The organism is Micromonospora sp. U56, assembly GCF_018070095.1.
Taxonomy (GTDB): Bacteria; Actinomycetota; Actinomycetes; order Mycobacteriales; family Micromonosporaceae; genus Micromonospora; species Micromonospora purpureochromogenes.
In genome coordinates, this window is sequence record NZ_JAGPYL010000059.1 from 1 (window position 1) to 41595 (window position 41595).

The window sequence follows — 41595 nt, forward strand, 5'->3', positions numbered from 1 at the left end:
TAAGCCCTCCAGCGCCGATGGTACTGCACTCGGGAGGGTGTGGGAGAGTAGGACACCGCCGGACAACCATTCAATCAGGGCCACCCCTTTCAAGGGGTGGCCCTGATTGGTATATCCACCCCCGGAAATCAACCTGCCCCTCGTTCGGCGAATCGCCCGGGTGACCCACGTCTTCTCGGTACCGTCGGTGCGGGACCCGCGCCGCCGCGTGGTCCCCGCCGTGATGGCGGAAAACGTGACGTGGAGTACGCCTTGTCCGCAATCGGTGTGGACCGGTCGGGGTACCTGTTTCACCGTACGACCGGAACTGACCGTCGGGACCGGCGGAGGCAGGAGTGGTCATGAAGATCGGAATCATCGGCTCGGGGCACATCGGTGGGACTCTCACCCGGCGGCTGCGCGCCCTCGACCACGACGTGACAGTCGCCAACTCGCGGGGGCCGCAGACCCTCACCGACCTGGCGCAGGAGACCGGCGCCACCGCGGGCACGGTGGAGCAGGCCGTGCAGGATGCCGAACTGGTGATCGTGGCGATCCCGCTGCTGGCCGTCCCCGAACTCCCCCCGGAGCTGTTCGACGGCAAGGTGGTCGTCGACGCCGACAACTACTACCCGCAGCGCGACGGCGACATCCCCGAGCTGCTGGACCGCAGCCTCAGCTCCAGCCGGTGGACCGCCGAGCACCTCAAGGGCGCCCGGGTGGTGAAGGCCTTCAACAACATCCAGGCCCAGCACCTGATGGACAACGGCCGCCCGGCCGGCGCCGGCGACCGGATCGGCCTGCCGGTGGCCGCCGACGACGCCGACGCGAAGCAGCTCGTGATGCAGCTGGTCGACTCGCTCGGCTTCGACCCGGTCGACGCCGGCACCCTCGACGAGAGCTGGCGGCAGCAGCCCGACACCCCCGTCTACGGCACGGACCGCGACGCCGACGGCGTACGGCAGGGACTGGCCGAGGCGCGGCCCTGAGCGGGCGTACGACAGAAGGAAGCCCCGCCAGCGATCAGCCGGCGGGGCTTCGTCCTGCCCGCGGTCAGGCCGGCTCGGGGCCGCAGATGAAGCGGGGCTCGGCGTCGTAGGTCCAGCTGAACTTCTCCCGCTTGACGACCTTGCCGTCCTTCTTGATGACCCGGAAGGCGTCCTGGGAGAACCCGTCGCTGCCCACCGCGGCGATGCAGGTGGGACCGGGCTCCAGGTGGACCGTCTTCGGCTTGGTGATGTTGCGGCGTGGGCCGTACTCGGTCTTGACGCTGTCGTAGATCTTCGTGCTCCAGATCGACACGGTGATCGTGCTCGACGTGTACGAGGTGTCGATCAGGACGCCGTGCGGGGTGTTGTTGCGGAACTTGAAGTCCAGGTCCGGCCAGAAGATGGTCGACTCGATCACCGCCGGGTAGCGGCTGAAGTAGAACGAGTGCGGCTTGTGCTCGACGTCCTCCAGGCCCGCGTAGTAGGTGGCGTTGAACAGCGTCGTGGTGAACTGCGAGACGCCGCCACCCACGCCGGGCACCAGCTTGCCGTTGACGATCACCGGGGCGTCCTTGTAGCCCTGGTCGTACCCGCGCTCGCCGGTGTGGCCGTTGAGGGAGAACGTCTCACCCGGCTTCACCACCGTGCCGTCGACGTCCTTGGCGGCCTGGACGATGTTCTGGCTGCGCGGCGAGGAGAGCCCGCCGGGGAACCGGGTGGTGAAGGTGGAGACGCGCTCCTTGATGCCCAGCGCGCCGAGCTTCGCCTCGGTCAGCTCCGGCTCGGCCGGCTTGAGCTGCCCGCTGACCGTCCGCCCGTCCGCCTTGGGCAGGACGGCGAGCAGGTCACGCCCGAGGGCGGCCGAGTCGAGCTGCTGGCCGGCGCGGCCGGGCACCATCTTCGGCTTGCCGCCGGAGATCGTCATCGTGGCGTCCTTCGGCGGCGACTCGATCGACGCCAGCTTGTCGCCGAGGGCGGCGCGCAGGCGCTTCACGTCCACCCGGGGGGTCAGCTTGCCGGCCTCGTCGGCGGAGAAGCGCAGGCCGCGCGCGATCGCCGCCGGCGGGATGGTCACGGTGCCCTTGTCGGTGGTGAGCGTGACCGGCTCGGCGACCGCCGGCCGGGCCAGCTCCTCGACCAGGCGGTCCACCTCCTCGGCGGTGGTCGCCGGGGCCTGCTCCACCAGCGGCACGGTCACCTGCCCGCCGGCGAGCCAGCCCTTCGTGACGACCTGGGCGGAGTGTTCCCGGTCCACCGACAGGGCCGGCTTCGGGTACACCGGCTTCGGGGTGGTGCCGGTGAAGATGATCGCCGGCATGGTCATCTCGCGACCCTGCTTGCCCAGGACCCCGCGCAGCGCCGCGTCCAGCCGGTCGGCGTCGACCGTGACCACCGGGTCGACCGTGCGGGAGCCGAGCAGCCGGCTCACCGGGGGCGCGTCGGCCTCGGCGGCCGCCGCCACCGTGGCCTCGACGTCGACGGCCAGGCCCACGTCGGCCGGCCTGATCTCCGCCTTCTGCTCCCCCACCAGCACCGTCAGCGGGGCGTTCAGGGTGGCTGCCCGGCGCTCCAACTCGGCGCGCAGCTCCCGGGCCGCCTCGTCCCGGCTCCGGCCGCCGAGCTCGGCGCCGAGCACCGTCGTGCCCCGGGGCACGTCCCCGGCGTACGCGTAGGCACCGGCACCGCCGACACCGGCCAGCACCACGGCGGCCAGGCCGCCGGCGAGCAGCAGCCGGCCCCGGCGCGACCGTGCCCAGCCCGAGCCGGGCTTGCCGGTCGGCTCCGGCTCGTCGCCCGGCCAGGACACCGCGGTGACCTGCACCGTGGGCCGGTCGTCGGAGACACGTTTGTCGCCGTACAGGGTCACAGCCACCTCTATCGGGACGTACCACGTGGGGGGCTGCGGGCCCCCGGAGAAACACCTACGGTAGCCAACTCTCGGCCGGAGGACATCGTGCGGGGCGGTCAACATCGTCACCGCGTGTCGACCCCGGCGGCCCCGCTCGCCCGAAGCCGCCGCCGCAGTGGCACGGGTGTCCCCGCGAACGCCCAGTGGCACGGGTGTCCCCGCGAGCGCTGGCGAGAGAGGGCCGACCCGGCCGGGTCGGCCCTCGCCGGGATCTCCTGGTCTCCAGGTGATGAACTTTGCCCTACGGACCGACCGATTGCGGAGATCTGCCGGATCCCGTTACCGGCAGCGCCACACGACAGCCTGGATCGTGTCCGTCGCGTCGTCCGACTGCCCGGCGACAGTGCGCCCGTCATCGCTCAACGTGGTCGCGATATTGGACACGGCGGTCGGCTGTCCGCCGGCCAGAGCCGGCAGCACCACGGGCTCGGCGTCGGCGACGAGCACCGCGCGCCCCTGCTTGTCCGTGCCGACCTGCCAGCCCTGCGCGTTCACCTCGTTCGGGAACCCCTGCAACTCCCCGAAAACGCGGACCTCTCCGGTGCGGACGTTCCACCGGACCGCCCGCGCGTTGTTCGCCCGGTCGGCCTTCGTGCCCTTCCCCCCGCGGGTGAGCCGGCTGGCCACCCCCGTCGCCCAGCCGTTCCGGATGCTGAAGGCCCGGGCGCTCCCGGTCTGGACACCGTCGATGCGTGGCATCGGAAGCTCGCGGTGGGTGCCGTCCGGGAACCAGACGTACGGCCGCTCATCGTTGATGGTGCCGACCGTTGTGCCGTCCTCGTCGATGTCGCGGGCCGTGGCCACCGACGTGCCGGCGGGCACCGGCAGCCGGACCGGCTTCGCGGTCGCCGACGGCCAGACCAGTGCGGCGCGGCCGGTGTCGTCGCCCACGATGGCTCCGGCGTCGTTGATCGCGTACGCGGATCCGCGCCGCACGCCCTGCAGCGGCGAAACCTCGCCGTCGTGGTAGACGTACGGGACCGGGCCGGTGTCCTCCTCGCTGCCACCGGCCCAGCTCCAGCCGACCGCGGTACCCGCCGAGTTGACGTCCTGCAGCAATTCCTCGTCGCCGGGGAGCATCACCTTCTGGACGCTGCCGTTGTGCCAGACGACAGCCTGGTAGCTGCCGGCCTTCGGGTACGAGCGCCCGACGATGTACCGGCCGGTGGGGGCGGCGCCGGTAACCAGTGCCATCGGGGCGTTGTCCGGTACGGGCAGCCGGTTGAGCGTGCAACTGGTGGGCGGGGTCGCCGGCGCTGCGCTCCAGCCAGCGGTGCCCGGGATCGTGTACTCCGCCTTTGGCGGGGCGGAGGCGGTGGTGCGCGGCGCACCGGTCGCCGCGGTCTGCGAGGGGGCGGGGTTGAACACCCCTCCCGCGACCGAGGCGCCGGCGACGGCGAGCGCGGTCACCGTTGCGGCGCCCGCGTACCCGGCGCCGCGGCGGACCCGGCGGCGCCGGCCGTCGGCGATTGCGCGCTGGACGTCCACGGTGGAACGGGTGCGCGGCTCGTCGTTGAGCGACCGCAGCAGATCGAGTTCGGATGGCATGATCGGCTCCTCAGTTCAGGGCGGAGAGAGTTGCGAACTCCCGCTCACCGAGCAGGCGCCGCAGCGTGGCCAAACCTCGGGACGTCTGGCTCTTGACCGTGCCCGATGAGCAGCCGAGCATTCCGGCCACCTCGTCGACCGACAGGTCGTAGTAGAACCGCAGCACCAGCACGGCCTGCTGCCGGCGGGGCACCCGGCTCAGCGCCGCCCGGACGATCTGACGCTCCTCGACGCCGGCGTCCTCGAACGGCGGTGGCTCAGGTGTCTCGCGAAACAGCCGCACCCGCGCCCACGCCAGCCGTCGCTCGTCCACGTACGTACGCACCAGCATGGTCCGGACGTACGCGTCGAGATGGTCGGCGGCCTGCGCACGCCGCCACTTCACGTACAGCGTGGTGATGGTCTGCTGGACCAGGTCATCGGCGCGGTGCTCGTCGCCGGCCAGGAGGTACGCCAGCCGCCGCAGCGCGGGAATCCGCGCCGTGACGTAGTCGACGTACTCCATTTCCGAACCATCCCGCATCGCCCGTCCCTCCGTTGGGTCATCACCCCTCAGACGGGCGCGGACGATCACCCGGTTGTCCGGTCCCGCAAACTGATCGCGTAGGCCGGTGCGGCCACCGCTGGTGGCGCACCGCATCGGCCCAGCGGCAGCCGGCCCCGCTCACCCGACGGTCCCGCTGCCGTGGCACGGTGTGCGGGTGGCGGATCGGGTGCTGGCGTACGGCGGCGGATGGCTGGACCGGGCGGCGGCGCTGCGCGGCAACCGCGAGTGGATCTCCGCCCGGCTGACCGATCCCGGGGCCGTGCTGCTGCCGCTCTGGCGGGACCACTGCCTCGTCGACGCCGACCAGACGCCGGTCCGGCTGCACCCGGCCGACGCCCCCGAGGTGCTCGCCGCCGCCGACGAGACCGTCTTCCTGGGGCGGGACGGCGAGGCTCCGGTCTTCGCCGTGGACCTTTCCGGGCGTACCGCGCCCGAGGCGGCCCGGTTGGCCGGCGCGGCCGCCACCGCGGACGTGCGCGCCCTGGTCGCCTGGCTCGACCCGGCCCAGGCGGCGGTGCAGGCGTACGCGCGCGGGCTGCTGCACTGGCACCGGCAGCAGCGGTACTGCGGCAGCTGCGGCTCGGCCACCCTGGCACGCGACGGCGGGCACGTGCGGGCCTGCTCGGGACCGCGCTGCGGACGGCTGCTCTTCCCCCGGATCGAACCGGCGATCATCGTGCTGGTCGAGGCGCCCGGGTCGCCCGACCGCTGTCTCCTGGCCCGGCACGCCGGCGCTCCGGAGGGGGCGTACTCGACGCTGGCCGGGTTCGTCGAGGTGGGCGAGAGCCTGGAGGACGCGGTCCGCCGGGAGATGGCCGAGGAGGCCGGGGTGACCCTCTCCGCGCTGTCGTACCAGGGCTCGCAGGCCTGGCCGTTCCCGGCCGGGCTGATGGTCGGGTTCCGGGCCACCGCCGCCGCCGAGGAGGTCCGGGTGGACGGCGTGGAGCTGCTGGAGGCGCGCTGGTTCACCCGGGACGAGCTGCGCCGCCGGGCGGCCGAGGGACGGCCGCTGGGCCGGCCCGACTCGATCGACCACCACCTGCTCGGCAGCTGGCTCGCCGCCGGCGACTGAGGTACGCCCGGCCGCTCCCGACACCGGAGATCGACTCCAGCTCGCCGTGGTGGGGGTGTTGCGGCCGCTCGGACACCTCGACATCGCCGAAACGGAGTGATCAGGTGCCGGGCCCGCCGGCCGGGTCGCGGCGAGTCAGGGCCCGGGGGACGGGTCGCGGGGGCGCAGCGCGAGCCAGGCCATCCCGGCGGCGGTCAGCGCGGCGGCGCCCAGCGCGCAGGTGAGGATCCCCTCGACCGTGCGCGGCGCGACCAGCACCGCCGCGCCGGCCAGGCCGACGGTGGCCACCCAGAGCGGGGCGGCCGGGAACCGGGCGCCGCTGGCCACCCGGTCGTTGACCAGCATGAAGACGACCGCGTAGAGGGCGCCGGTGGCGGCGAAGAGCGGGGCCTCGCCGGCCAGGTGCAGGTAGTCGGCGCCGCCGGCCAGCCGGAACGCCAGCTCGCCGCCGAGCGCGGCGGCCCCCACCAGGACCGCGCCGCAGGCGAGGATGACCGCCAGGCCGAGCGCCCGGGCCCGCCGGTCGCCCTGCGCCAGCCGGGGCAGCGCGAGCAGGGTCACCACCTGCGGCGCCCAGAGCGCGCCCTTGGTGAGCACCGCGCCGACCGCGTACGCCCCGGAGCCGTCCGCCGGCAGCAACTGACGGGCGAGGAGCAGATCGGCGTACGAGATGGTGAGCATCGCCAGCGTGGCCCCGCACGCGGTCATCACGTGGGTGGGTCGCAGGCCGCCCTCCGGTGCGGCGGACGGTCCCGGGCGGGCGGGGCGGGCCAGGCGAGCGAGCAGCGGCAGGACGAGCAGCCCGGTGCCGGTGGCGAGCAGCAGCGCGGTGACCGGGCCCGCGCCGAGCGCCAGACCGACGATCAGCCCGCCGTAGCGGCCGACGGCGAGCACGGTCATCCCGGCGGAGAGGCGCAGGAAGCGCTGGTCGCCCTGGAGCTCGCCGAGCCAGCGGCCGGCCAGCACGGTGGCGAAGGTGGTGGCCGCGAGCAGCAGGGTCAGCGCCACCGGCAGCCGTAGCAGGACGGTGAGCAGCGGCGCTGCCGCGACCGTGACTCCGGCGGTGACTCCGGCGGTGAGCAGCGCCAGCCGGCCGGTGGGCGTGGGGCCGCGCCGGGCGCGGTGCACGGCGACGGCGATCTGCAGCCCGAAGCCGGGCACGGCGGCGATCGCGCCCAGCGCCAGCACGGTGGCCAGCGCGCCCAGGTCGGCCGGGTCGAGCCGGCGGGCGCCGAGCACCGGCACCAGGTAGGCCAGGGCGTTGCTCAGGGTGGTGGCCACGGTGACGGCGGCACCGGCGGCACCGAGCCGCGCCGCGCCTGCGTCCCTGCCGATGGTCTGTGTCATGCCGCCCCGAGTGGCCCACGCTGCTCCGACGACCGCGGCTCGCGGCCGGCGACGGCCGCGACCTCCCCGGCCCGACCGGGGAGACGGTACCGCTCCACCGTCCGGCCGTCAGCCCCGCACCCGCGACCCCTGCCCTCGCGGCCGGGAAGGGTCTAGTGTGCTGCCCCATGGCGTCGACGAACGTGGCCGCGGCAGCGACCTCCGGGCTGGCCGCGAAGCTTCCCGAGCGGTGGGTGGCGGACGGGATCCGGCTGGTCTATCCGCGGGTGGAGCCCGAACTGGCCCGGCTGGCCGACTTCGTGCCGCGCGGCGGCACCGCCGTGGACGTCGGCGCCTGGTACGGCCCGTGGACCGCGCGCCTGCTGCGCCGCGCCGACCGGGTCGTCTCGGTCGAGCCGACGCCCCCGCTGGCCCGCCAGCTGCGCACCGCCTTCCCCACCGTCGAGGTGGTCGAGGCGGCCGTCTCCGACCACGAGGGCACCGCCGCGCTCTACCTGCCCGACGGCGGCGCGATCGTCGGCACCTCGTCGCTGGAGCAGCCGGAACAGGGCCGCCCGGTGCAGGTACGCCGGATCACCCTGGACTCGCTGGGCCTGACCGACGTGCGTTTCGTCAAGCTCGACATCGAGGGGCACGAGCTGCCGGCGCTGCGCGGCGGGGCGGAGACCATCCGCCGCGACCGGCCGGTGCTGCTGATCGAGGTGGAGGAGCGGATCCAGCCGGTGGAGCCGCTGCTGGAGCTGCTCACCGGCTGGGGTTACCGGGGGTACGTGCTGCCGGGGCGTACCTGGGTGCCGCTGGCCGACTTCGACCTCGGGCGGCACCAGCGGGAGGCGATCGCCCGGGTGGGCCAGAGCTTCGCCCGTCGGGTGCTCTGGCCCCGCCCCCGCTACGTCAACTCGGTGCTGTTCCGGCCGGAGTGACCCCGGCCGGGGCCGTCACTGCTGCGGCGTCGGGGTGCCGATGGCGACCTCGTTGGTGCAGAGCGTGACGCCGGGGTCGGCGACGCTCAGTTCGGCCGTGTCCCCGCCACCGGTGAACTCGAAGAAGATCTGGTTCAGCCCGGCCTTCACCGGGAACCGCTTCTCCTTGCCCCCGAACCGGAACGTGGCCGTGCTGTCGCCGGAGCTGAGGTAGCCGATCCGGACCACCCAGAACCAGTCGTCGCGCGGCCCGGTGAGCGGCATCCGCACCGTCTCGCCGTCGGTGACCTTCCAGCCGCAGGCCTGCTCCGGCCCCGGCTGGACGGTGGGGCCGTCGATGCGGACCGGGGTGATCCGGCCGGTGGGGTCGAACAGTGACGGCGCCGCCGCCTCGGTGACGAAGACGGGCCGCTCCGGCAGGGCGCGGAAGAACGTCGACTGCCGGTTGTACGGCGCGGAGAGCGTGGGCACCACGTCACCGGGGACCGGCTGGTCGAAGAAGACCGTGCCGGGCGGGGCGGCGGCCAGTTCGGCGCGGACGGTGTCCAGGTAGGTGCGCCCGGCCTTGACCGCCCACTCGTCGCCGAACCGGGCGGTCGTCCAGGCGGTGCCGAGACCCCCGGCGACCAGGGCGAGGGCCAGGCCGGCGGAGACCGCCTCCCGGTGACGCACCAGCACGGCCGGGGGCGGCGGGTCGTCCGGGTCCCGGCCGCCGGTGAACGCCGCCAGCCCGGCCGGCTGCTCCGGCCGGTCGGCGGGCGGCTCGGTGGGGGTCGGGTCGCCGGTCCGGTCCGCCGGGTTGGGCGCGGCGCTGGGCGCAGCCGGCGGGGTGGCGGTCGGCGGGGTCGTGGCGGCGCCCGCGCCGGCCCGCTGCGGTGGCGCGTCGAACGGTCGCGCGGCCGACGGACGGACCGGGGGCGGCAGATCGTCGTCGTCGTACTCGGCGTGCAGGACGCCGTGGCCACGGTAGGCGGCGGCCGGCATGGCGACCCGGGGGGCCGGCTCGGGGCCGGCCGGGCGCTCGACGTCGGCGGCGACCCGCTCGGGCTGGGCGGCGGACCGGTCCGGGTCCTCGTCGTCGGCGCTTCCGGTCGCGGTGCGGGTGGGCGCGCCGTCGGCGGCGGTGGTCGCCGGGGTCCCGTCGCCGTCCGCCCGCGCGGCAGCTGCGTCGTCCGTGGCCGGGTCGGTCTCGTCGGCCCGGTCCGCCGGGGCCGGGTCGGCGGGGGCGAACCGGTCCGGCACCGGCCGCAGGCCGAGCAGCGCGACGCCGATGCAGAGCGCGGCCACCACCACCACGTCGCTGACGTACCGGGGGACGGCGCCGGCGACGTCGCTGTAGATCGAGCCCAGCCGGGTGGCACCCAGCAGGGCGGTCACCAGGGTCAGGTACGACGCCAGCAGCAGCCAGGCCCGGCCGGCGACCCGGCGCAGCCGGACGGTCAGCACCACCAGCACCAGGAAGGCCGCCCAGGCGATCCACCGGCCCAGCTCCGGCGGCGCGGTCACCGGGGCGCCGTCACCGGCCGGCAGCCAGCGCCATGGCCCGCCCAGCAGACCCGGCACGACGGTGGAGCCGAGCAGCTGCCAGAGGAAGGAGAGGACCTCGCCGAGCGAGTCCGGCCGGCGCAACGACGACTCCGCCCGGGAGCCGTAGAGGGCCAGGAAGCCCAGCGACATGGCGGTCAGCAGCAGCCACGACGGCCAGTACCTGCGGACGGTGGTCAGCACCGCCCGTACCGGCGGGCCGCCGACGAAGAGGAACGCGGTCAGCAGGAAGACCAGCGGCACCACCAGCAGCGCCTTCTCGAAGAAGAGCAGCCCGAAGAGCACGGCCAGGCCGAGGGTCACCAGGTGTCGCCGCCGGCCGGTACGCACGTACCGGACCTGGGCACCGACCGCGAGCACCATGGCGATCTGCATCGGCAGCATGTTCACCCCGACCGCCCACCAGGAGGTCGCCTCCAGGGTCAGCGGGCTGAACAGGAACACCGCGAGCGGCACCAGCAGCGCCCAGCCGGGGCGGACCAGGGTGCGCAGCAGCCGGGCGAAGCTCACCGCGAGCACCGCCTGGGCGGCGGTGAGGAGCAGGACGTACGGCCAGTAGGCGAGGCCGGCCGCCCGGGTCACCAGCCAGGTGGCCAGCAGCGCTGCCGGCATGAAGTGGTTGTTGTAGAGGGTGAGCAGGAAGCCCGGGGTCAGGTCGGCCTCGGCGGCCCGGGCGATCAGCACGTAGTCGTCGACCGCCAGGTAGCCGCGGGAGGCGAGCTGCGCCCGCCAGACCAGGCTGACCAGGATCATGGCGACGGCCACCGCCCGGACCGGGTGGACGCGCGCCCAGCCGCCGATGAGGCCGGTCCCTTCGGGGGAGGTGGTCGTGCCGGTCGATGCCATGGCGGGAAGACTGCCACACCGGCCACCTGGCGTCCCATCAGGTCATCGGGTGGTTCCCGGTCGTCGCGGGAGCGCGGCCGGGGCCGCGTACAGTGGCGAGCCACCACGGCGCGGTCGGGTCGCGCCCGGCAGGCAGTGGGGGTGGACGGATGCGTGGACGGCTGGTGCCGTACGGCGTGGCCGCCGCCGTGGCGGCGGTGGTGCTCGCCCCGCTGGCGCTGCCCGGGTACGTCCTCACCTACGACATGGTCTTCGTGCCCCGGCAGGCGTTGAGCTGGGACGTGATCGCCCCGGCCTCGGCGCTGCCCCGGGCCGTGCCGCAGGACGCCGTGGTCGCGCTCGCCACCCAGCTGATGCCCGGCTGGCTGCTGCAACGACTGGTGCTGGTGGCGATCCTCTGGTTCGCCGCGCTCGGCGCCGCTCGGCTGGTGCCCACCACCCGCACCGCCGTACGGGTGGTCGCCGCCCTCGGCTACGCCTGGACGCCATACCTGGCCGAGCGGCTGCTGCTCGGGCAGTGGGGGCTGCTGCTGGCGTACGCGATGCTGCCCTGGCTGGTGGCGGCGGCGCTCGGGGTGCGCGCGGGCCGGCCCGGGGCGCTGCCCGGGCTGCTGCTGGCGGTGGCGGTCTCCGCGATCACCCCGACCGGCGGGTTGATCGCCCTGGTGGCGGTGGCGGCGCTGGTGCCCGGCCGCTACCCCGGCGCGGCCCGCCGGGCGGGCACCGCGCTCGCGGTGACGGTGCTGCTCAACGCGCCGTGGCTGGTGGCCGGGCTGGGCAGCGCCACCGGGGGCCGCTCCGACCCGGCCGGGGTGCCGGCCTTCGCCGCCCGCGCCGAGAACTGGGGCGGGTCGCTGGTCGCGCTCGCCGGCACCGGCGGGATCTGGAACGCGCTGACCGTTCCGGCGTCCCGCCAGGCCGCGGTGGTGCCGCTGGCCACCGGGCTGCTGCTGCTCCTCGCCGGGTACGGCCTGTCGCTGCTGCGCCGGCGCTGGCCGGCCGGCGCGCCCGCCCGGCTGCTGGTGCTGGCCGCCGGGTCGTGGCTGGTGGCGGCGCTCGGCGTGCTGCCCGGTGGGGTCGCGCTGCTCGGCTGGCTGGTCGACACGGCGCCCGGTGGCGGGCTGGTACGGGACGGGCAGAAGCTGCTCGTCCCGTACGCGCTGGCCCTCGCGGTGGCCGTGGCGCTCGGCGCGGAACGGCTCGCCGACCGGCTGGCCACCCGGTTCGACCGGACCACCGGCACGGTGCTGCTGGTCGGCGCGGCGATGCTGCCGGTGGTGCTCCTGCCCGACCTGGCCTTCGGGGCGCTCGGCCGGTTGACGCCGGTGAACTACCCGGCGGACTGGGCGGTGGTCGCCCGGCAGGTGGCCGACCGGCCGGGTGAGGTGATCTCCCTGCCGTTCCAGGAGTACCAGCGGTACGCCTGGAACGGCGGCCGGGTGGTGATCGACCCGGCCCCGCGCCTGCTGTCGTCGCCGGTGCTGATCGACGACACCCTGTGGGTGGGTGACGTCGCGGTCGGCAAGGAGGACCCGCGCGCGGCCCAGGTGCGCGACCTGCTCGCCGCCGGCCGTCCGCTGGCCGCCATGGGGGCGCGCTGGGTGCTGGTGCAGCGGGCGTCGGGACCCGCCGTGCCCGTGACCTCGCTGGTCGGGCTGCGGCTGACCCACGCCGGCCCGGAGTTGACCCTCTACGAGAACCCGGCCTGGACGGCCCCGGCCGGGCGGAACGACCCCGGCCCGGTCGGTTACGCCCACCTGTTGGCCGGAACGGTGGTGTTGGCCATCGGTTTTTCGGGCACTGCGCAGGTGCTGCGGCGCGTGGTAGCGTCCCGGCACGCGAGTCCCGCGGAAGGAGAAGGTGGATGAGGAACCTGCCCGCGTTCGTCGCCGTCGGGGTACTCGGGGTCGTGCTCGGCCTGCTCGGCAGCGTCGGTCTGGCGAATGCGCTCAGCCCGTCCGCCAAGGAGGCCGCCAACTCCAAGGTGAGTGAGCAGAGCTCCGAGAGCACGCTGTACGGCACGCGCTGAACCACCGTCGACCGGGGCGTCCGCTGCTGCGGGCGCCCCGGTCGCATGTCTGCGGCAGTTCGCGCGCCGGCCGTCAGCGGGTGGCGGTGAGCCGGGCGACCAGCTGCGCGAAGCGTGCCCCGGTCGCGGCCCAGGTGAAGCGGGCCGCGTGCGCCAGCGCCGCCTCACCCATCGCCTTGCGCCGCACGTCGTCCGCGAGCAGCTCGCGCACCCGGTCGGTGAACTCGGCCTCGTCGTCGACCAGCAGGCCGGTCTCGGTGTCGACCATCGCCTCGGCGACGCCCCCGGCGTAGCGGAACGCGACCGTCGGGGTGCTCCGGGCGGCGGCCTCGACGATGGTCAGGCCCCAGCCCTCCTTGAGCGACGGGGTGAGCGCCAGCCAGCAGGAGGAGAGCACCTCGTGCTTCTCCTCCTCGCTGATGAAGCCGGTGAACCGGACCCGGTCGGCGACGCCGAGGGAGTCGGCGACCTCCCGCAGCGGCTGCTCCCACCAGCCCTGACCGGCCACCACCAGCTCCAGCTCCGGCAGCTCCCCGGCCAGCTCGGCCACCGTGCGCATCGCGATCTCGACCCGCTTGTGCGGCACCAGGCGGCCCAGCACCAGCAGCGACGGGTGGGCGGTGCGGGGCAGCGGCGGGCCGGTCACCGGCGGGGTGCCGTTGGGCACCACGTCGATCCGTTCCGCGTCCACCCCCAGCTCGGCCAGCTCGGTGCGGCTGGCCTCGGAGACCGTCACATAACGGCAGCGCCGGTAGAGCCGGACCGCCAGCCAGGACTCGATCCACCAGCCCAGCCGGCACATCCACGGGCCGAAGACCACCGGCCACTGCTCCCGGTGCACATGGTGCACCAGGGCGAGCACCGGGCGGCCGGCGTACAGCGGGGCGAAGAACGGCACGCCGTTGCAGACGTCCACCACCAGGTCCGGCAGGCCGCCGCCGCGCCGGCCCAGCGGGCCCAGCCCGAACCGCCCGGCCAGGTAGGTCAGGGCCGCGCGGGCGTACACCGTGTGGCGGCTGCCGCGGCGCAGCACGCGTACGCCGTCGGGGTTGGTCTCCTCCGGGCCGCCGTTCGAGTGGGCGGCGCAGAGCAGCGTCACCCGGTGGCCGGCGGCGACCAGTTCGGCGGCGATCCGCTCGATGTAGACCTCGGAACCGCCGCCCTCCGGATTGCTGGTGTCGCGCCAGTTCAGGAACAGCACGTGGCGAGCGGTGGTGCTGCTGGAGGTGTCCACGCTGCTCCTACCGGTCAGTAAGTGGCACGATCGCGCCACCCTAGGGCGGCCCGGGCCGCGTACGCAATGGGTCGGACCGGCAGCGACGATCGGATAACAGCTCGTAGACCGGGGGTTTGCCGGGGACCCGAAACCTTGGCAGGGTGTGTCAGCGCGGCACGATGCGGGGTCGGTGAACACGCCGGTCGAGGCCGTCCGCGACACCCGTGACCTGCGGCAGCGTGCCGGCGGACGGGCGAGGAACGAGTAGGGGAGGCAGCCGTGGTGGGCGATGTTCCGGCGCGGTTGCTCGCCCGCCGTTCCCCGGTGGTGCTGCTCAGCGCGGCCCTGGTGCTGCTGCTGGTCGGCTGGGCCGGGTACGTCTGGCTGCGCGACGAGCGGGTGACGCCGGAGTGCGCCGAGCGGGTGCGGCTGCGGGTGGCCGCCGCCCCGGTGGTCGCCCCGGCGGTGGACCGGATCGCCCGCGCGTCGGTCGGCCGGCAGCCCTGCGTGTCGATCGCCGTGGAGTCCCGGGAGTCCGACGCCGTCGCCGCCGAGCTGGCCGGTGGCGCCGAGGTGGCCGACGCCTGGCTGCCCGAGTCGACGTTCTGGCTGCGGCGGGCGCGTGCCGCCGGCGCCTTCGAGGTGCCCGGGCAGGGCACGTCGGTGGCGAGCACCCCGGTGGTGCTCGCGGTGACCGAGCCGGTGGCCCGCCGGTCGGGCTGGCCGACCAAGCCGCTGACCTGGGCGCCGCTGATCGGCCCTCGGGCCCGCGCCGGGACGGTCGGGCTTCCCGACCCGGCCGCCGACCCGGCCGGGGTGGCTGCCCTGCTCGGCGTCCGGGGGCTCGCCGCCGGGGAGCGCGATCCGCGCGCGGTGGTGGCGGCGACGCTGCGCCGGCTCGCCGGGCACACGTTCAGCCCCACCGGTACGCCGGCCGCGCTGCCGCCGGGCGCCGGGCTGCCCGGCCGTTCCGACGCGGTCGCCACCACCGAACAGGCGGTGCTCGGGCACAACGCGCTGGCCGGCGCCGGCAAGCTGGTCGCCGCGTACCCGGAGGTGGCGGTGCCCTCGCTCGACCTGCCGTACGCCGTGCTGCCCGCCGCGCGCGACGCCGTGCGGGACGCCGCCGCCGGCTTCCTCAGCGACCTGCTGACCAGCGCCTCCCGCGAGGTGCTGACCGGATACGGCTTCCGCACCGCCGCCGGCTACCCGCCGGCGATGCCGCGCGACCGCCGCCTCGACCCGGCGGTCCGCGAACCGGTGGCGCTGCCGGCCGAGGAGACGGTCACCGAGATGCTGACCGGGTGGAGCGGCGTGCAGCGCAGCGCCCGGATCCTCACCGTGCTGGACATCTCCGGCTCGATGGCCGCCCGGGTGCCCGGCGGCGGCACCCGGCTCGACGTCACCCTGGGCGCCGCCCGCGAGGGCGCCGGGCTGCTGCTGGACAACAGCGAGCTCGGGATCTGGGTCTTCTCCACCAAGGTCGACGGCGACCGGGACTACCGGGAGATCCTGCCGGTCCGGCCGCTGCGTGCGCAGCGGGCCGCGCTGGCGCAGCGGCTGGCCGAGGTGAAGGTCAAGCCGAAGGGCGGCACCGGCCTGTACGACTCCACCCTGGCGGCCTACCGGGAGGCCCGGCGGCACTGGACCCCGGGGCGGATCAACCTGGTGCTGGTGATGACCGACGGGCGCAACGAGGACGCCGAGGGCATCGACCGGAAGAAGTTCCTCGCCGAGCTGGCCGCCATGCAGGACCCGCGTAGGCCGCTGCCGATCGTCTTCGTCGGCCTCGGTCCGGACGTCGACCCGGACGAGCTGAATGCGATCGCCAAGGTAACCGGCGGGCAGGTCTACCGCACCGACCAGCCGAAGGGGATGCGGCAGATCTTCTTCACCGCCCTGGCCAAACTGAGCTGCCTGCCCCCGGAGTGCCGCCGGTGACCGCCGCCCCGGCGCGGCGGGTGCTGGACCGGATCGTCCGGCCCGTCCGCGAGGCCCCCGCCACCGCGCTCAGCCTGCTGCTGCTCACCGTGCTGGCGTTCGCGCAGCGCCCCGGCCAGGTCACCTTCGACACCAAGCTCGACCTGGCGGCGAACCCGCTGCACTTCATGGCCCGGGCGCTGCACCTGTGGAACCCGGAGGCCACCTCCGGGGAACTCCAGAACCAGGCGTACGGCTACCTCTTCCCGATGGGGCCGTTCTTCGGCGCCGGGCAGCTGCTCGGCGTGCCGCCGTGGATCACCCAGCGGCTCTGGTGCGCGGTGCTCTTCTGCGCCGCCTTCTACGGCCTGCTGCGGCTGGCCCGCGCGTTCGCCATCGGCACCGAACCGACCCGGTACGCCGCCGCGCTCGGCTACGCGCTGGCGCCCCGGATGCTCACCGAGATCGGCGCGCTCTCCTCGGAGGTCCTCTCCGCGGCGATGCTGCCCTGGGTGCTGCTGCCGCTGGTCCAGGTGAAGCGGATCGGCTCGCCGCGCCGGGCCGCCGCGCTCTCCGCGCTGGCCGTGCTCGGCATGGGCGGCATCAACGCCGCCGTGGTGCTGCTGGCCCTGGTGCTGCCCGGCGTGTGGCTGCTCACCCGCCGCTGGGACGCCGCCCACCTGCGGCTGGTCGGCTGGTGGTGCGTCTGCGTGATCGGGGTCTGCCTCTGGTGGATCGTGCCGCTGCTGCTGCTCGGCCAGTACAGCCTCCCGTTCCTCGACTACATCGAGTCGTCCACCACGACCACCGCGGTCGCCTCGCTGTTCCAGGCGGTACGCGGCACCAACCAGTGGGTGGCGTACATCGTCCAGGGCGACCCGTGGTGGCCGGCGGGCTGGCTGCTGATCGACCACCCGGCGCTGATGGCGCTCACCGCGGTGGTGGCGCTGATCGGCCTGGCCGGGCTGGCCGGCAACCTGCTGCCCGAGCGGCGGTTCCTGGTGCTCGGCTTCCTGGCCGGGCTGACGCTGCTCACCATGGGCTACGTCGGCAGCCTGGACAGCCCCCTCTCCGAGCAGGTCCGCGACCTGCTGGACGGCCCGCTGGCGCCGTTCCGCAACGTGCACAAGCTGGAACCGGTGCTGCGGCTGCCGCTGATGCTCGGCTTCGCGCACGGCGTCGACGCCTGGATCACCCGGCTGCACACCGCCGCCCGTCGCCGCCGGCCCGGGCTGCGGTTGCGCCCGGTGGTGTTCGTACCGGTCTTCGCCCTGGTCCTGGGCGCGGCCGCGCCGGCCTGGACCGGGCTGCTGCGCCCCGGCCCCGGCTGGTCCGACCTGCCGCCGCACTGGCGGGCCGCGGCCACCTGGCTCGCCGACCGGGACGCGCTGGCCCGCACGCTGGTGGTGCCCGGCTCCGGCTTCGGCCAGTACGACTGGGGACGCACCGTCGACGAGCCGTTGCAGTCGCTGGCCGGTGCGCCCTGGGCGGTGCGCCACCAGATCCCGCTCGGCTCGATCGGCAACATCCGGATGATGGACACCGTCGAGACGGTGCTGGCCGGTGGCCGCGGCTCGGCCGGGCTGGCCGACTTCCTGGCCCGCTCCGGCTTCCGGCACCTGCTGCTGCGCAACGACATCGACCGGACGCAGACCGACGCCCCGCCGGTGGCGGTGCTGCGCCGGGCGCTGGCCGGGTCGCCGGGGATCACCCGGGTGGCCACCTTCGGCAGCACCGACGCGGTCGGTCGGGCCGCCGGCAGCCCGGTCGACGACGACGCCGGCCCGCTGCCCGCTGTCGAGGTGTACGAGGTGGACCGCCCGGTGCCGGCCGCCTCGGCGGTGCTCACCGCCGACGTGCCCACGGTCAGCGGCGGCCCCGAGTCGCTGCTGCCCCTGCTCGAGCAGCGCGTGGTGGAGCGGGACCGGCCGGTGGTGCTGGCCGGGGACCGGCCCGACGCCGACGTCGGCGCCACCGGCGACCGCTGGATCGTCACCGACGGCCTGCGCCGCCGGGAACGGGACATCGGCCGGGTACGGGACAACCTCAGCCAGACCATGACCGCCGCCGAGTCGGGCCGGCAGGGGCGGGTGGCCCTCGACCTGCTGCCCTTCGGTGGCCGCCGGCACCAGACCGTCGCCACGTACCAGGGACTGCGCGAGGTCAGCGCCTCCACGGCGGCCAGCTTCGTGGACAACCTGGCCCCGGCCGACCCGTCGCACCTGCCGTTCGCCGCCGTCGACGGCGACGCCGGCACCGCCTGGCACTCCGCGGCCCTGGCCGGGCCGGTGGGGCAGTGGCTCCAGCTCGACCTGGACACCCCGCGCGAGGTCCAGCAGGTTTCCCTGGCGTTCGTCGACGACCTCGGGGTCGGCTGGCCGGTGACCCGGTTCCGGATCAGCACCGACCGGGGTTCGGTCGACCACGATGTCGCCGCCGGGCTCGGCGCGCAGACGTTCTACACCCTGCCCGGGGCCACCAGCACCATCCGGATCACCGTGCTGGCGGTGGCCGGCAACCGGCTCGACGGCGGGGTGGGCATCCGGGAACTCACCGTCCCCGACGTCACGCCCCACCGGGCGCTGCGCGTGCCGACCGACCTGCCGGCCACCGGCACCGGCCCGGTCTCCTGGTCGTTCAGCCGGGGCGCCGGGGACCGGCCGGCGTGCTTCCCCGCCGACGCGCCCGAGGGCGACAGCGGCGCGGTCCCGCCCGGCTCCGACGCGGTGCCGGTGGCGCGGTCCACGGCCGGTGTCCGCCCGGCGGGCAGCGTGGTGCGCTGCGACCGCTTCCTGGCCCGGGTCGGCGAGGAGCCGCTCGGGGTGGACCGGGTGTTCCGCAGCAGCACGGCGGGCACCTACCAGCTGACGGTCACCGCGGTGGCCCGCCCCGGTGGCGCGGTGACGCTGGCCGGGGCGTCGGTGACCGCCGGCGCCTCGTCGTACCTGGCCGGCGACCCGTCCGTGGCCCCGTACGCGGCGGTCGACGGGGACCCGGGCACCGCCTGGCTGGCCGGCACCGGCGACCTGCGACCCACCCTCACCCTGCGCTGGCAGGGGCAACGCCGGATCGACCGGCTCCGGCTGCGCCCGGCCGACCTGCCGATCGGCTCGCCACCCACCCGGGTCGAGGTGCGCGCCGGTGGCCGTAGCGAGCTCGTGCCGGTCGCCCCGGACGGGCTGGTCCGCTTCGCCGCGGTGCGGACCGACCGGGTGGAGATCGTCGTGCGGGAGGCAACCGACCGGGTGGCGGACCGGCGCGGCAACGGCTGGACCGCGACGGCCGGCATCGCCGAGGTGGAGATCCCGGGGCTGGCGATCCGGCCGCTGCCCGCCGGCACCCGGATCTCCGCCCCGTGCGGCACCGGCCCCGCGGTGGAACTCGACGGCTTCCGGTACGACACCGCGGTCACCGGCACCCTCGGCGACGTCGTCGCCGGGCGGCCGATGCCGGTCACCCTCTGCGGGGAGACCGGCGCGGTGATGGACCTGCCGGCCGGCGGCCACCGGTTGGCCAGCTCCCCGTCGCGCGGGTACGTGGTGCAGGACGTGACCCTGCGGCCGGCCGGCCCGGCGCTCGCCGCACCCCGGCACCGCGACGTGTCGGTGCTGGACTGGGCGCCGACGCAGCGCCGGGTCCGGGTCGCCGGCGGGGAGAGCGCGCTGCTGGTCGTACCCGAGAACGCGAACGCCGGGTGGACGGCCACCCTGGACGGACGGGCGTTGCCGGCCACCCGGGTCGACGGGTGGCAGCAGGCCTGGGTGCTGCCGGCGGGGGCCGGCGGCGAGGTGCGGCTGGAGTTCGCCCCCGACCGGGCCTACCGGGGCGGCCTGGCGGTGGGCGCGCTGACCGCGCTCGGCGTGCTGGTGCTCGCCGCCTGGCCGGCCCGGCGGCGGCCGGAGGACGGGTCCCCGCTGCCCGCGGAGAGCGCGCCCTGGTTCGTCGGGACGCTGCTGGTGGTGCTGCTCGCCGCGCTCGGCGGGGTGCTGCCGGTGGCGATCGTGCTCGCGGCGATGCTGCTGCGCCAGCTCGCCCGCCGGGCGCTGCCGGTGGTGGTCTTCGGTGGTCTGACCGTGGCCACGGTGGTCGCGGTCGCCGGCCGGCTGCGCGGGCACGGCCAGGAGTGGGCGTACGGGACCTGGGTGCAGGCGGCGATGCTGGTGGCGATCGGCGCGGTGGTCGCGGCGGTGGTCCCGGTCCCGGGCGCGACCTCGGCGACCCCCGGGCCGGCGGCACCGACCGACCCGACCGCCCCCGGGGCGGCACTGCCCGATGACGCCGGCGTCTCCGGGACGCCGCGGACGGACGACGGCGCCGGTGGGCCGCCTGGCGGCCCCGACGCGCCCGCCGCGCCGCAGGCCGACGCGTCCGCTACGTGGCTGGGCGGGGCCGACGCGCCCGGTGCGCCGCCGTCCGACGTGTCCGGTGGGACGCCGGGTGGGCCGGCGACGGGCGATGACGAGGTGGGTGCGACAGTTCCGGCGGACGGTGACCGGCCGACCGCCGGTGAGGACGAGGACGGGACGGTAGTGCGATGACCGTTGGACAGGGACCGGCAGCCCGCCGCCGGTTCGCCACGCTGGGTCGTTCGGTGGCCCTGTTCCGGGCCTTCCTGGTCGAGCAGACCGACCCGGACCACTTCTACGGCCTGCTGGCCGACGACTCGGTACGCCAGGTCTCCGGCTACACCGGCCTGGCCGGGCGGACGGTGCTCGACGTGGGCGGCGGGCCGGGCTACTTCGCGCAGGCGTTCCGTGCCGCCGGCGCCCGCTACGTGGGCCTCGACCCGGACGTCGGTGACTTCTCCGCGGCCGAGTCCTCGGCCGGGATGCTGCGCGGCAGCGGCACCGCGCTGCCGGTGCGCAGCGGCAGCGTCGACGTCTGCTTCTCGTCGAACGTGCTCGAACACGTCTCGGAGCCGCATCGGATGCTCGACGAGATGGCCCGGGTGACGAAGCCCGGGGGCGTCCTGTTCGTCTCGTTCACCCCGTGGCTCTCCCCGTGGGGCGGGCACGAGACCGCGCCCTGGCACTACCTGGGCGGGCAGCGGGCCCGGCGGCGGTACGAGCGACGCAACGGACGCCCGCCGAAGAACCGCTTCGCCGAAACGCTCTTCCCGGTCTCGATCGCCGACGCGCTGCGCTGGGCCCGGGGCAATCCGGAGGTCGAGGTGCTGGACGCGCTACCGCGCTATCACCCCTGGTGGGGCCGGTGGATCGTCCGGGTTCCCGGGGCGCGGGAGATCGGCTCGTGGAACTTCCTGCTCGTGCTGCGCCGGGCCGATGAACGGCCGGAGGTTGCCGGGCAGGCGGAAAAAGTTGGGCTGACCGGGGGTCGCGTCCAGATGTGACCAGGTAGTAACCTCGCGGCCATCCCTCTGATCGACAACGACGAAATTGAGCTCCTCCAGGGAGGAAACATGAAGCACCGCGCCATCGGTGCCGTGCTGTTCGGGGTCGGCGTACTGCTCCTGGCGCTGGCCGCCGGGCTGGTGTTCGTCGTGACCCCCGCACTGACCAAGCTCCCCTACGACCTGAAGGCAGCGACGTCGGTGGCGGAAGCCTCCGGTGCGACGTTCCTGCAGATCAACAACGGGTCGATCAAGATCAACAATGGTGACCTCAGGTCGACCGTCCGGGTCAACCAGCTCAAGGACGAGACCGCGAAGCTGGGCGGCGACCTCGACGGCAAGGCCGTGGTGTGGCAGGTCGGTCAGACCGTCGACCGGGTCGACAACAAGGAGCTGGTCAGCGCGTATGGCGCCAAGCTGGCCATGGACCGGGTCTCCGGCGAGGCGCTGAAGTGGCAGGGCCAGTGGCTCGACGACACCGGCCAGCGCGACACCGGGATCCAGTTCGCCGGGCAGATCTACAAGTTCCCCTTCAACACCGAGAAGCGGGACTACAAGATCTTCGACCGGGACATGCGCCAGGTCCGCGACGCCAAGTTCTCCGGTACGGAGAACATCAAGGGCATCGAGACGTACCGGTTCGAGCAGGTCATCACCGACGAGCAGCTGACCCTCGACCCGAGCCGGCTCACCCCGCTGCTGGCCACCTTCGCCCCGGGTGCCACCGACGCCAAGCTCGTCTACAGCAACCAGCGCACCGTCTGGGTGGACCCGGTGACCGGGTCGTACATCAAGGTGCGCGAGGTGCAGAAGAAGGTCCTCACCCCGAACGTCGGCACGCCGACGACGCTGCTGGACGCGGACTTCACGTACAACGACGCGACCATCACCGCCTCGGCCGACCGGGCCAAGGAGAGCCGGAACAGCCTCCGGCTGATCAGCGTCTACGTCCCGGTGGGCCTGGCCGTGCTGGGTCTGGTGCTGATGATCGGCGGCCTGCTGGTGGCCCGCCAGGGTGCGGTCGCCGCGGCCGGCGAGGCGCGGCACCGCGCGGACGTCCCGCCGGCCCCCGCTCCGACCCGCTACGACGAGCCGGTCGTGGACGAGGAGCGGCCGACCGCCGAGCAGCCCGCCGTGGACCGCGAGGGCGGCCCGCTGAGCGACGAGATCCCGCCCGCGTCGACGAACTGGCGCGCGGACGACGAGCCGACGGTGCCGACCCAGCGGCCGGCGTCGGACGAGCGGGAGAAGCACTGACGCGATAGCACTCCGAAGAGGGCGGGTCGATTCGTCGACCCGCCCTCTTTCTGCGTTCGCGTCGTCACGCTCGGCACTTGTTACTTAATCGTAACTTGTCGATGGTTTGACTGCGCTGAGTCACCGGCTTGGCACCCGAATGCCCCTTTTAGAAGGTTGATCCGGTCGTGGATCCGGGGTCTCGTTCCACCGTGGGTGACGAGAGTCGATCACCGGGTGGTCCACAAGTTACGGGACCGTAGGTGAGGTCTTGTGACCCACGCCTCAGCGGGTGCACCATCATTCGGACGTTCGTTACTCGCCGGTAACAGGTGATACGGCCCGGCCCGGGACGCCCCCCGTCCACCGACCGGCACACCACCCCGAAGAGCACCGCCCCTCATCCAGGAGGAACCCGTGCAGGATCGGATCGAGAACCCGGGACGTACCCGGTGGCGGCGTTTCGCCGCGATGATGGTGCCCGCGACCGCAGCCGTCGGCGCCATCCTGTTCGGCATGCAGTCCGGCGCGATCGCGTCCGACATCACCGTCTCCGGCCAGACCTTCAAGATCGGTGCTGAGCGCCTGGAGGGCGACGGCTTCAAGCAGTACGGCGGCATCGTCAAGGAGAAGAACGGCAAGGTCCACCCCGTCGCCCTCTCCGAGATCAGCAGCGCCGAGCTGTACAAGCTCTGCCAGTCGGTCCGGGCCGACCTGCCCGGCCTGCCGGTGGTCCTCACCATCAACGCCGGTGACGACAAGCCGGCGACCGCCAAGGACATGCTGATCGCGATGGACAGCCTGGACGGCAACGCGACGTTCACCAACATCAGGATCGGCCGCGACGCCAGAGACCTGAACGCGTCGGCGCAGGCCGGCTCGTTCGGCCAGGACGCCCAGCACGTCACCATCACCGGCCTGGAGCAGGTGTCCCGCTACACCACGGCGGCCACCTTCAACCTGACCGGCCTCCGGCTGAAGGTCAACGTCGGGGACGCCGCCAAGGGCAAGGAATGCTTCTGAGCTGAGCGTGGCCCGCGGCGGGCACGCGCCGCGGGTCACGTCCCTGTCCCTCGTTCCCCCGCTCCGCCAGGAGGAGGAGTACGTGACAACCGCCGATCCGCAACACGCCCGCGCCGGTGGCCTCGGCCGGGCCTGGCGGGGGTTCCGCCGCTGGCGGCGGACCCGGCCGTTCTGGGGTGGCCTGCTCACCGCGCTGGCCGGGGTGGAGATGTTCGCCTCCACCCGGATGACCCTCAACGGCCTGAGCTTCCACTCCGGAGCCACCGGGCTCTACTCGCTGCTGATTCCCGTCATCCTGCTCACCTGCGGGCTGCTGCTCTGGTTCAGCCCGGGGCAGCGGCTCTTCTACTCGATCGTCGCCGCGGTCACCACGATCTACTCGCTGATGGGTCTCAACCTCGGCGGCTTCTTCCTCGGCCTGCTGCTCGGCATGGTCGGCAGCGCCCTCGGCTTCGCCTGGACGCCGCTCAGGTCGACCGACGCCCCCGCCACCGCGGTGGACGCCCCGGGTGCCGAGGACCGGGACACCGCCGGTTCCGACGACCCCACGCTGGCGGACGAGTTGCTCCCGACCCTGCCCCACCAGCGCGGCGACGCGCCGGCGTATGAGCAGGAGCGTCCCGCCCCGGCTCCCGCCGGCTACGACGCCCCGCCGGCCGGGCCCCGCGACCCGCGCTACCTCACCATGGTGCTGGTGGTGCTCGGCCTCTCCGCCGCCGGGCTGGTCGCGACCCGCCCGTCGCCGGTGCAGGCCGCCCCGGCGGTCCCCGCTCCGGCCGCGACCACCACCTGCCCGTCCGCGCCGGCCGCCACCCCCTCCGCCACCCCCGGCCGGAGCGTGCCGACCGCCACGCCGTCGGCCAGCGCGAGCCCGTCGCCGACCCCCACCCGCGACGGCGGGGTGCTCGGCGACATCCTGCGCGGGATCGGTGACCTCTTCACCGGGGGCGGGCGCCAGGAGCCGAGCGCCAGCCCCTCGGCCAGCCCGACACCGAGCGCGAAGGCGGCCGCGCCGACCGCCAGGCCGACCCCCACCGGTCGGACGTCGAGCCGCACCGGCTGCGCGCCGAGCCGGCCGAGTCGGCCGAGCCGGCCCGGCCAGGTCGAGCCCGGCAAGCTGCTGCCGCGGATCGCCCCCGAGCCGGGGCAGCCGAAGGTGGCCCAGCAGCCGTCCAAGTTGACCGGCTCCTCGGTCACCATGAGCTCGCTGCGGTTCGAGGGGATCGTCGACCTGCCGACCGCGAACGGCACGCTCAAGGCGCTGAAGTTCAGCATGAGCAAGGCGGTCACCGACGACTTCAAGCTGGTGGCGGACGGCCCGGCGGGGCGCAACCAGCAGTACGTCACCGACCGGCTCACCGTCCAGGGCGACGTGGCGTTCTACGCCACCCGCTTCGTCGGCCGGCTGCTCGGCATCAAGATCACGCTGACGCCGGACCTGCCGTTCCCGGACGGCATCCCGGTGACCCTGCCGATCTCGGTCACCTTCACCGACCCGGTGATCGACCTGGCGTTCGTCGACTGCCGCACGCTGACCGCCCGGCCGGCACTGAAGCTCAGTCTCTCCTGACCTGCGTCCCACCACCCCTGGTGGCCGGGGGCGGGCCGTCCCGCCCGCCCCCGGCACAGGCCCTAGAGGCGGGCCAGCGCCTTGCGCAGCGGGTCGAGCCCCAGCGAGCCGAGGTCGAGCGCCTGCCGGTGGAACTCCTTGAGGTCGAAGTCGGCGCCCTTGCGGGCCTTCGCCTCCTCGCGGGCCTGGAGCCAGATCCGCTCGCCCACCTTGTACGACGGCGCCTGCCCCGGCCAACCCAGGTAGCGGTTGAGCTCGAAGCGCAGGTTCTCGTCCGGCACCCGGCAGTGCGCCCGCATGAATTCCCAGCCCAGCTCCGGCGTCCAGCGCTCGCCCGGGTGGAAGTCGAACGGGTTGTCCTTCGGGATCTCCAGCTCCAGGTGCATGCCGATGTCGACGATCACGCGGGCCGCCCGCATGGCCTGCCCGTCGAGCATGCCGAGCTTGTCGCCCGGATCCTCCAGGTAGCCCAGGTCGTCCATCAGCCGCTCGGAGTAGAGCGCCCAGCCCTCGCCGTGCCCGGAGACCCAGCAGAGCAGCCGCTGCCAGCGGTTGAGCAGTTCGGCCCGGACCGCCGTCTGCGCCACCTGGAGGTGGTGGCCCGGCACGCCCTCGTGGTAGACGGTGGTCACCTCGCGCCAGGTGGAGAAGTCGGTGATCCCCTGCGGCACCGCCCACCACATCCGCCCGGGGCGGGAGAAGTCCTCGCTCGGCCCGGTGTAGTAGATCGCCCCGTCACTGGTCGGCGCCAGGCAGCACTCGATCCGGCGGACCTGCTCCGGGATGTCGAAGTGGGTGCCGTGCAGGTCGCTGATGGCCTTGTCGGCCAGCGCCTGCATCCAGTCCCGGAACGCCTCCTTGCCCTGGATGGTCCGGGCCGGGTCGGCGTCGAGCGCCGCCACCGCCTCGTCGATGGTCGCGCCCGGGCCGACGATCCTCCCGGCCAGCGCCCGCATCTCGGCCTCCAGCCGGGCCAGCTCCGCGAAACCCCAGGCGTACGTCTCGTCGAGGTCGACCTTCGCGCCAAGGAAGTACTGGGAGGCCAGCTCGTACCGCTCCCGGCCGGCGGCCTGCTTGTCCCGCCCCTGCGGGGCCAGCTCGGTGCGGAGGAACTGGCCGAACTCGGCGGTGGCGGCGGTGGCGGACGCGGCGCCCCGGCGCAGGTCCGCGCCGAGGGTGCCGTCCGCGCCGAGCCGCTCCACCAGGCCGTGGAAGAAGTTGTCGCCGTCCGGGTCGGTCCAGACGTCGCACTGCTTGGCCACCTCGACCAGCTGCACCTTCGAGCTGATCTGGCCGGCGGCGGCCGCCTCGCGCAGGGTGGTCTTGTAGCCCTCCAGCGCCGTGGCGAACCGGTTGAGCCGGGCCGCGACGTTGGCCTGGGCGGCCTCGCCCTCGGTCGGCATCAGGTCGAAGACCATGCGGATCTCGTGCAGCCCGCTGGCGATCACGTTGACCTCGCTGGTCACCTCACCCGCGTCGTACCGGGCGAGGTCCAGGCCGAGGCGTTCCTGCATGGCCTCCTTGGCCGTCCGCTCGATCTCCGTGTCCGGCTCGGTCACGTCGAGGTCGGCGAGGCTGCGCCGGGTCAGCTCGGCCCGGGCCTCGTAGCCGGCCGGGGAGAGGTCGTCGAGCTGGTCGTCGTAGCCGGCGATACCGACGTAGGTGGCGCCGGTCGGGCTCAGCGGGGCCCAGTCGGCCACGTAGCGGTTCGCGAGGTCATCGATTCGTCCCACGCTGCGACCCTACGTGACCGACCGGCCCTGATGTCGAGCGTGTTTGGCGTGTTCGGGGGCAGCAGTCGCGCCGGGTCGACGTCGATCGGGAACGGCGACCGGGCGCGCAGCCGCTCCCCGCCGACCGCCCGCGCGGTGGGCACGTAGTGCCCGTCGCCGTCGAGGCCGAAGAGCTCCACCGCCACCCGGCGCAACCGGCCGCCGATCTCCACCCGCATGAAGTACGGCACGCCGCCCTCGGCGCAGCGGCGCCGCTTGTCCGCCCCGTCCGGCGCGGGTCCGCCGGGCCGGACGAACTCCACGGCCAGGGCGCACAGCTGCGCCGGCACCCACCGTTCCTCCTCGTCGGTGGCGGGGAGGGTGTGCAGCACGGTGACGTCCGGCTGGATCCAGCAGGTCGGCGAGAAGGTCAGGTTGACCCGGCCGAGCACGTGCCGGCCGGTCGCCTCGGCCGCCGGCACCAGGGCGCTGGCCAGGCTCGCCGTCGCGATGCTCTCGGTGGCCGGCGGGAACGGGGTGACCACCAGCTGACCGTCGACGCACTCGTGCCGCGCGCCGGCCAGCTCACCGACCCGCAGGTGGCGTTCCGCGCGCTGCACCGTCCACCCGCCGTCGAGGTCGAGCACCGGATCCGACCCGCGCGTCAGCAGCATCAGCGCCTCACCCCTCCCGGCTGATCAACGACGGTGCGCCGCCGGGGTTCCTGCGCGGATCCCGCACCGGCTCGACCGGTCGACGACCGTGCGGTGGCGGGGCCGCTGTGGCGGTCGACACGGCGTCCGATTTTCGCGGGACATCGTCGTACCCCTGCGGCAGAGTGTCAGGGGTGACCACCCATGTGACCCCTGACCGGGCGCCGCTGCGCAGCTGGCTGCCCGGCTTCCTGGCGCTCGCCGCGATCTGGGGTGCGAGCTTCCTCTTCATCAAGGTCGGCATCGAGGAGCTGCACCCGCTGCATCTCACCCTCTACCGGGTGGCCACCGGCGCGCTCACCCTGCTGGTGGTGCTCGCCGTGCTCCGCGACCGACTGCCGCGGGAGCCCCGGGTCTGGGCGCACCTGGTCGTGGTCGCCGCGTTCGGGGTGGCGCTCCCGTTCACCCTCTTCGGCTACGGCGAGCAGCGCGTCGAGTCGATGCTCGCCGGCATCTGGAACGCCACCACGCCGCTCATCGTGCTGCCGCTGGCGGTGCTGGCCTTCCGCACCGAGCGGCTGACCGCGCGCCGGGCGGTGGGGCTCGGGCTGGGCTTCCTCGGCGTGCTGGTGGTGCTCGGCGTCTGGGAGGGCGTCGGCGGCTCGCACTTCACCGGCCAGTTGATGTGCTTCGGTGCGGCGGCCTGCTACGGCGTGGCCATCCCGTACCAGAAGAAGTTCATCGCCGGCAGCTCGTACTCCGGACTGTCGCTCTCCGCGGCGCAGCTGCTGGTGGCGACGGCGCAGCTCGCGGTGGTCGGTCCGCTGGTGGTCGGGGCGCCGCCCGTGCCGACCGAGCTGTCGGCGCCGGTGGTGGGCAGCGTGGTCACGCTCGGCGCGCTCGGCACCGGGCTGGCCTTCGTGATCAACCTGCGCAACATCCGGGTGGCCGGCGCGAGCACCGCCTCCACGGTGACCTACCTGATCCCGATCTTCGCGGTGGTGATCGGCGCGGTGGTGCTCGACGAGCGGATGAACTGGCACCAGCCCGTCGGCGCCCTGGTCGTGCTGCTCGGCGTCGCGGTGACGCAGGGCCTGGTCGGTCCGCGCCGCCCGCGCACCGAGGCCGTTACCGGCGTCCCTGCCGTGCCGGCCGCGGAGCCCGCCGCCCGCTGACCCCGCCGGCCCGGACCCGGCGTCGTGCCGGTCCGACACTGATCCACTCCGTTTGCGGCGAAACGGCGGTCTCCCGGCTTGCGGACACCGCCGTTTCGGCGACATCGCGGCTCCCGGGGGTCAGCGGCGGGTGCGGGCCCACGTGAGCAGGCGGTCGGCCGGCCAGGCGTTGACCACCCGGTCGGCGGGGACGCCGCAGAGCGCCGCCCGCTCGCAGCCGAACCGCTGCCAGTCCAGCTGCCCCGGCGCGTGCGCGTCGGTGTTGATGGCGAACCGGCAGCCGGCCTCCAGGGCCCGGCGGATCAGCCGCTTCGGCGGGTCCTGCCGCTCCGGCCGGGAGTTGATCTCGACGGCCACGCCGCGCTCGGCGCACGCGGCGAAGACCGCGTCCGCGTCGAAGTCGCTCTCGCCCCGGGTACGCGGTCGGTGCGCGCGGTCACCCGGACCCTTCACCCCGGCCGGGCGGGACGACACCATCCGACCGGTGCAGTGGCCGAGGATGTCCAGGTGCGGGTTGTCGATCGCGGCCAGCATCCGGCGGGTAATCTTCGCCCGCTCGTCGCTCAGCCCGCTGTGCACCGAGCCGACCACCACGTCCAGCCGGGCCAGCAGCTCGTCGGTCTGGTCGAGCGAGCCGTCGGCGAGGATGTCCACCTCGATGCCGGTGAGGATGCGGAACCCCTTGGGCAGGGCCTCGTTCACCGCCGCGACGTGGTCGAGCTGTTTGCGCAGGCGGTCCGCGGTGAGGCCCCGGGCCACCTTGAGCCGCGGCGAGTGGTCGGTCAGCACCACGTACTCGTGACTCAGCTCGACCGCCGCGAGCGCCATCTCCTCGATCGGCGACCCGCCGTCGGACCAGTCGGAGTGGGTGTGGCAGTCGCCGCGCAGCGCGGTCCGCAGCGCGGCGGCCGCGGCGTCCAGGTCGGTGCCCTCGGTGGCGACCAGCCGGCGCAGGTAGACCGGCTCCTCGCCGGCCAGCGACTCGGCGACGCAGCGGGCCGTGACGTCACCGACGCCGGTCAGCTCGGTGAGCTTGCCGGTGCGGGCGCGCTCGGCGACCTCCTTCGCCGGCAGCTCGGCCAGGCCCTTCGCCGCCGACCGGAACGCCCGGACCCGGTAGGTGGCCTCGTTGGCCCGTTCCAGCAGGAACGCGATCCGGCGCAGGTCGGCGATGGGATCCCGGGCGGTCATGACCTGCAAACTACGCGCCCGCGCCGCCGGTCGGGGGTACGACCGGCGGCGCGGGCTGGTGGTGGTACGCCGGATCAGGCGTACGGCAGCGTGACGACCGAGCGGTCGCCGATGCCGAGGGTGGTCGGGTTCGTGCCGATGGCGGACCAGACCTCCACCTTCACCGTGCCGTTCGACAGGTTGCCGAGGGCGCCGGTGGCGGCGAGCAGCCCGGCGTTCTGGGTGTAGTGCTCGTAGCCGGGGACCGGGTCGGTGGCGAAGTAGCGGTACGTCTCCACCCGGTCGACGGTCCCGTCACCGGTCAGGTCGTAGGAGACCCGCGCCTGCACCCCGTTGCCGACGGCCGAGCCGGCGTCGAGGAACAGGTCGAACCGGGTCTGCCCACCCGAGTACGCCATGGTCAGCCCGGTCGCGGTGAAGACCACCGGGTTGGTCGGCGTGCCGTCGTGGTTGGTGCCGCCGGCGCCGGCCACCGTGATGGTCGTCGTGCCGCCGGCCGCCCCCAGGCCACCGCCGGGCAGCAGGTACCGCGTCGGTGAGCCGCTGGGCGGGGGTGTGGTCGGCGTCGGGCTCGGGGTGGTGGGTGTCGGGCTCGGCGTCGGGCTGGTCGGCGTCGGGCTCGGGCTCGCGCCGCCGCCCGCGTTGCCGCCGCTCCAGGTGTACGCCCCGGTGGTCGCCGTCCGTCCGGCCGCGACCGTCAGCCGGGTGCCGTCGGACCAGGTCACCGTCAGCGGGGCGGCGGTGATGTTGCTGGCCACGTAGGTGCGGGCGCCGTTGCGGGTGAACACGGTCGCCAGCGGATGGTTCGCGGTGACGCCGGTGTCCACCTGGCCCAGTGCCGCCAGGTTGCGGATCCAGTGGAACGTGTGGGCGCGGCTCTCACCCTCCTCCGGGGTGTAGCCGGGGTTGGCGCGCAGCTTCGTCAGTGCCGCGTCGGGGTCGCCGAGGGCCAGGAATTGCCAGAGGATGTCCTGCCAGACCGTGGGTTCGCCGCCGTTGTTGCGGACCAGTTCGGCGTAGTTGGTCCGGGGGTAGGCCGGCCGGTGGCCCAGGTAGAGGTGGCCGCCGGTGACCGGCAGCATGTTGATGCCCTGGATCATCTCCGGGTCGGCGCTGAACCAGGTGGCGTACGCGCCACCGTCGCCCCAGACCATGCCGACCGTCGAGTGCCCGAACGCGGCCGGGAAGTTCTCGTCGTCGACGTCGAACCAGTACTGCTGGATCGCCGCCGCCTGGGTGGTGTACATGAACATGCCGGCGTCCCGGACGGCGGTGTTGCCGGTGGCCTGTCCCCACTGGATGAGGGCGTTGGCGAAGTTCATCCCCTCCGACGACGACTCCTGGTTGTTGCCAGCGGCGAACGAGCCGTGCCCGGAGGCCCAGTCGTGCCCGGCGTAGATGTCGAAGTCCCGCAGGTACGGGAAGCGGGTGTCCTCGCGGCTGTAGTTGTTGGCGTCCCGGATCAGCAGGTCGACCATGCCGCCGTACCGGTCGGTGGTGGCCCAGGCCGGGTCGAACTTGGCCAGCGTCGCGGCGGCCGCGATGAAGTACCCGTAGTGGAAGTGGTGGTCGTTGAGCTCCTGGTCGGAGCCGTACGACGCGGGGTAGCCGATCAGCGTGCCCCAGTTCCGGTCGTAGTAGAAGACCCGGGCCGCCTTGCCGGGGGTGGCGGTGAACCAGTCGTTCAGCGTGGACCGGATGGCGTTCAGCGCGGCGGTACGGGTCTCCGGGTCACCGACCAGGTCGGCGATCTCGGCGATCCGGGCGGCCCGCCCGAGACCCTTGCCGGTCCAGTACGTGTCGGTGCCGCGCTGGTCCATCGGGTTGCCCCGCACCGCGGCGAGTTGGTCCCGGAGCTGGGCCAGGTCGGCGCCGGCGCCGGTGGCGACGGCGGGCAGCTCCGGCAGCACCCCCTGGTAGGTCATCGCGGTGCGGAACTGGTTGACGCCGGTGAGCACCTTCATCCGGCCCCGGGCGGACGGATAGCTCTGGCCGATCGGGGTGGCGCCGGCCAGCGCCTTCCACTGGTGCGGGTAGAGGCTCACCACGGTCTGGGTGGCGGTGCCCTCCCGGGGCGTGGTGGTGAAGGCGTACGTGGTGGTGACCCGGCTGCTGGCCTGGTCGTAGGAGTAGGAGACCCGGGTGCCGGTGACGTGTGCGTGGGCGTACCGCCCGTAGGTGGTGGCGAGGTCGGCGCGGGCGGTGGCGTCGGTGCTCGGCGTGGTGGGCAGCAGGGCGACGGAGAAGTAGCCCTTGCCGGCCAGGGTGGAGGTGATCCGTCCGCCGGCGACGGTCCAGGCGGCGCCGGTCGGGGCGTAGGCGACGTAGTCGTGGCCCCGGACGGTGAACCCGATGGTGGCGCCGTTCTGGGACCACACCGTCGGGCTACCGCCGGTGGTGTTGATCAGCGCGTCGCCGCCGCTGGTCCGGAAGTAGGCGAACGGCAGGCCGTGGCCGATGGTGGCCCGCAGGGTACGAGTGCCGTCGCTCCAGTACGGGGTGACCGTCCAGTCCGTCCAGTCGTCGACCTTGACGATCGGCGCGCCGAGCCCGGTCACGCCGACCCGGATGTCCTCGGCGTACGCGTACTTGTACTCGCCCACCCCGGTCGCCGTGCCGGTGATGGTGGGGGTGGAGGTCGCGGAGAAGCCGAGGCCGTCGCCGAAGGGCTGGTAGGAGGCGGGGTGCGCGTGCAGCGGCTCGCTGTACGCGCAGTTGGTCCGCTTCCACAGCAACGACGACCACCAGTCGTTGGTGGGGATCGGGCCGGCGGGTGCGTTGGCGGTGACGAACTGCCGGGGGTTGGTGGACAGGTCCCCGCAGCCGGTGGGCAGGGGGCCGACCCGGTCGGTGGTGTAGCTGCCGGCGCCGACGGTGGCGGCCTCGGCGGGGGCGGTGGCGGTGAGGGCGAGACCGGCGACGACGACGGCCAGGGCGGTGGTGGTGGCGAGCACCCAGGGGGTGCGGCGGGGTGGGACGGGAGGGTTCATCGTTCCTCCAGCGCGGCGCCGGATCGGGGGCCCGGGGTCGCGGTTCGTCGGAATCGGGAGGTTTGTTACCCGAGAGAGCGCTCTCTCACGCGGACGTTAACGAATCGACCAGACTTTCGTCAATGTGTCAGTCGGGTGACGACCCTGTTGCGCGGGCTCCCGTGCCTCCGGTCAGCCGGCGTCCGTGGTCGTGCCCGGCGCCTTCGGGCAGCCGTGTTCGCGCTCCCAGGACGTCACCGCGGCGACCGGCGACCGGTTGCCGTCGCGGCGCCACGAATCCAGGTACTTCGCCGGCCACACCACGCCCCGGCGGATCCACCAGTCGTCCCGGCCGGTGCACTTCGGCGACAGGCCGAAGTGCAGGTGGCAGACGTTGTTGGCGTTGCCCGTCCGGCCCACCTTGCCGAGCTGCTGCCCCGCGCGGACCCGCACGCCGGCGTCCACGCCCGCGCTGATCGCGCTCAGGTGCGAGCCGTAGTACCGCACCCCGTCGTCACCGAGCAACGACACCGAGAGCCCGCCGTTGTAGGGCCCCAACGGCCCCCGCCGGTCGAACCGGTCCACCCGGCTCACCTCCAGGATCGTCCCGTCGGTCACCGCCACCACCGGCTCACCGCAGTCGGCGAAGATGTCGGTGCCCGGATACGCCGAGTGCGTCGGGTGGTAGGCGACCTTGCCGGCGCGTACCGGGAAGACCCGTCGCAGCGGCGCGCGGCTCGGCGACGCCGACGGCGCGGCCGGGCTCGCGGAGGGCGCGACAGCCGGCGGCGCCGGTTGGTCCGCGGGGGCCGTCGCGGACGGAGCGTCCCAGACCGTGCTCGGTGCGGCGGCCGGCCGGTCGCCGGGTGCGCAGCCGGCGAGCAACGCCGGTGCCAGCAACAGCAGGACCGGGTACGCCGGACGCGTGCGGCGGCCGGTCGATCGCGACGACATCCGGACATCCTGGCAGACGGATACGGTGGGAGGGTCCCCCGGAGCGCCGGGGGGTGCGTGGACGGGAGCGGTGACGGCGATGGATGGTCAGCCCACGTACCCGGCCGGGCCGGCCGCCGGGCAGTTCATGGCGCGTACCCCCTCGGGTCTGTTCCCGTCTGGGCCGCCGCGCCGGCCGACGTGGCGCGAGCCCCACCCGGTGACCGGCAGCGGGGTGGCTGCCGGCGCGGCGCTCGCCGCCGCCTGGCTGGTGCTCTTCGGCCTTCTCGGCCGCGGCGTCCCCGGGTACGCCTGGTGGACCGTGATCGCCGGCGTGGTGGCCTGGCTGGCCGCCCTCGGCCTCGTCCGGTACGGCGATCGGGGGGTGGCGACCGGGGTGGCGATCGTCACTGCGGGTGGTTGGAGCATCGCGTTCGCGATCGTGGTCGTGCGCTGGGCGACCAGCGCGGATTGGCCGATGTGGTGACGCTGTGTCATCGCCCGGCTTCGCTTCGAACGCCATCTTGACGTACTCGCTGTGACTGGGGACCCTTTCCGGTATGGCCTGGACCACCCCGCGGCTCGACCCCGATCGCAGCCGTCGCCGCCTGCAGATTCTCGCCGAGTTGGCGGGGGCCCGCGCGGTACGACAGCGGGACAAGCCGCAGCGGGAGCACACCGAGCGGCTGCGACAGCTGATCGCCACCCGGCGTCGCGTCGCCGGCTGAGGCGACTTTCTCAGGATTGACCGGCCCTTCGGGGCGTTGACCGGTCGCCTGCCGACGCGACCGGTTAACGTGCATCGCGTAACGAGTCGGCGTGCTGTGCCGAGGCCTTTGGGGGGACCGTGTCGTACTTCGCTGCCGCCGTGGTGCGCGACGAGGGCGAGTGGAGCGCCGCCGAGGTGAACCTACGGGGCGCCTCCGACATCGACGAGGTCGCCGACCGGCTGCGCGACGTGGAGCCCGACGCCGACCTGTCGCTGCTCTTCGTCGAGGCGGACGACGCCTACCTGGTGATCCTGCGCCTGGACGAGGGGGAGGACCTGCGGATCTTCGGCTCCGACTCCGCGTACGCCGAGGACTCCCGGCTGGGCGCGCTGCTCGTCGGTGACCTGAAGACCTCGGTCACCGGGCTGGAGGAGACCGAGGAGCCCCGGCCGTCCGCCGCCGGGACCGAGGAGAGCGAGCAGCCGGCGGTCGACCCCGAGGCGGATCCGGTCGGCGACGCCGACATCCTCGCCGACCTGGGCATCTCCGCTGCGAAGCTGCTCCGGCTCTGCGCCCACGAGGGGATGCTCCCGGCCGACGTCACGGCCGAGGTCTGCCAGGTGCTCGGGTGCGCCGACGAGGTCGAGGAACTGCGTGAGGTCTGACCCGCCGTCCGGCGACGGAGCCGCCCTGTCGGGCGGCGGTTCGCCGCTGGCCGGCGCCGCCGAGCCGGTCGACTCGACCGACCCGGCGCTGGAGACCGTACGCCCGGGGCAGCCGACCCCGGGCGCCGTCGGCCGGGTCGGGCCCGGCGCGGACGAGGGGCTGGCCGACCCGGACGGGGCGGGCCGCCGGCAGCGGCACGAACTGTGGATGCGCCGCGCGCTGGAGGTCGCCGTCACCGGCCCGGACACGCCCGCCCCGGGCGCCGACGGCGCGGACGCCTCCGACGACATCCCGGTCGGCGCCGTGCTCTACGGCCCGGACGGGACCGAGTTGTCGATCGGGCGCAACGAGCGCGAGCTGACCGGTGACCCGACCGCGCACGCCGAGGTGCTGGCGCTGCGCCGGGCCGCTGAGCGGCTGGGCCGCTGGCGGCTCGACGGCTGCACGCTGGTGGTCACCCTGGAACCCTGCACGATGTGCGCGGGCGCGCTGGTCCTGGCCCGGGTGTCCACCGTGGTCTTCGGCGCCTGGGAGCCCAAGACCGGGGCGGCCGGCTCGCTCTGGGACGTGCTGCGCGACCGCCGGCTCAACCACCGGCCGGAGGTCTACGGCGGCGTCCTGGAGTCCGAGAGCGCCGCCCTGCTGCGCGCCTTCTTCCGCTGACCGCCCGCGGCCGGGTCAGGCCGGGGTCGGGGTGGGGCGGAGCAGGTTCGCGGCCACCGCGCGGCCGGTCTCGGTCCACGGGGTGGGTCGCAGGGTCGCCGGGTCGAGCCGGACGATCGCCCGCCGGCCCTCGGCGTGCACGATGCTGCCGTCGAGCGAGCGGAACTGGTAGGCGTACTCGGCGCTGCTGGTGCCGAAGTGTTCGAGCCAGAAGTGCACCGCCACCGGCCCGGTGGCCGCGATCGGGGCGCGGTAGGTGATGGTGAACTCGCGGACCGCGTGGAAGGTGTCCGGCGCGCTGCGCTGACCGCCCTGGTAGGAGACGCCCCGCTCGGCCCAGTAGGCGGTCAGGGCCCGCTCCAGCAGCACCGCGTACCGGGAGTTGTGCAGGATGCCGAGGGCGTCGAGGTCGTCGAGGTACACGCTGACGTGCTCGACGTGGCCGTACTCGACGGCGGTGGGGGCGGCCAGGGCGTTGCTCATGAGAGGCCTTCCGGTAGCAGGGTCGGATCGGGGCACAACGCCCGCAGGCGGTGCAGCAGGCCCTGGCGGGCGTGCCGGTAGGCGGTGTCGGGGTCCAGCAGCCGGGACCGCAGCGCGGCGGTGATCCCGAGCGCGTCGATCTCGTACGCCAACTGCGGGACGTCGGTGTCGACGGGGAGTTCGCCGGCGGCGACCGCCTCCCCGACGAGGTGTTCGAGGAACGCGGTCCAGCGCCCGAACACCTCGGCGAGCCGGTCCCGGACCGGGCCGGGTCGGGCGTTGTACTCGAAGTCGGTGCTGGCGAAGAAGCAGCCGCCGGGGAGCACCCGGGCGGCGTAGAAGTCGATCCGGGACTGGTGCAGCGCCCAGAGCCGCCGGACGCCCCGGGGGGCGCGCAGCGCCGGGTCGATGATCCGCTCCTGCCACTGCTCCACCGCCCGGTCGACGGTGGCGAGCTGGAGTGCCTCCTTGGAGCGCCAGTGCGCGAACAGGCCGGACTTGCTCACCCCGAGCGTGTCGGCGAGCTGCGCGAGCGAGAGCCCGTGCAGTCCGACCTCGGTGGCCAGCACCACCGCGGCGTCCAGCGCGGCGGCCCGGGTCCGGTCGCCGCGGGCGACGCGTCCGTCGACTCTCATGGGGAGAGGCTAAACCCAAAAGCACGACCGGTCGTATTGTTTAGAGCGGTGACGGTGCTCACTCCGGACACGGCGACGCCCCGCCATCCGGTCCGGATGACGGGGCGCCGGGAAAGGAGGGGAAATCAGGCGATGGCGGTGTCCAGGGCGATCTCGACCATCTGGCTGAAGGTCTGCTCGCGCTCCTCGGCGGTGGTCTTCTCGCCGGTCTTGATGTGGTCGCTGACGGTCAGGATGGTCAGCGCCCGCGCCTTGAACCGGGCCGCGATCGTGTAGAGCGCCGCCGACTCCATCTCCACCGCCAGCACGCCGTAGTCGGCCAGGCTGTCGTAGAGGTCCGGCCGGTCGGTGTAGAAGGCGTCCGCCGCCAGGATCGGCCCGACCCGCATGCTGATGCCGCGCCGCTCGGCCACCTCCACCGAGGTACGCAGCAGCCCGAAGTCGGCGACCGGGGCGTAGTCGATCAGCCCGTCGAACCGCATCCGGTTCATGTTCGAGTCGGTGGAGGACCCGATCGCCGCGACCACGTCGCGCAGCTGGAGGTCCTCGGACAGGGCGCCGCAGGAGCCGACCCGGATCAGGGTCTTCACGCCGTACTCGTTGACCAGCTCGTGGGCGTAGATGGAGGCGGACGGCATGCCCATGCCGGTGCCCTGGACGGAGACCGGCACGCCGTTCCAGCGGCCGGTGAAGCCCAGCATGCCCCGGACCGTCGAGTAGCACGTGGCGTCCTCGAGGTAGGTCTCCGCGATCCACTTGGCCCGCAGCGGGTCGCCCGGCATCAGGACCCGCTCGGCGATCTCTCCCGGCTTCGCGCCGATGTGCGTACTCATGGCAAAGATCCTGCCAGGCCGGAGGCGGGCATACCGGTTCGGCATCCAGACCGGCGGTCCTGTACCCTCGTCGGCGGTGGCGTGTCCGAGTGGCCTAAGGAGCACGCCTCGAAAGCGTGTGAGGGGGCAACCCCTCCGCGGGTTCAAATCCCGCCGCCACCGCCTCTGAAGAGGCGCAGCGCCCGGCAGTCCGCGAGGACCGTTCGGGCGCTGTGTCGTTCTGGTCTCACTTCTGGTCTCAGTTGCCGGTTGGGTGGCACTGTCAGCCTCCCGTTTGGCCTTGACTCACGCCCGAGTGCTGCCGTTCGTACCTCTTGCTGGGAACGCCGATCGCAGCCAACGACACATCACAGTGATGTCGTTACGACTTTCCGGAATCAGGTGCTCATCGGCTGGGCATCGGCTGGTGATGGGGCTTCTGGTGGTTGCCCCCAGGCCTGTCGGGCGTCGGCCAGGGCCATGCCGAGGAGTATGGCGAGGGCGCCGGTGGCCGCGATCAACGGTGTGGTGAAGCCCAGTGGCAGTGCCGCGGCGGCCAGGACCGCGATGCCGATGAGTCTGCGCCGGGCGAGCCGGTTGAAGACCACGCGTTCCAAGATGATCCGGCCGACGAGGTAGACGATCGGCCCGCCGAGGATCGCGACCAGCCAGGCTGGCCGTACGGGGCTGCCCGGGTGTGCCAGGACGATTTCGTAGCCGGTCGCCACGAGCACGATGCCCAGGACCATGAGGACGTGGGCGCGTCCGGTGTTCCGGCCGGCTCGGACCTGGTCGCCGGCTGAGTGGACGGCTTCGGGGAGCACCTGCCCGGCCCGGTAGTAGTAGATGCGCCACAGCAGCACCGTGGTGGCGAAGCCGACCACCAGAGCCAGCGTCGTGGCCGGTGACACCGCCGTGTCGGTGTAGGTGATCCCGAGAGACAGCACGCTCTCGCCGAGCGCGATCAGCAGGAGTTGCTCGTACCGGTCGGCGAGGTGATGGGTCTTGGTGGGTTCCCAGGCGCTGTCCAGTGTCCGGCTCATGCCGGGGAACGGCCAGGCGGAGCGGGCCGCCACGAGGTCGATAGTGATGGCCAGCGCCCACAGGCCCACCCGGGACCAGCCCTCAGCCAGGACGCCGGCCAGCCACGGCACGGCCGATCTGGTGAACCAGATCGCCGACCGTGTGTTGAGGCTTCGTTGTGCACGATCCCGCACGAGCGCGATGAGAACCAACGGTCGTCCGACCTGAAGGACGACGTACGGTACGGCGAACGCGTAGCCGCGCTCGAAGAACGCGTACGGCAACGACGACGCCATGAACACCACGCCCAACGCGGTGAGCAGCACCATCGCCTGGACGGCCGGCCGGCGCGGGTCGAAACGGCTGGTGATGTGGGCAGTGGTCGTCCACAGCCACATGATCGGCAGGACCAGCACGAGGACATACAGCAGCCCCGCCCACCGCTGGGCGAAGGTGTCGGCGGCCAGGTCCGGCGCGACCCGGGAGACGACTCCCGACAACGCGAAGACCAGCACCAGATCGAAGAACAACTCCAGGAAGTTCGCCCGGCGGGCATCTCCCGCGGCGCTCTCCGTCCTCGCCACGACTTGGCCGGGCCGATCCGGATTCCGCCCTCCCCCTTCATCCCGCCGGCCGCCGGCCCCACCCTCGGTCACCGATCCAATCTTCAGAATGCAGCACCGAACAACCGCAAAACGCGCAGAAATTGCCTCTCCCTTGACGGGTCGCGGCCCAGGCCGGCTCCTCCACGGTGCGTCAGGGATCGGCTGAATCATCGGGCACAAGCCGGGCACCATTGACGCCGGCAAGGGCTGTCACCTGCTGTGAGGCAGCGGAAGAGCCGGCCCAAGGGCTTAAGCCTCAGCCGCAGGTCCGTGCCCGATACACCGGGTCACCATCGGCCAGCGGAGCCCGTTCGTCCTCGATGTCGCGAGGCTGAGCCAGCGGTGCAGGCACGACTCGGAGATCCCGAAGTCCTGCGCGACCTGCGCGATGGGCGCCACGCCTGTGGAACAGGACGGGAGCAATTTCCCGATTCGCCACTTGCCCGACGCATACCGTTTTGAATGCCGGTATGAAGAAGGCTGGTTCCGCCGAGGATGCAGACGGGGCAGGCACGTTGCTTCGCGGTGAGCAGAGTGAGCAGCAGGCCAGCTTGGTTGAGCTCTTCCTCGATCTGGTGGTGGTCTTCGCCCTCAATCGCGTGGTGGCGTCGGGCACCTACGACTTGAAGAGCGCTTCCCTCGAGGTGCGGTGGTACGGGTTTCTGCACGGGTTGTTGCTGATCCTGCCGCTGCTCTGGGTGTGGATCACCGCGGCCTACGTGACCGCACGCTTCGACCCCCGCCGTGCCCCGGTCCAGGCGATGGTGCTGATGACGGCGTTCGGTCTGCTCCTGTTGGGTGCCGCTATCCCCAGCGCTTTCAACGGCGGGCCGCTGATCTTCGCTGCCGTCTACCTCGCTCTCCAAGCCGGCCGATCGCTGGCGCTGTATTTGATGCTGCGAACGCACATCCTGAGCCGCGTGTATCTGCGAACCTTGGTCTGGTCCGGTGTCTCCGCGGTACCGTGGCTGCTCGGCGCCTTCATGCCCGCGGACTTCAGCCGAACCCTGCTGTGGCTGATCGCTATCGCCATCGACTTCGGAGCCGCCCGGCTCGGGTGGCCAGTTCCTGGGCTGGGACAGCAGCGAATCACCGTGTGGGCACAGGCTCCCAAGCACCTCGCTGACCGTCACCGCCAATTGATGCTGATCGCGCTCGGAGAGACGATTCTGGCGGTCGGGGTCGCCTACACCGACCATGACGGCCTTCACAGCCCTACCGCCACACTCGGCCTGGTCCTCGCATTCCTCACCACAGTGCTGCTCTGGCGAATCTACTCGCACACCGCAGGAGAGCTGTTCGGAGACGCCATCGAATCCGCCAAAAACCCGGCCAAGCTGGGCCGCGTCGCCCAAGCCGCTCACGTTCTCATGATCGTGGGAGTTGCCGCCACGGCGGTTGGACACGAACTGATCCAGCTCCGTGCCACCGGCCGCAACTACCCGTCCTGGCTTGCCGTCATGGTGGGCGGCCCCGCTCTGTACGTCGCGGGCAGAGCTCTCCTGGAGCGGGTGGTGTTTTCCCGTGTCTCCCCGCCCCGTCTGCTCGGCATCGCCGCTCTGTTGGTACTCGCCGTACCGCTGGCCTTCGCGCCCCCGCTGGCGGCGGTTGCTGTGGTGCCCGTGGTGCTGCTCGGGATCGCAGTCGCCGACGTGCGCCGAGCCGCCCAGAACCCCGGTGAGGTACCCGCCCCCGCCGAATTGTCCTGATGGCGCTCGACAGCAACGGCCCAGGGCGCCGGCGGTCGTCGACAGACGGTTGCCCGAGGTCGCATATGCCGACGGACCTGGCCGAACGAGCAGGATGATCGGGCGCCGTGCTCCCTCGTCTCACTTGTCGTCTGGTTCGTGAGCATGCGGGGGCGACCGTAGACGAACGGCCCGTCTAGTTGGCCTAGGTGGCGCACTCACCCCACTGAGCGCGTACGGGCCGAAAAGACTTGGAAGCGGGCCTGGACGCTGCTCACGCCGACCTTCGCTGGGTGCCCTGTCCGGGTGAGCCTGCCCGGTACGGCCGTATCGTCACTGGCTGCCACGCGGGGCGCCACCCGGGTCGGCGGCCGGGTTCTCGTCTGCGGGCGACGTGCCGCCCGACGAGATCCCCGCGACGCCAAATCCCGCCGCCACCGCTCGTGAACAGCGAGAACGCCCGGTCGATCCGCGAGGATCGGCCGGGCGTTCCGCTTTCGGCTCTCAGAGACCGTCGGGTAACCGAGTGGTTACGCTGCAATAAGTCGTTCGGCGTCGATGCGTAGTGCGGCTTCGCGTTCGGTGGCGTTGGTCCAGCGGACCGCCTGGCCGGCCAGACGTATCGTCA

At 73.5% G+C, this 41595-nt stretch carries 31 protein-coding genes, 1 tRNA gene and 1 pseudogene; 18 read left to right on the forward strand and 15 right to left on the reverse strand.

Annotated elements, in window-relative coordinates; all coding sequences use genetic code 11:
- The first annotated feature begins 341 nt into the window (after positions 1–341).
- Positions 342–968, forward strand: coding sequence for an NADPH-dependent F420 reductase (locus tag KBX37_RS19755; RefSeq protein ID WP_210777418.1), 627 nt, complete (start codon positions 342–344; stop codon positions 966–968).
- Between the two features lie 64 nt (positions 969–1032).
- Here the strand turns inward: KBX37_RS19755 and KBX37_RS19760 are convergent, their stop codons facing one another.
- The 3 genes from KBX37_RS19760 to KBX37_RS19770 form a co-directional block, all read right to left on the reverse strand.
- A complete protein-coding gene (locus tag KBX37_RS19760; RefSeq protein ID WP_210777419.1) occupies positions 1033–2841 on the reverse strand; it encodes a VanW family protein in 1809 nt (602 codons plus the stop codon).
- A 315-nt stretch (positions 2842–3156) separates the two neighbouring features.
- Positions 3157–4425, reverse strand: a complete 1269-nt coding sequence (locus tag KBX37_RS19765; protein WP_210777420.1) for a hypothetical protein — start codon at positions 4423–4425, stop codon at positions 3157–3159.
- Positions 4426–4435: 10 nt separating this feature from the next.
- A complete protein-coding gene (locus KBX37_RS19770) occupies positions 4436–4948 on the reverse strand; it encodes a SigE family RNA polymerase sigma factor (protein WP_210777421.1) in 513 nt (170 codons plus the stop codon).
- A gap of 172 nt (positions 4949–5120) precedes the next feature.
- Between KBX37_RS19770 and nudC the strand changes: the two genes are divergently transcribed.
- Complete coding sequence (nudC, locus tag KBX37_RS19775) at positions 5121–6044, forward strand: NAD(+) diphosphatase (protein ID WP_210777446.1); 924 nt, start codon at positions 5121–5123, stop codon at positions 6042–6044.
- Between the two features lie 135 nt (positions 6045–6179).
- Here nudC and KBX37_RS19780 read toward each other — a convergent pair whose 3' ends face one another.
- On the reverse strand, positions 6180–7391 hold the full coding sequence (locus KBX37_RS19780) for a polysaccharide biosynthesis protein (RefSeq protein ID WP_210777422.1): 1212 nt from the start codon (positions 7389–7391) through the stop codon (positions 6180–6182).
- 167 nt (positions 7392–7558) lie between these two features.
- On the opposite strand from KBX37_RS19780, the gene KBX37_RS19785 reads away from it, so the two are divergent.
- Positions 7559–8314, forward strand: coding sequence for an FkbM family methyltransferase (locus KBX37_RS19785; protein ID WP_210777423.1), 756 nt, complete (start codon positions 7559–7561; stop codon positions 8312–8314).
- A 15-nt stretch (positions 8315–8329) separates the two neighbouring features.
- Here KBX37_RS19785 and KBX37_RS19790 read toward each other — a convergent pair whose 3' ends face one another.
- Positions 8330–10705, reverse strand: a complete 2376-nt coding sequence (locus tag KBX37_RS19790) for a hypothetical protein (RefSeq protein ID WP_210777424.1) — start codon at positions 10703–10705, stop codon at positions 8330–8332.
- A 149-nt stretch (positions 10706–10854) separates the two neighbouring features.
- On the opposite strand from KBX37_RS19790, the gene KBX37_RS19795 reads away from it, so the two are divergent.
- A complete protein-coding gene (locus KBX37_RS19795) occupies positions 10855–12573 on the forward strand; it encodes a hypothetical protein (protein ID WP_210777425.1) in 1719 nt (572 codons plus the stop codon).
- Positions 12570–12734 (forward strand): hypothetical protein, encoded by a 165-nt coding sequence (locus tag KBX37_RS19800; RefSeq protein ID WP_157745799.1) that lies wholly within the window; start codon positions 12570–12572, stop codon positions 12732–12734. Before KBX37_RS19795 ends, KBX37_RS19800 begins: the two co-directional genes overlap by 4 nt.
- 73 nt (positions 12735–12807) lie before the next feature.
- On the opposite strand, the gene KBX37_RS19805 is transcribed toward KBX37_RS19800, so the two are convergent.
- Positions 12808–13968, reverse strand: a complete 1161-nt coding sequence (locus KBX37_RS19805) for a glycosyltransferase family 4 protein (RefSeq protein WP_210777426.1) — start codon at positions 13966–13968, stop codon at positions 12808–12810.
- A gap of 261 nt (positions 13969–14229) precedes the next feature.
- Here KBX37_RS19805 and KBX37_RS19810 point away from each other — a divergent pair, with 261 nt between their 5' ends.
- The 6 genes from KBX37_RS19810 (at position 14230) to KBX37_RS19835 (ending at position 25049) form a co-directional block, all read left to right on the forward strand.
- Complete coding sequence (locus KBX37_RS19810; protein WP_210777427.1) at positions 14230–15891, forward strand: substrate-binding domain-containing protein; 1662 nt, start codon at positions 14230–14232, stop codon at positions 15889–15891.
- The gene (locus tag KBX37_RS19815) at positions 15888–20408 is read left to right on the forward strand and encodes an alpha-(1->3)-arabinofuranosyltransferase (RefSeq protein ID WP_210777428.1); all 4521 of its coding nucleotides are present in this window, start codon (positions 15888–15890) and stop codon (positions 20406–20408) included. Before KBX37_RS19810 ends, KBX37_RS19815 begins: the two co-directional genes overlap by 4 nt.
- The gene (locus tag KBX37_RS19820) at positions 20405–21220 is read left to right on the forward strand and encodes a bifunctional 2-polyprenyl-6-hydroxyphenol methylase/3-demethylubiquinol 3-O-methyltransferase UbiG (RefSeq protein ID WP_210777429.1); all 816 of its coding nucleotides are present in this window, start codon (positions 20405–20407) and stop codon (positions 21218–21220) included. The genes KBX37_RS19815 and KBX37_RS19820 overlap by 4 nt, the downstream gene beginning before the upstream one ends.
- A 69-nt stretch (positions 21221–21289) precedes the next feature.
- A complete protein-coding gene (locus tag KBX37_RS19825; protein WP_210777430.1) occupies positions 21290–22477 on the forward strand; it encodes a DUF3068 domain-containing protein in 1188 nt (395 codons plus the stop codon).
- A gap of 396 nt (positions 22478–22873) precedes the next feature.
- Positions 22874–23479, forward strand: a complete 606-nt coding sequence (locus tag KBX37_RS19830; RefSeq protein WP_210777431.1) for a DUF6230 family protein — start codon at positions 22874–22876, stop codon at positions 23477–23479.
- Positions 23480–23561: 82 nt separating this feature from the next.
- Positions 23562–25049: a DUF6114 domain-containing protein gene (locus KBX37_RS19835; protein ID WP_210777432.1), complete on the forward strand. Its 1488-nt coding sequence runs from the start codon at positions 23562–23564 to the stop codon at positions 25047–25049.
- Between the two features lie 62 nt (positions 25050–25111).
- Here the strand turns inward: KBX37_RS19835 and KBX37_RS19840 are convergent, their stop codons facing one another.
- Positions 25112–26782: a DUF885 domain-containing protein gene (locus KBX37_RS19840; RefSeq protein WP_210777433.1), complete on the reverse strand. Its 1671-nt coding sequence runs from the start codon at positions 26780–26782 to the stop codon at positions 25112–25114.
- A complete protein-coding gene (locus KBX37_RS19845; RefSeq protein WP_210777434.1) occupies positions 26728–27435 on the reverse strand; it encodes a Uma2 family endonuclease in 708 nt (235 codons plus the stop codon). Before KBX37_RS19845 ends, KBX37_RS19840 begins: the two co-directional genes overlap by 55 nt.
- 173 nt (positions 27436–27608) lie before the next feature.
- Between KBX37_RS19845 and KBX37_RS19850 the strand changes: the two are divergent.
- Positions 27609–28827: pseudogene (locus tag KBX37_RS19850) on the forward strand (DMT family transporter); the annotation flags it as partial.
- Here KBX37_RS19850 and KBX37_RS19855 read toward each other — a convergent pair.
- The 3 genes from KBX37_RS19855 to KBX37_RS19865 all read right to left on the reverse strand — a co-directional run bounded on the left by KBX37_RS19855 (position 28710) and on the right by KBX37_RS19865 (position 33703).
- The gene (locus tag KBX37_RS19855; RefSeq protein WP_210777436.1) at positions 28710–29780 is read right to left on the reverse strand and encodes a PHP domain-containing protein; all 1071 of its coding nucleotides are present in this window, start codon (positions 29778–29780) and stop codon (positions 28710–28712) included. The pseudogene KBX37_RS19850 and the gene KBX37_RS19855 overlap by 118 nt on opposite strands.
- Positions 29781–29854: 74 nt before the next feature.
- Positions 29855–32770: a glycosyl hydrolase gene (locus tag KBX37_RS19860; protein ID WP_210777437.1), complete on the reverse strand. Its 2916-nt coding sequence runs from the start codon at positions 32768–32770 to the stop codon at positions 29855–29857.
- A gap of 171 nt (positions 32771–32941) precedes the next feature.
- Positions 32942–33703: a M23 family metallopeptidase gene (locus KBX37_RS19865; RefSeq protein ID WP_210777438.1), complete on the reverse strand. Its 762-nt coding sequence runs from the start codon at positions 33701–33703 to the stop codon at positions 32942–32944.
- 79 nt (positions 33704–33782) lie between these two features.
- Here KBX37_RS19865 and KBX37_RS19870 point away from each other — a divergent pair, with 79 nt between their 5' ends.
- The 4 genes from KBX37_RS19870 to KBX37_RS19885 all read left to right on the forward strand — a co-directional run bounded on the left by KBX37_RS19870 (position 33783) and on the right by KBX37_RS19885 (position 35721).
- Complete coding sequence (locus KBX37_RS19870; RefSeq protein ID WP_247658499.1) at positions 33783–34169, forward strand: hypothetical protein; 387 nt, start codon at positions 33783–33785, stop codon at positions 34167–34169.
- A gap of 73 nt (positions 34170–34242) precedes the next feature.
- Positions 34243–34410, forward strand: coding sequence for a hypothetical protein (locus tag KBX37_RS19875; RefSeq protein ID WP_210777439.1), 168 nt, complete (start codon positions 34243–34245; stop codon positions 34408–34410).
- A 119-nt stretch (positions 34411–34529) separates the two neighbouring features.
- Positions 34530–35057, forward strand: coding sequence for a tRNA adenosine deaminase-associated protein (locus KBX37_RS19880; RefSeq protein ID WP_210777440.1), 528 nt, complete (start codon positions 34530–34532; stop codon positions 35055–35057).
- Positions 35058–35265: 208 nt separating this feature from the next.
- On the forward strand, positions 35266–35721 hold the full coding sequence (locus KBX37_RS19885) for a nucleoside deaminase (protein ID WP_210777448.1): 456 nt from the start codon (positions 35266–35268) through the stop codon (positions 35719–35721).
- Between the two features lie 15 nt (positions 35722–35736).
- Here KBX37_RS19885 and KBX37_RS19890 read toward each other — a convergent pair whose 3' ends face one another.
- From KBX37_RS19890 to deoD, 3 genes are all read right to left on the reverse strand, one after another.
- On the reverse strand, positions 35737–36204 hold the full coding sequence (locus KBX37_RS19890; protein WP_210777441.1) for a thioesterase family protein: 468 nt from the start codon (positions 36202–36204) through the stop codon (positions 35737–35739).
- A complete protein-coding gene (locus tag KBX37_RS19895; protein WP_210777442.1) occupies positions 36201–36839 on the reverse strand; it encodes a TetR/AcrR family transcriptional regulator in 639 nt (212 codons plus the stop codon). The genes KBX37_RS19890 and KBX37_RS19895 overlap by 4 nt, the downstream gene beginning before the upstream one ends.
- A gap of 125 nt (positions 36840–36964) precedes the next feature.
- Positions 36965–37672, reverse strand: coding sequence for a purine-nucleoside phosphorylase (deoD, locus tag KBX37_RS19900; RefSeq protein ID WP_210777443.1), 708 nt, complete (start codon positions 37670–37672; stop codon positions 36965–36967).
- A 75-nt stretch (positions 37673–37747) separates the two neighbouring features.
- Here deoD and KBX37_RS19905 point away from each other — a divergent pair.
- Positions 37748–37834: transfer RNA gene (locus KBX37_RS19905), tRNA-Ser, on the forward strand.
- 215 nt (positions 37835–38049) lie between these two features.
- Here the strand turns inward: KBX37_RS19905 and KBX37_RS19910 are convergent.
- On the reverse strand, positions 38050–39450 hold the full coding sequence (locus KBX37_RS19910) for a low temperature requirement protein A (RefSeq protein ID WP_210777444.1): 1401 nt from the start codon (positions 39448–39450) through the stop codon (positions 38050–38052).
- Positions 39451–39749: 299 nt separating this feature from the next.
- Here KBX37_RS19910 and KBX37_RS19915 point away from each other — a divergent pair, with 299 nt between their 5' ends.
- Positions 39750–40988 carry a low temperature requirement protein A gene (locus tag KBX37_RS19915; protein WP_210777445.1) on the forward strand — a complete coding sequence of 413 codons (1239 nt, stop codon included), beginning with the start codon at positions 39750–39752 and terminating at the stop codon, positions 40986–40988.
- Positions 40989–41595: the final 607 nt, after the last annotated feature.

Coding starts and splice junctions, on each gene's coding strand:
- KBX37_RS19755 (WP_210777418.1), top strand. CDS start 342: ATGAAGATCGGAATCATCGGCTCGGGGCACATCGGTGGGACTCTCACC.
- KBX37_RS19825 (WP_210777430.1), top strand. CDS start 21,290: ATGAAGCACCGCGCCATCGGTGCCGTGCTGTTCGGGGTCGGCGTACTG.
- KBX37_RS19790 (WP_210777424.1), bottom strand. CDS start 10,705: ATGGCATCGACCGGCACGACCACCTCCCCCGAAGGGACCGGCCTCATC.
- KBX37_RS19875 (WP_210777439.1), top strand. CDS start 34,243: ATGGCCTGGACCACCCCGCGGCTCGACCCCGATCGCAGCCGTCGCCGC.
- KBX37_RS19895 (WP_210777442.1), bottom strand. CDS start 36,839: ATGAGAGTCGACGGACGCGTCGCCCGCGGCGACCGGACCCGGGCCGCC.
- KBX37_RS19855 (WP_210777436.1), bottom strand. CDS start 29,780: ATGACCGCCCGGGATCCCATCGCCGACCTGCGCCGGATCGCGTTCCTG.
- KBX37_RS19765 (WP_210777420.1), bottom strand. CDS start 4,425: ATGCCATCCGAACTCGATCTGCTGCGGTCGCTCAACGACGAGCCGCGC.
- KBX37_RS19800 (WP_157745799.1), top strand. CDS start 12,570: ATGAGGAACCTGCCCGCGTTCGTCGCCGTCGGGGTACTCGGGGTCGTG.
- KBX37_RS19915 (WP_210777445.1), top strand. CDS start 39,750: ATGAAGAAGGCTGGTTCCGCCGAGGATGCAGACGGGGCAGGCACGTTG.
- KBX37_RS19865 (WP_210777438.1), bottom strand. CDS start 33,703: ATGTCGTCGCGATCGACCGGCCGCCGCACGCGTCCGGCGTACCCGGTC.
- KBX37_RS19780 (WP_210777422.1), bottom strand. CDS start 7,391: ATGACACAGACCATCGGCAGGGACGCAGGCGCGGCGCGGCTCGGTGCC.
- KBX37_RS19795 (WP_210777425.1), top strand. CDS start 10,855: ATGCGTGGACGGCTGGTGCCGTACGGCGTGGCCGCCGCCGTGGCGGCG.
- KBX37_RS19860 (WP_210777437.1), bottom strand. CDS start 32,770: ATGAACCCTCCCGTCCCACCCCGCCGCACCCCCTGGGTGCTCGCCACC.
- KBX37_RS19820 (WP_210777429.1), top strand. CDS start 20,405: ATGACCGTTGGACAGGGACCGGCAGCCCGCCGCCGGTTCGCCACGCTG.
- KBX37_RS19785 (WP_210777423.1), top strand. CDS start 7,559: ATGGCGTCGACGAACGTGGCCGCGGCAGCGACCTCCGGGCTGGCCGCG.
- KBX37_RS19845 (WP_210777434.1), bottom strand. CDS start 27,435: ATGCTGCTGACGCGCGGGTCGGATCCGGTGCTCGACCTCGACGGCGGG.
- KBX37_RS19885 (WP_210777448.1), top strand. CDS start 35,266: ATGCGCCGCGCGCTGGAGGTCGCCGTCACCGGCCCGGACACGCCCGCC.
- KBX37_RS19770 (WP_210777421.1), bottom strand. CDS start 4,948: ATGCGGGATGGTTCGGAAATGGAGTACGTCGACTACGTCACGGCGCGG.
- KBX37_RS19890 (WP_210777441.1), bottom strand. CDS start 36,204: ATGAGCAACGCCCTGGCCGCCCCCACCGCCGTCGAGTACGGCCACGTC.
- deoD (WP_210777443.1), bottom strand. CDS start 37,672: ATGAGTACGCACATCGGCGCGAAGCCGGGAGAGATCGCCGAGCGGGTC.
- KBX37_RS19870 (WP_247658499.1), top strand. CDS start 33,783: ATGGATGGTCAGCCCACGTACCCGGCCGGGCCGGCCGCCGGGCAGTTC.
- KBX37_RS19910 (WP_210777444.1), bottom strand. CDS start 39,450: ATGATTCAGCCGATCCCTGACGCACCGTGGAGGAGCCGGCCTGGGCCG.